The sequence below is a fragment of the Xanthomonas sp. 3075 genome (assembly GCF_014197275.1).
GTDB classification, from domain to species: domain Bacteria; phylum Pseudomonadota; class Gammaproteobacteria; order Xanthomonadales; family Xanthomonadaceae; genus Xanthomonas; species Xanthomonas campestris_B.
Genome location: NZ_JACIFI010000003.1, coordinates 173,014 through 230,684, shown reverse-complemented (window position 1 = coordinate 230,684; position 57,671 = coordinate 173,014). Strand labels below are relative to the sequence as shown.

The following is a 57,671-nucleotide window of genomic DNA, read 5'->3' as shown; positions in this document are numbered from 1 at the left end:
AGGAATGAGCGCGCTTGGCGCTGAAGGTGCCCCGATCGGGGCCGCGAAATTGTAACGTCGTGCGACTACGGGAACAAGTTGACCAAACCTTAACAAGCCGAAAGGTCGTTCAGTCCATTGAACAGCCGCTGCGGCGACAAACGCCCCTCGGCGTCCACCAGGCCTAGGCCTGAGGGGATTCCGTCGGGTCCGAACACCGCCACCTGGCCGGCCGGAAATGCGGCATCACGCAGGCGCTGGCCCATTCGGAACCGCGTCGCATGGGCCTGGTCGAGCACGATCCGCGCAAAATCGACCAGGCCGGCCTGGATCGGCAACAGCAATTCCTGTGCATCGGTACCGGCTTCCAACGCTGCAGATAGCGCCTCCAGCGTCATCATCTGCGGAGTGCGAAACGGCTCGACCCACAGGCGACGCAGCGACGCGATATGCGCACCGCAGCCCAGCACTTCACCAAGATCGCGCGCCAGGCTGCGGATGTAGGTGCCCGAGCCGCAGGTCACGCGCAGTTGCAGACGCGGCGCGTCGTAGCCGATCAGTTCGATCGCATGCACGTCGACCTCGCGCACCGGCGCATCGATCACCTCGCCACGGCGCGCCTTGGCATACAGCGGCTCGCCGCCCTGCTTGAGTGCGGAGTAGATCGGCGCCTGCTGCGCGATCCGACCGACGAACGGCGCCAGCGCCGCGCGCAAGCCATCGTCTCTCAGCCCGGGCACCGTACGTTCGCGCAATGGCTCACCATCGGCATCGTCGGTATCGGTGGTGATGCCCAACACGATCTCGGCGTCATACGCCTTGGCCGAGCCGAGCAGCAGGCCGGCAATCTTGGTGGCCTCGCCCAGGCATAGCGGCAGCAAGCCGGTCGCCAGCGGATCCAGGCTGCCGGTGTGGCCGCCCTTTTCCGCACGCAATAACCGGCGCGCAGCCTGCAATGCATTATTGGAACTGAGCCCAGCCGGTTTATCCAGCAACAGGATGCCGTGCAGCGGGCGATAGACGATGCGGGGTTTCAAAGGATCGGTGCTCGAATCGGGCGACCTGCGCGCCCGTGGGAGTCAGTGCCGCGCCTGAAACGGCGGCGGCCGGACAGCGCTCAGCGCTGCTCGGCGTCTTCGTCGCTGGAGGTGGCCTCCGGGCCGACGTCGTCCAGGTCACGCAGCAAGTTATCGATGCGCTCGCCGCGATCGACCGAATCGTCGTAATGGAAATGCAGCTCCGGCACATGACGCAGCTTCATCGCGCGCGCCAACTGCGTACGCAGCTGACCAGCGATTTCCTTGAGCCCCTTGACCGCTTCAGCCGAACGCTCCTGCTGCAGCGCGGTGACGAACACCTTGGCATGCGCCAGGTCGCGGCTGATTTCGACATCGGACACGCTGACCGACGGCAAGCCGTGGTCGCGCACGGCCGCGTGCACGATCGTGCCGAGGTCGCGACGCACCTGTGCCGACACGCGGTCGGTGCGATGGAATGATTTGGTTGGCATGGTCGTGGACCTGGTTGATTCGGAGGGCCAGTTGGCACCGAAGCCAAAAACGGACGCGGGCGGCCATGCCGCCCTCGCCTTGCAAAACTTGCCTTGAAACCGTGCTTGACGGAATCCGGGGCCCGCAGGCCCCGGCAGCCGTTACAGCGTACGCGCGACTTCGATACGCTCGAAGCACTCGATCTGGTCGCCGGGCTTGACGTCGTTGTAGGCCTTCACGCCGATACCGCACTCGGTACCGTTGCGCACTTCCTCGACGTTTTCCTTGAAGCGACGCAGCGATTCCAGCTCGCCCTCGAACACCACGACGCTGTCGCGGAGCACGCGGATCGGCTTGCTGCGCTTGACCACGCCTTCGATGATCATGCAGCCGGCAACCGCACCGAACTTGGAGCTGCGGAACACGTCGCGCACCTGCGCGATGCCGATGATCTCTTCGCGGATTTCCACGCCGAGCAGACCGGACGCCACCTGCTTCACCTGGTCGATCACGTCATAGATGATCGAGAAGTAACGCAGATCGATGCCGTTGGACTCGACGATCTTGCGTGCCGAGGCATCCGCACGCACGTTGAAGCCGATCACCGTCGCCTTGGAGGCCGCTGCCGAATTCGCATCGGATTCGGTGATGCCACCCACGCCGGAGTGGATCACGTTGATGCGGATGTCGTCGTTGGACAACGCCACCAGCGACTGCTTGAGTGCTTCCACCGAACCCTGCACGTCGGCCTTGATCACCAGGTTCAACACCTGCTGACCTTCGCCCTTGCCCATCTGGGCCAGGATGTCTTCCATGCGGTTGGTTGCCGAGGCGACCAGACGCGACTCGCGGCGCTTGGTTTCGCGCTGCTGTGCCACGTCCTTGGCCAGACGCTCGTCGTCGACGACCACGAAGTCGTCGCCGGCTTCCGGCACGCCGGACAGGCCGAGCACCTGCACCGGAATCGACGGACCCGCCGAGGCCGGCTGGTGGCCGGTTTCGTCGAACAGCGCACGCACGCGGCCGTACTGAATGCCGCACACCAGGTAGTCGCCACGCTTCAGCGCGCCCTGCTGCACCAGCACCGTCGCGACCGGGCCGCGGCCCTTGTCCAGCGACGATTCGATCACGGTCCCGCTGGCGCGGCCATCGGCCACTGCCTTGAGTTCCAGCACTTCGGCCTGCAGCGAAATCGCGTCCAGCAGCGTGTCCACACCGGTACCGACCTTGGCCGACACTTCGATGAACTGGGTATCGCCACCGAAGTCTTCGGCCACCACGTTTTCGGCCAGCAATTCGTTCTTGACCCGCAGCGGATCCGCGCCGGCCTTGTCGATCTTGTTGACCGCCACGATCAACGGAACGCCTGCCGCCTTGGCATGCGCCACCGCTTCCTTGGTCTGCGGCATCACGCCGTCATCGGCGGCAACGACCAGCACCACGATGTCGGTGATCTTGGCCCCGCGCGCACGCATCGAGGTAAACGCGGCATGGCCGGGCGTATCCAGGAAGCTGATGACGCCACGGCCGGTTTCGACGTGGTACGCACCGATGTGCTGGGTGATGCCGCCGGCTTCGCCAGAGGCGATCTTGGTGCGACGGATGTAATCCAGCAGCGAGGTCTTGCCGTGATCGACGTGACCCATGATGGTGACCACCGGCGGACGCGTCGTGGCATCGCCCTGCGCATCTTCGGCATGCGCCAACAGCGCGTCTTCGAAGTCGGCATTGTCGGCACGCACCGCCTTGTGGCCGAGTTCTTCGGTCACCAGGGCAGCGGTATCGTGATCGATGCTCTGGGTGATGGTCGCCATGACGCCCATCTTGAACAGCGCCTTGACCACATCGCCGCCCTTCAGCGCGAGCTTCTGCGCCAGGTCGGCCACGGTGATGGTTTCGCCGATCGCCACTTCACGCACCACCGGTGCGGTCGGACGCTCGAACCCGTGCGGGCCGCTATTGCCCTGATTGCCACCACGCCCGCTGTCGTTGCCACGGCGCGAGGACGACGAACCCGGACGACCGGTCGGCTTGCTGCGCACATTGGAACGGCGCGCGCGATCGGCCGCGGACAGATGCAGCTGCCCGGCAAAGCGCTTGGTCGCATCGTCGTCTTCGACGCCAGCCACCATGACGTGCGAACCGCGCGTCTTGTGCTTGGCGGCATTGTTGCGATCGTCCGGGCGTGCCGGCGTGGCCGGGCGCGACGCCGGCGATGCACCAGCCGGACGGGCCGGACGCGGTGCCGAAGACGGCGAAGACGGGGCACGCGCGGCAGGTGCCGACGGCGCAGCAGCAACCGGGGCCGGCGCACTGGCAGCCGCAGCGGCTTCCTCGGCAGCCTTGCGCTCGGCTTCTGCACGGTCTTTGGCGGCCTGCTCTTCGTCACGCTTGCGCTGAATCGCTTCGTCGCGCACACGATCGCTTTCGGCCAGCGCCTGCTGCTCGTCGAGATTGCGCTGACGCGAGGCGGCGAGCTTGGCCAGGATGTCGGCGCGCTCTTCGTCCGGCGTCATCGGCGCGGCACGGCCGCTGCCTTCATTTTCGGACTTCACGTAGGTGCGCTTCTGCCGCACCTCGACGTTGACCGTGGTCTTGGTGCGGCCGGCGTTGACCGTCACTTCCTGCAGCTTGCGCCGATTCAGCGTGATCTTCTTGGCTGCTTCGCTCGCCGCTTCGGCAGGCGCCTCGGCCTTGCCGTGCGTGCGACGCAGGAAGCCAAGCAGTTTCATCTTCTCGGTGCTGGTCACGACCTGGTCGGGACCGCTGAACTTCATTCCGGCCTCGGCCAGTTGAACCAGCAGTTTATCGACCGGCGTATTGACCAGTTCGGCAAGCTTGCGGATGGTGGTTTGCTGCGACATTCGGATCCTATGATCTGGTTGGCGCCCCCTCGCCCAGAGCAAGGGAAACGCTGATTCTAAGCCCTGATGGGGTCAGGGCGCGGTTCATTGCCGGCTCATTCGCCGCGCTCCAAACGGGCGATCTCCTCGGCGCGGGCCGCCAGGATCAGCGCCGCGGCGCGCTCCTGGGTCAAACCCTCGATGCCGAAGTCGACGATCTCGTCCGCTGCCAGGTCGGACAAGTCCTCGCTGGTGCGCACGCCGTGCTCGGCCAGAGCAAAGGCCGTTTCCTCGTCCATCCCCTCCAGCGCCAGCAGGTCCTCGGTGGGCTGAGTTCCTTCCAGGCCTTCTTCTTCTGCCAGCGCGGCGTTGAGCAACGCATCGCGGGCACGGGCGCGCAACTCTTCGACGATGTCTTCGTCGAAGCCTTCCACCGCCAGCAACTCGCCGACCGGCACGTAGGCGATTTCCTCGACCGTATTGAAGCCCTCGGTCACCAGGATCGCGGCGATTTCTTCGTCCACTTCCAGGCGGTCCATGAACAACTGGCGCGCGGAGGTCTGCTCGGCTTCGGACTTGGCGGCCACCTGGTCGGCGGTCATCACGTTGAGCTGCCAACCGGTCAGGCGGCTGGCCAGACGCACGTTCTGGCCGCCCTTGCCGATCGCCTGGGCCAGGCGATCTTCCGCCACGGCCAGATCCATCGAGTGCTTGTCTTCATCGACGATGATCGACTGCACTTCGGCCGGCGCCATCGCATTGATCACGAAGTTGGCCGGGTTCTCGTTCCACAACACGATGTCCACGCGCTCGCCATTGAGCTCGTTGGACACCGCCTGCACGCGCGAACCGCGCATGCCGATGCAGGCACCGATCGGATCGGTGCGGGTGTCGTGCGCGATCACGGCGATCTTGGCGCGGTCGCCCGGATCGCGTGCGCAGGCCTTGATCTCGACCAGGCCCTGACCCACTTCCGGCACTTCGAGCTTGAACAGCTCGATCATGAATTCCGGCGCGGCGCGGCTGATGAACAGCTGCGGGCCGCGTGGTTCCGAACGCACTTCGGCCAGGTAGCCGCGCACGCGGTCGCCCGGACGCAGTACATCGCGCGGAATGCCCTTGTCCTTCGGAATGAAGGCTTCGGCATTGCCGCCCAGATCGACAAAGATATTGCCGCGCTCGGCACGCTTGACCACACCGGTGATCAGCTCGCCCACGCGGTCCTTCCAGGCATCGACCACCTGCTGGCGCTCGGCTTCGCGCACACGCTGCACGATCACCTGCTTGGCGGCCTGCGCGGCGATACGGCCGAAATCCGGGTTTTCGATCTGTTCTTCGATGTAGTCGCCCACATCCACGCCGTCGGCTTCGTCGATGGCATCCATCAGACGCACCTGGCGATCCGGCGACTCCATCACCACATCGTCGGCCACCACTTCCCAACGACGGAAGGTTTCGTAGTTGCCGTCCTTGTGGTCGATGGTCACGCGCGTCAGCACGTCCTGGTCGGGATAGCGCTTCTTCGCTGCGGAAGCCAACGCGGCCTCGATCGCATCGAAGATCACTTCGCGCGGCACGCCCTTTTCGTTGGCCACCGCATCCACTACCAGCAAAAGTTCCTTGCTCATTTAGTCACTCCGCGCGCGGCTTGCCAGCCGCCGACTCGTTGGATGGTTTCTTCTTCTCGTGCCCGGGTTTTTTCGGGCCGGGCTTATTCGGTTTTTGCGGGGCCAGGCCCAAAGCGACCCAATCCGGCAGGATGCGCGCCTTGTCGATGTTGTCGAAGCCGATCTGTACGTCCTTGCCGTCGATGGCGAACACCACCGCGTCGGCCTCGGACTCGATCCGCACGATCTTGCCCTGGAAGCGGCGCCGACCATCCTGCGCCAGCTTCAACACGATCTTGGCGGACTCGCCGGCATGACGGGCGAACTGCTCCAGCGTGAACAACGGACGATCCACACCCGGCGAGGACACCTCAAGCGTGTAGTTGCCGGTGATGGGGTCTTCGACGTCGAGCTGGGCCGACACTTCACGGCTCACGCGCTCGCAGTCATCGACGTTGATCACACGCTCGGGCTGTTCGGCCAACGGCACATCGATATACAGGCGCAACGTGGCGCCACCTGGAGCGGGAAGATATTCCACACCCAGCAGTTCCAAGCCCAGGGACTCAACCGTTGGACTCAGCAGATTCGCGATTTCGGTCGCTTTTTCGCTCACAGACTGCCCTGATCAGATGATTGCCAGTAGAACCCCGGCAACCGGCAGCAAACTTTCCGGTTCCGGAAAAAACAAGGGGCCCGATGGGCCCCTTGCGTAAAAAAAGCCCGACCTCTCAGGGTCGGCGCAAAGACGGGAACATGCGTCTTTGCGATCCAAGAAGCTGAAGTACTGCCCTAAGGCATTGCATTAACGCAGCACTTCAAAACTTGGTAGCGGGGGCAGGATTTGAACCTGCGACCTTCGGGTTATGAGCCCGACGAGCTGCCAGACTGCTCCACCCCGCAGCAGAAGCGGAATTATGAAGAACTCGGGAGAAAATTGCAAGCCCCAGTTTTCCATCTGTTGAAACCCTGGTGGGTCTCAACGTCGCGGCGAATGATAACCGCATTGCAACAAAAACGAAACATCAATCACAACTTTATTTCAGGGCCAGGCAACACGCGCGCATGTCTGCCTGCAGCCTGGCGCAGACAGGCGTTACGCGAGACCTGCAAATGCGCGCTGGCACCACACCATGATCGGACTCCAGCTCACGCCCAGGGCCAGCAAGGCCAGCGCGTTGACACTGAGCACGATGCCCAGCACGCGGTCGTTGTTGGCCGGCAACGGCTCGCCGACCGGCTCATCGAAGTACATGACCTTGATGACGCGCAGATAGTAGTAAGCGCCGATTACCGCGCAAAGCACACCAACGATCGCAAGCCACAGCATGTCGCCCTTCACTGCAGCGCCCAACACCGCCAGCTTGGTCCAGAACCCGAGGAACGGCGGAATACCGGCCAGCGAGGCCATGATGCACAGCACCAGGCCGGCCATCCATGGATTGCGCGCGTTGAGTCCTTTGAAGTCGTCGATGTTCTCGGCTTCAAAGCCATTGCGCGACAACGCGATGATGGCGCCGAACGCGGCGGTCGACATGATGGTGTAGCTCACTGCGTAGAACATTGCAGCGCTGTAGCCCTCTTCACCGCCACCGGCAACACCCATCAGCAAAAAGCCGATATGTGAGACGGTCGAGTACGCCAGCATGCGCTTGAGATTGCTCTGCGCGATGGCCATCAGGTTGCCGATCACCAGCGACAATGCCGACAGGCCGCCAATCAGCAGATGCCACTGAGGCGACAACGGCCCCAGGCCCACTTCCAGCAGGCGATACGCCATCCCGAAAGCCGCCAGCTTGGGGGCCGAACTGATGAACAACGCGATCGGCGCGGGCGCGCCCTGGTAGACGTCGGGCAACCACATATGGAACGGTGCGGCACCCAGCTTGAAGGCCACGCCAGCGATCATGAAGATGGTGCCGGTCAGTAGCAGCGTGCGCTCCTTGGAGCCGTCGATCGCGTCATGGATGCCGCTCAGGCTGAGCGTACCGGTAGCGCCATAGACCAGCGACATGCCATACAGCAGCAGACCCGACGCCAGCGAGCCCAGCACGAAATACTTCATCGCCGCTTCGGTCGCCAGGCCGTTGTCGCGATTGGAGGCAACCAGCGCGTAGGAGCACAGCGCAAGCAATTCCAGACCCAGGTAGACCATCAACAGGCTGCCCGCCGACGCCAGCAGCATCATGCCGGCGGTGGCGAACAACACCAGCACCGGGATTTCGCCCTGATAGAGATTGCGCTCGCGCAGGTAGCTCCAGCCGTAGACCAGGCTCAGGCCACTGACGAACACGATCACGGTCTTCATCACATCCGCAGCCGTATCGCGTACGAACATGCCATGGAACGCTTCGCCCTGCCCGCCCGTGCCGGTGGCCAATAGCGCCAACACCACGGCGAGCACCGCGACGGAAAACAGGTGGGTCCAGACCTTGTGCCGCTGGCTGACGAACAGGTCGAGCATCAGCAGGGCAAAGGCGCCGCCGATCAGCACCAGCTCCGGAGCGAGCGGAGCCAGGTCAGCGGTGGTCAACGGCGCGAGCGTTGGCGTGGTCATCATCAAATCCTGAAAATCAAAACGTACGGCAAGCTGTTACAGCTTGGTCGCGGCAATCTGGGTAGCCAGCTTGGCGATCGATGGTTCCATCAGATCGGTCAGCGGCTTCGGATACAGGCCCAGGGCCAGCACGCCAGCGGCGAACACCCCCAGCACGAACGCCTCACGGCCATTGATGTCCTTCAGCTCGGCCACGTGTGCGTTGGCCACTTCGCCGAAAAACACGCGCTTGTAGAGCCACAAGGTATAGGCCGCAGTGATCACCAGTGTGGTGGCCGCAGCGAAGGCAATCAGCGGGTGCTTCTGGAAGCTGGCCAGGATCACCATGAACTCGCCAACGAAGCCGCTGGTGCCCGGCAAGCCGGCATTGGCCATGAAGAACAGCATGGCGAAGGTTGCGAACCACGGCATCACGTTGACCACGCCGCCGTAATCGGCGATGCGGCGGGTATGCATGCGGTCGTACAGCACGCCGATGCAGGAGAACATCGCGCCGGACACGAAGCCGTGCGAGATCATCTGCACCATCGCACCCTGCAGGCCGAGACGGGCGGCGTCGGTGCTGCCGTACTCGCGCACCAGGGTGAAGGCGATGAAGGTGCCGAGGGTGACGAAGCCCATGTGCGCGATGGACGAATACGCCACCAGCTTCTTCATGTCGTCCTGCACCAGGGCCACCAGACCGACGTAGATCACTGCGATCAACGACAGCGCGATGACCAACCACGCAAACTCATGGCTTGCATCGGGAACGATCGGCAGGTTGAAGCGCAGGAAGCCGTAACCACCGATCTTCAGTGCGATCGCCGCCAGGATCACCGAACCGGCGGTCGGCGCCTCGACGTGGGCATCCGGCAACCAGGTGTGCACCGGAAACATCGGCACCTTGACCGCAAAGGCGATCAGGAACGCGAAGAAGATCCAGGTCTGCTCCTTGGCGGTCAGCTGCAGCGCATACAGGTCGGCAAGCTGGAAGCTGCCGCCCTTCAGATATAGGTAGACCAGACCCACCAGCATCAGCACCGAGCCGAGGAAGGTGTAGAGGAAGAACTTCATCGCCGCGTAGATACGCCGCGGACCGCCCCAGACACCGATGATCAGGAACATCGGGATCAGCATGGCTTCGAAGAAGACATAGAACAGCATCGCGTCGGTGGCAGCGAAGATACCGACGGTGACGCCTTCCAGAATCAGGAACGCGGCGACGTACTGATTGACGCGCTTGTCGATCGAGCGCCAGGCGCCGATCAGCGCCAGCACCGTCACCAACGTGGTCAGCACGATCAACGCGACCGCGATGCCATCCACGCCCAGGTTGTAGCCGATGTTGTAGGCCGGGATCCAGGCATGCAGTTCGATGAACTGCATGGCGTCATTGGCCGTGTCGTAGCCCAGCAGCGGCAGACTCAGCACAAAGGTCGCCACCGCAACCGCCAGCGATGCCCATCGGGCAGTTTCGGCGTTGCGCAACGCAAGGATCAAGGCGCCACCGATAATCGGCAGCCAGATCAAGATAGACAGTAAAGGCCAGTTCGACACGTTTTCTTATTCCGTACAGGTCAACGCCAGAAATGCATCAGTACCGCCAACAAGGCGATCAAACCGATGATCATTGCGAAGGCGTAGTGATAGAGGAAACCGGATTGCGTGCGACGCAGCAGATTTGCAGCCAGGTCGATCAGTCGGGCAGAACCATTGACGACGACACCGTCGACTACATGGGTATCGATGGCACGTGACGCCTTGCCAAGAGCAACGCCGCCACCGGCGAAGCCATTGATCCAGAGCTTGTCGAAGCCGTACTTGTTTTCCAGCAGCCATACGAGCGGCGCGAACGCCTTGCGCGACTTGGTGGCCAGCTCCGGCTTCCACAGGTAGAACAGCGCGGCCAGCAGCAGGCCAGCGACGGTCAGGAAGAACGGTGCAGCCAGCATGCCGTGCAGCGCGAACGCCACCGGGCCATGGAACTCTTCGGCGAGCGCGCCGACGGTGTCGCGCGCCGGATCGTAGAAGTCGACAATGCCGGTGAAGAACGACACCGCCTGACCCTTCATCGCGTGCGCGGCGTGGTGGCCCTGCCAATCGGTGCCGAACAACATCGGGCCGATGGTGAAGAAGCCGATCGCCACCGACGGGATCGCCAGCAGGATCAACGGCAACGTCACCACCCACTTGGACTCGTGCGGCTCATGCGCTCCGTGGTGCCCATGGCCGTGGTCATCGTGGCCGTGGTCATCGTGGCCGTGCGCGTCATGCGCATGTGCGTCATGCGCATGTGCATCGTGCGCATGCACCTGTGCTTCGGCATCGGTATGCGCGCTGTCGTGATGGGCATGCGCACCGTGCGCGTGGGCATCGCGGAAGCGCTCCTTGCCGTGGAAAGTCAAAAACAGCAGACGGAAGCTGTAGAAACTGGTGACCAGCACACCACCGAGCACGGACCAGTAACCGTAGGTCGCGATCCAGCTATGCGATTCGTGCGCGTGGTGCGCAGCGGCTTCGATGATGGTGTCCTTGGAGTAGAAACCCGAGAAGAACGGCGTGCCGACCAGCGCCAGCGTACCGATCACGCTGGTCCAGTAGGTCACCTTCATGTACTTGCGCAGGCCGCCCATCTTGCGCATGTCCTGCTCGTGGTGCATGCCGATGATGACCGAGCCGGCCGCCAGGAACAGCAGCGCCTTGAAGAAGGCGTGCGTCATCAGGTGGAACACCGCCGCCGAGTAAGCGGACACGCCCAGCGCTACCGTCATGTAGCCGAGCTGCGACAGCGTCGAATACGCAACCACGCGCTTGATGTCGTTCTGCACGATGCCGATCAGGCCGGTGAAGAAGGCCGTGGTCGCACCGATGAACAGGATGAAGTTCAGCGCCGTTTCCGACAATTCGAACAGCGGCGACATGCGCGCCACCATGAAGATGCCGGCGGTGACCATCGTTGCGGCGTGGATCAACGCCGAGATCGGGGTCGGTCCTTCCATCGAGTCCGGCAGCCACACGTGCAACGGCACCTGCGCCGACTTGCCCATCGCACCGATGAACAGGCAGATGCAGATCAGCGTCATCACGCTCCACTCGTGGCCAGCAAACAGCTGCACCTTGGCACCGGCCATGGTGGTCGCGTTGGCAAACACGGTGGAGTAATCCAGCGAGCCGAACCACAGCAACACGCCGGCGATGCCGAGGATGAAGCCGAAGTCGCCGACGCGATTGACCAGGAACGCCTTCATGTTGGCGAACACCGCGGTCGGGCGCTTGAACCAGAAACCGATCAGCAGGTACGAGACCAGGCCTACCGCTTCCCAGCCGAAGAACAGCTGCAGGAAGTTGTTGCTCATCACCAGCGTGAGCATGGAGAAGGTGAACAACGAGATGTAGCTGAAGAAGCGCTGGTAACCCGGGTCCTCTTCCATGTAGCCGATGGTGTAGATGTGCACCAGCAGCGAGACGAAGGTCACCACCACCATCATCATCGCAGTCAGGCGATCGACCATGAAGCCGACATGCGCGGAGTAATTACCGACGTCGAAGAAGGTGTACAGGTTCTGGTTGAACGGGCTGGCGCCCTGCTCCACCAATTGATACAGGGTCAGGCACGACAGTACGCAGCTGACCGCCACACCGAGGATGGTGACGTACTGCGCGCCCTTGCGCCCCACCTGACGACCGAACAGGCCGGCGATGATGCTGCCGACCAGCGGTGCGAGCACCACTGCAATCAACAGACTCTTGGAGAGAGTGATTTCCATCTACAGGTCAGCCCTTCAACGTATCGACTTCGGCCACATTGATCGTGCGGCGCGTGCGGAACAGAGTCACCAGGATCGCAAGGCCGATCGCGGCCTCCGCAGCGGCGACGGTCAGGATGAAGAACACGAACAACTGACCGGCGGTGTCGCCGAGCTCGCGCGAGAACGCGATGAAGTTGACGTTGACCGACAGCAGCATCAACTCGATCGACATCAGCAACACGATGACGTTCTTGCGGTTGAGGAAGATGCCGGCCAGGGAGATGCAGAACAGCACAGCGCCCAGTCCAAGCAGGTGGCCCAAGGTAATCAAGACTTCGCCTCCTGTCCGTCGGCCGCATCGATCTGCGGCGCGACCTGTACCGGCTTTTCAACCGCCATTTTGACGATACGCAAGCGATCGCCCGCCTTGACGCGAGACTGCTCGGAGGCAATCTGGATCTTGATGCCGGTGCGCTTGCGCAGCGTCAGCATCACCGCAGCCACCACGGCCACGGTCAGGATCACCGCAGCAAATTCGAATGGCAGCAGGAACTCGGTGTACAGGCTCTTGGCCAGCCAGGTCAGGTTCGAGCTATCGGCTGCCTGCGCGGCCGCGTTGTCGGCCGGGAACGGCGTGACACTGCGTGCCTTGACACCAATCAGCGTGACCATCTGCGCCAGCATGGCGACCGCGACGATGACACCGATCGGCATGTACTTGACCCAGCCCTCACGCAGACGGCTGGTGTCGATGTCCAGCATCATCACCACGAACAGGAACAGCACCATCACTGCGCCGACGTAGACCAAGACCAGCGTCACGCCGAGGAACTCGGCGCCGACCAGCAGCCAGATGCAGGCCATCGAGAAGAAGGTGAGGATCAGGCACAGCACGGCATACACCGGGTTGCGCACGCTGATCACCGCACCGGCGGACACGACCGCGACGGCGGAGAAGGCGTAAAAAGCAATAGTGACCCAGTCCATCATGACCTCAACGGAAGGCGGCATCGGCAGCGCGACGCTCGGCGATCTCGGCTTCAAACCGGTCTCCGATCGCCAGCAGCTGCGGCTTGTTGACAATGTTCTCGCCACGCTTCTCGAAGTGGTATTCGAGGATATGCGTCTCGACGATCGAGTCCACCGGGCAGCTTTCTTCGCAGAAGCCGCAGAAGATGCACTTGAACAGATCGATGTCGTAGCGCGTGGTACGACGCGAGCCGTCCTCGCGCTTGGCCGAGTCGATGGTGATCGCCAGCGCCGGGCACACCGCTTCGCACAACTTGCAGGCGATGCAACGCTCTTCGCCATTGGGATAGCGGCGCAACGCATGCAGGCCACGGAAACGCGGCGATTGCGGAAACTTCTCCATCGGGTACATCACGGTGTACTTGGGCTTGAACGTGTATTTCAACGTCAGCCACAAGCCTCCGAGCAATTCGAGCAGGAGCAAGCTCTTGAAGTAATGGGTGATCTTGTTCATCAATTACACGCCCTTCTGGATCACGCCGTAAAACACCATCAACGCCGTCACTGCGATCCACACGATCGTGAGCGGAATGAACACCTTCCAGCCCAGACGCATGATCTGGTCATAGCGGTAGCGCGGGAAGCTGGCCCGGAACCAGATGTAGGCGCTGGCGAAGAAGAACACCTTCATCAGCAGCCACGGCCAACCGCCGGTCCACACCCAATTGATCCACGGCGAAATATCCGCTGTGACCCAACCCTGGATCGGGCTCAGCCAACCGCCGAGGAAGAAGATCGAGATCAGGAAGCTGACCAGGATCATGTTGGCGTATTCGGCCAGGAAGAACAGCGCGAACGCACCGCCCGAGTATTCCACCATGTGGCCGGCGACGATTTCCGATTCGCCTTCCACCACGTCGAACGGCGCGCGGTTGGTTTCGGCGACGCCGGACACCCAGTACACGATGAACAACGGGAACAGCGGAATCAGGAACCAGTCGAAGAAGCCCGAATTACCGCCTTGCGCCAACACGATCTGGCTCAGGTTGACGCTACCGGAGGCGATCATCACGCCAACCAGCGCGAAACCCATCGCGATTTCGTAGCTGACCACCTGCGCCGCAGAGCGCATCGCGCCCAGGAACGCGTACTTGGAGTTGGACGCCCAGCCGGCCAGGATGATGCCGTACACGCCCAGCGAGGTCATCGCCAGCAGATACAGCAACCCGACGTTGGCGTTGGACAGCACCAACTTGGCATCGAACGGCACCACCGACCAGGCCGCGAAGGCCGGCGCCAATGTCAGCAGCGGCGCGATGATGAACATCGCCTTGTGCGAGCTGCTCGGCTGCAGGATCTCCTTGAACAGCAGTTTGAACACGTCGGCGAAGGCCTGGAAAATGCCCATGCCCACGTACATCGGCCCGTGACGCACGTGCATCCAGCCGATCAGCTTGCGCTCCCAGACAACGTAGAACGCCACCGCCAGGATCACCGGCACGGCGATCAGCAGGATCTTCAGCACGATCCACAGCAGCACGCCGCCATCGCCCAGTCCGAGGAACCACTGGTGCAGGGGGTCGACCACGTTCAACAGCAATTCGTTCATGCAGCCACCACCGTTACACGACCGGCACCGAGCGGCGCGGTTGCGCCATGGCCGGATTCGATCCACACCGTGCCCGGTGCGACACGCTTGTCCAGTATCACCGGCAACGTCGCCTGACCGGCGTCGGTACCGACCTTGACCATCTGATGCGCGCCGACCTGCAACTGTGCGGCCTGGTCGGGATGCATCACCACGCAGGGCGCGATGTTGAGCGGATGCGACTGCAACGCAGCAGCACGCCGCACCACGGCATCGGTGCGATAGATCGCTGCGGTGGCGGCCACTTCCAGTCCGTCGCGCATCGTTGCCGGCTGCGCCGATGCCGCAGGAATGACGCTGCGATTCTGCATACCGGCACGCAGGCCGACCAGATCGATGAACTCGAAACCCGGAAGACCCAGCTCGCCGCCCAGCGCACGCAGGACGCGCCAACCCTCGCGCGCTTCGACCGGCAGACGGCCGGCGGCACGTGCCGTCTGCACGCGACCGTCGAGATTGGTCAGCGATGCATCGATCTCCGGCAATGCGCCGATCGGCAGGATCACATCGGCCACATCGCGCGTCGAGGCGCAGGCGAACTGGCTGAAAGCGACTACCTTGGCACCAGCCAGCGCGCTGCGTGCAGCAGCTGCATCGGCAAAATCCAGGCCCGGCTCGATGCCGTACAGCACAAACGCCTGACGCGGCTGCGCCAGCATGCCGGCCACATCGCGTGCGGTCGGCAGCACACCTTGCGCAACCAGCCCGACAGCGTTCGCACCCTGCGGAATCCGGCACAGCGACGCACCGGTGGCAGCGGCAAAGTCGCGTGCAGCAGCACGCAGTGCAGCGGCCTGCGGATGATTTTCAGCCAGTGCACCGACCACGATCACGGCACGCGTGGCGCCCTTGACCGCATCGCGCAAGGCCGCATCGTTCAGTGCGCCAGCCAGTTGCGACGGCGCAACGACCGTGCGGCTTGCCTGGGTGAAGGCAAAATCGAAATCGACCGGATTGACCGAATGGATCTGCGTCCGGTTCTGGATGTGCGCTTTGCGCAAACGCGCATGCAGCAGCGGCAGTTCGTGACGCACGTTGGTGCCGAACAGCACGACAACATCGGCCTGCTCGATCTCTGCAAGCGGCGTGGCGAAGGTTTCGGCCACTGCAGCGTCGGAGAAATCGCGGTTGAGCAGGCGGTGATCCAGATTGCCGCTGCCCAGGCCTTCGGCCAGGCGTGCGAGCAGCGCGCCCTCTTCGTTGGATGTGGACGGATGCACCAGCACACCCAGCGCGTCGCCGGCATTGTCGCGCAGGATCTGGGTCGCAGCGGCCAGACCTTCGGTCCAGCTCACTTCGGTCCACTCACCGTTGATCTTCTTCAGCGGCTTGACCGCACGGTCTTCCGCATACAGGCCCTGGTGCGAATAACGGTCACGATCGGACAGCCAGCACTCGTTGACCGCTTCGTTGTCGCGCGGCACGGTGCGCAGCACTTCGCCGCGACGCACGTGCAGGAACAGGTTCGAGCCCATCGCATCGTGATAGCCGAGCGATTCGCGCGCCATCAATTCCCACGGACGCGCACGGAACTGGAACACCTTGTTGGTCAGCGCGCCCACCGGGCAGACGTCGATGACGTTGCCGGAAATTTCGGTGGTCAGCGGCTTGCCGTCGTAGGTGCCGATCTGCAGGTTTTCACCGCGATACATGCCGCCCAGTTCGTAGGTGCCGGCGATGTCTGCAGTGAAGCGCACGCAGCGGGTGCACTGGATGCAGCGGGTCATTTCGGTGGCAACCAGCGGACCGATGTCTTCGTCCGGCACCACGCGCTTGCGCTCGTTGAAGCGGCTCACCGACCGGCCGTAGCCGAGCGAGACGTCCTGCAATTCGCATTCGCCGCCCTGATCGCAGATCGGGCAGTCCAGCGGGTGATTGATCAGCAGGAATTCCATCACGCTGCGCTGGTACTTCAACGCTTTTTCGCTGCGCGTGGTGACCTTCATGCCATCCATCACCGGGGTGGCGCAGGCCGGCGACGGCTTCGGGGATTTCTCGACGTCCACCAGGCACATGCGGCAGTTGGCCGCGATCGGCAGCTTCTCGTGGTAGCAGAAGCGCGGGATCGGAATGCCGGCCTTGTCGGCCGCCTGGATGATCATCGAGCCCTTCGGCACCACCAGGGACTGCCCGTCGATCTCGACGGTGACATGGTCCGGTGGCACGTTCGGGTTCACTGGTTGGGCGCTCATGCGGCCACTCCGACGTGCGTGTCGACGATCGAACGACCGTTGACGATGTAGTACTCGAACTCGTCCCAGAACTGGCGCAGGAAGCCTTGAATCGGCCACGCCGCCGCTTCGCCGAACGCGCAGATGGTGTGCCCTTCGATCTGGCCGGCCACGGTGCGCAGCTGGTGCAGGTCTTCCATCGTGGCCTTGCCGGCGACGATGCGCTCCAGCACGCGATGCATCCAGCCGGTACCTTCGCGGCAAGGGGTGCACTGCCCGCAGGATTCCTTGTGGAAGAACTGCGAGATGCGGCAGGCGAAACGCACGCAGCACACGCTGTCGTCCAGGACGACAATCGCGCCCGACCCCAGACCGGTGCCCAGTGCACGCAAGGTGTCGTAATCCATCTGCAAGCCAGGCATCTGCTCGGCCTTCAGCACCGGCATCGACACGCCACCGGGCACCACTGCCTTGAGCTTGCGGCCCGGGCGCAGACCACCGGCCATTTCCAGCAGTTCGTCGAAGGTGGTGCCGAGCGGCACTTCGAAATTGCCGCCCTTCTGCACGCAGCCGGACACCGAGAAGATCTTCGGGCCGCCGTTCTTGGTCTTGCTCAACCCCAAAAACCACTCAGGGCCGTTGCGAATGATCGCCGGCACCGACGCGTAGGTCTCGGTGTTGTTGATGGTGGTCGGCTTGCCGTACAGGCCGAAGTTGGCCGGGAACGGCGGCTTGTAGCGCGGTTGGCCCTTCTTGCCTTCCAGCGATTCCATCAGCGCGGTTTCTTCGCCGCAGATGTAGGCGCCGGCACCCAGCGCACCGTAGATATCGATATCCACGCCGCTGCCGAGGATGTTCTTTCCCAGCCAGCCGTTGGCATACGCATCGGCCAGCGCCAGTTCGAAATTCTCGAACGGCTCGTGGTGGAACTCGCCACGCAGGTAGTTGTAGCCCACGGTCGAGCCGGTGGCGTAGCAGGCGATCGCCATGCCCTCCACCACCGAATGCGGGTTGTAACGCAGGATGTCGCGGTCCTTGCAGGTGCCCGGCTCGGATTCGTCCGAGTTGCACAGGATGTATTTCTGCATCGTGCCCTTGGGCATGAACGACCACTTCAAGCCGGTCGGGAAGCCCGCGCCGCCGCGGCCGCGCAGGTTGGACGCCTTGACCATTTCGATGACGTCGGCCGGCGCGATCTTCTCTTCGAGGATCTTGCGCAGCGCGGCGTAGCCACCGGATTTCAGATAGCTCTCGTACGACCACGGAGTGTCGTAGTGCAGCGTCGTGTAGACGACCTGATGCGGCAACGGTGCCGGCCCGACCGGGCCCGAGGGTGCGTGATGATGTGCCATGTCTTACTCCAGCCCGTCCAGCAGCGCGTCGACCTTCTCTTTCGTCAGGTGCTCATGGTAATGGCCGTTGATGACCATCATCGGCGCTGCCGAGCAGGCCGCCAGGCACTCTTCTTCGCGCTTGAGGTAGACGCGGCCATCGGCCGTCGATTGCCCCAGCTTGCAACCCAGTTTCTTCTCGGCGTGCGCCAGCAGATCTTCGGCGCCGTTGAGCCAGCAGCTGATGTTGGTGCAGAACGCCACGTTGTGGCGGCCGACCTTCTCGGTCTCGAACATCGAATAGAAGCTGGCGACCTCGTAGGCCCACACCGGTGGCAGTTCCAGGTACTTGGCCACGCCGACGATCAATTCGTCGGTCAGCCAGCCCTGGTTCTGCTCCTGCGCAGCGTGCAGGCCCTGCAGCACCGCCGAACGCTTGCGGTCGGGCGGGAACTTGGCCAGCCAATGATCGATGTGCGCGCGCGTCTTGTCGCTCAGCACCACCTGCGGATCGACGTCGCGCGCCGCTTCGAAATTACCCGTCGCCTTCATCGGTCAACCTCACCGAAAACCAAATCGTAAGTACCGATCATCGCCACGACGTCGGCCAGCAAATAACCACGCACCACCGCGTCCATCGAGGACAGATGCGCAAAGCCCGGCGCGCGCAGATGCAGGCGGAACGGCTTGTTGGCGCCATCCGACATCAGGTAGCAGCCGAACTCGCCCTTGGGTGCTTCGACGGCGCAATACGTCTCGCCAGCCGGCACGCAATAGCCTTCGCTGAACAGCTTGAAGTGATGGATCAGCGCTTCCATGTCGTCCTTCATGCCTTCGCGGCTTGGCGGAGCGACCTTGAAATTGGTGACCATGACCGGGCCTGGATTGGCCCTGAGCCACTTCACGCACTGCTTGATGATGCGATTGGATTCGCGCATCTCGGCCACGCGCACCAGATAGCGGTCGTAGCAATCGCCATTGGTGCCGACCGGGATATCGAAATCCACCGCGTCGTACTTGGCGTACGGCTGCTTCTTGCGCAGGTCCCATTCGATGCCCGAGCCACGCAGCATCGGGCCGGTCATGCCCCAGGCGCGCGCCAGATCCGGGCTGATGATGCCCACATCGACGGTACGCTGCTTCCAGATGCGGTTGTCGGTGAGCAGCGTCTCGTACTCGTCCACACGCGACGGGAAGGTATTGGTGAAGTCTTCGAGGAAGTCCAGCATCGAGCCTTCGCGCGCTGCGTTGAGCTTCTTCAGCGCCCCACCCTTGTGCCAGCGCGATTCCTTGTACTTGGGCATGCGATCGGGCAAATCGCGATACACGCCACCGGGACGGTAGTAGGCAGCGTGCATGCGCGCGCCACTGACCGCCTCGTAAACGTCCATCAATTCTTCGCGCTCGCGGAACGCATACAGCATCACCGCCATCGCGCCCAGATCGAGCGCATTGGAACCGACCCACATCAGATGGTTCTTGATACGGGTGATTTCGTCGAACATGGTGCGGATGTACTGCGCGCGCTCGGGCGCTTCGATTCCCATCAGGGACTCGATCGCGCGCACGTAGGCGTGCTCGTTGCACATCATCGACACGTAATCCAGACGGTCCATATACGGAACCGACTGGTTGAACGGCTTGGACTCGGCCAGCTTTTCGGTGCCACGGTGCAGCAGGCCGATATGCGGATCGGCACGCACCACGGTTTCGCCGTCCATTTCCAGGATCAGACGCAGCACGCCGTGCGCCGCAGGATGCTGCGGGCCGAAGTTCATCGTGTAATTGCGGATTTCCTGCCTGCTTTCGACAGGATTGCTCGCGAAGGCATCGGTTGCCTGGCGGAACTCACTCACTTGGCGGTCTCCGACTTGCCCACTTCACCAGCGGCAGTCTCATAACGGGCATCGTCGCGAATCACGCGCGGCACACCGACGCGCGGCTCGACCGAGGTGACCGGCTCGTACACCACACGCTGGCGCTCTTCGTCGTAACGCACTTCGACGTTGCCGATCAGCGGGAAATCCTTGCGGAACGGATGGCCGACGAATCCGTAGTCGGTCAGGATGCGGCGCAGGTCCGGGTGACCATCGAAGACGATGCCGAACAGGTCGAAGGCTTCGCGCTCGAACCAGTTCACGCCCGGCCAGATATCGGTCAGCGATGCCACCACCGGCACCTGTTCGTCGGGTGCGTAGCAACGCACGCGCAGACGCTGGTTGTGCTGGTAGGAAATCAGCTGCGCGACCACCGCAAAACGCTGCTTGGGCATGTGTTGCGGATGCGCGCCGCCGGAGCTTTCCTGGCTGGGAAATTCGCCCCAGGCGAAACGGCCCACGGCCTTGCCTTCGACGCCGCGGCTGAAACCCTGCGACGACACGTCGGCGGTATCCCACTCGTCGCTGCCGTAACCCAGATGATCGACGCCGCACAGGTCGCTGAGCTGCTCGAAACCGAGCTCGTCGCGCAGGGCCAGACAGGTGGCATGCCAGTCGGCCGCAGCGACTTCCAGCGTCACTTCGCCGCGCGGCAATGCCACGGCGATCTGCGCACCGGCGAAACGTGCCGCTAGTCGGTCAGTGAAGGAGGATGCTTGCTCTGCCATGGGGGCTTGGCTGCTCTCGGTAGAAGAAGACGGGTGTCAGCGCGCGATCGTCTGGGTACGCCAGATCTTCTTCTGCAGCTGCAAGATGCCGTAGACCAGCGCCTCGGCGGTCGGCGGGCAGCCCGGGACATAGATGTCCACCGGCACGATGCGGTCGCAACCGCGCACCACCGAATACGAATAATGGTAGTAGCCGCCGCCATTGGCGCAGCTGCCCATCGAAATGACCCACTTCGGATCCGGCATCTGGTCGTAGACCTTGCGCAGCGCCGGCGCCATCTTGTTGACCAGCGTACCGGCCACGATCATCACGTCGGACTGGCGCGGCGACGGGCGGAACACCACGCCGTAACGGTCCAGATCCAGGCGCGAGGCGCCAGCGTGCATCATCTCGACGGCGCAACAGGCCAAACCGAACGTCATCGGCCACATCGAGCCGGTGCGCGCCCAATTCAACAGCGCATCGACGCTGGTGGTCACGTAGCCCTTCTCGAGCAGCGGGTTTTCGCCTTCCGGGCGCAGGATGTCTTCCACCCGGCCTTCCGGCATCGGGTTGGTCATCAGACGATCCAGGGTCTGAATCACTCCCATTCCAGCGCTCCCTTCTTCCACACGTAGATAAAGCCGAGGAACAACATGCCGACAAACAGGCCCATGGTGACCAGCGAGCGTGCGCCGATCTCCATGAACACCTGCGTCCACGGCACGATGAAGATGATTTCCAGATCGAACACGATGAACTGGATCGCGATCAGGTAGTAGCGCACGTCGAACTTCATGCGCGCGTCTTCGAACGCTTCGAAGCCGCACTCGTAAGGCGAGAGCTTGCGCGCATCCGGGGTACGCGGAGCGAGGAATCGACCGATCAGCATCAACACGATGCCGATACCGGTGGCGACGATCAGAAACAGCAGACTCGGCAAATATTCGGCCAGCACAGCGATTCTCTCTTGCCTCTGCCCGCACGCGCCGCGTGCCGGCATGGGGTATAGGCAGACCCCGCGCGCGGCATGCCGCGATGCGCAGGAACTGCAGCCAAACAATGGTGCCCAAGAGGGGACTCGAACCCCTACGACCTAAGTCGCTACCACCTCAAGGTAGTGCGTCTACCAATTCCGCCACCTGGGCATACGTTGCGCCGCTGGGCATCCCAGTGCGCAGCGTATTGTAACCGGCTTCAGCGTTTTTGTGCTGGTTCCGACGCGTTTTCTTCGCGTGCCGCAGGCGCTTGTTGCGCCGGTGCGGACGGGGCCGGAGCGGCAGGCGCCGGTTGCGACGGAGCGGTCGGAACCGCACCAGCGGCCGGAGCCTGCGGCAACGGCTGCGTCAATTCGCCCGCAGCGGCTGGCGCCGGCGTGGCCGACTGCGACATCACGCCCAGGTTCTGATCGGTGGGACGTGCGCCATGCGTGGCATACCACGCCATGAACAGGCTGATGCTGAAAAACACCACTGCCAGCCACTTGGTCGACTTGGACAGGAAGTTCGACGCGCCCTGCGAACCGAACACGGTGCCCGACGCACCAGCACCGAAGCCGGAACCGGCCGCCGCACCCGCACCACGCTGCATCAGGATCAGCGCAATCATCGCCAGCGCGACCAGCACGTAGACCACATTGAGGATCAACATCAGCATTTCGAAATCCGTCCCCGGACAAAACTTAATGGGTTAACAAGCGGCCGCCGCGCGTGCGATGGCCAGGAAATCTTCGGCGACCAGTGACGCGCCTCCGACCAGCCCGCCATCGACGTCAGGCTGTGCGAACAGCTCATGGGCGTTGTCGGGCTTGACACTGCCCCCGTACAGGATTGGCAGCGAATCGGCAATTCTAGCATCCGCCTTTGCGACTTCGCCACGCAGGAACGCATGCACGGCCTGGGCCTGTTCCGGGCTGGCGGTACGGCCGGTGCCAATGGCCCAGATCGGTTCGTAGGCCAGCACCGCCCGCGCGAAGCCCTCGCTCCCCACCGACGCCAGCACTGGTTCGAGCTGGGCACGCAGCACCGCCTCGGTCTGGTCGGCTTCGCGCTGTTCCAGCGACTCGCCCACGCACAGCACCGGAATCAGCCCGGCGTGGATGGCGGCAGCGAACTTGCGCGCCACCAACTCGCTGGTCTCCTGATGGTACTGACGGCGTTCGGAGTGGCCGACCAGCCCGTATTGCGCACCGACATCGACCAGCATGGTCGCCGAGACCTCGCCGGTGTAGGCGCCCTTCTCGTTGCTGCTGACGTCCTGGGCTCCAAAGGACAGGTGATGCGCTTCGAAGTCCTCGATGAGGTCGCCCAGGTAAGGCAGTGGCGGCAGGATGACGACATCGACACCCTCCAGGGGCATGTGCGCGGCGACTTTGGCCACCAGTTCGGTGGCGAAGGTGCGGCTGCCATGCAGTTTCCAATTTCCGGCAACGATCTTTCGACGCATCAGGTGCAGGTTCCTGAGTGGAAGACAGCCCACAGAATAGCCCATGCGTTGTCGGCAACCGGCACACTTCTGTCCATTGCCTGTCCCCTCCCTCCTGCAGCAGGAACCCGCCATGTCCGTTTCGCCTGTCTTCGCATTGGTCACTGGCGCCTCCAGCGGCATCGGACGGGAAATTGCGCGGGCTTACGCCAGGCGCGGTGTGCCGCTCCTGTTGACCGCGCGCCGGGTGGATCGGTTGCAGGCATTGGCCGACGAATTGCGCGCGCAGGTGCGAGTGGAAGTGCTGCCCGCCGACCTGGCCGACCCCGCGGCGGTGGAAACATTGGTAACGCAGATTCAGCGCAACGGCTGGACGGTGGGCACGCTGGTCAATAACGCCGGCTACGGCGTGCCGGGTCGTTATCAACATAACGACTGGGCCACGCATGCGCGCTTTCTGCAGGTCATGGTCGGTGCGGTGTGCGAGCTGACCTGGCGACTGCTGCCGATGATTCGCGCCAGCGGCCAGGGCCGCATTCTCAACGTGGCCTCGTTTGCCGCGCTGACACCCAGCGCCGATGGACAGACGCTGTACGCAGCCAGCAAGAGCTTCATGCTGCGCTTCAGCGAATCGCTGGCGCTGGAAAACGCCGACTGCGCGGTCAAGGTCTGCGCGCTGTGCCCCGGATTTGCGTGGTCGGAATTCCACGATGTGACCGGCACCCGCGCGGCGATGTCCGCCCTGCCCCGCTGGGCGTGGCTGCAGGCCGACGACGTGGCCGAGTACGGCATCAAGGCACTGGAGCGCGGCCAGGTGCTGGCGGTGCCGGGCTGGCGTTATCGGTTGGTCAACGCCGCACTGCACCTGCTTCCGCATGCGCTGGCATTGCGCCTGATGGCGCGCGGCTCGCATCGGGTGCGTCCATTGGATTAAAGACGTTGTGCGTCGATTGGCCGCGACATCGTGCACGTGCGCTTTCGCCCACACGCGTTTCCACGACGGCGGGCGGCTGACACCGCGGCGCCAGCAGTCGTCAGCCCGGATGGAATCGTGCGCAATCCCCACGGCACAGGCGTGACACATGCTGCACCAAGCATCGGGACTGTTCGCGCCTTTGCGGCGGTGCAAGCAGCCACCCTCAGTGGTTGACGATCTCGCCATGCATGGCGGCCAGCCGCGCGAGCAAGCGATTCTGCGTGCGGCGCGGAATCTGCCGTTGATCCATCGCCCAGTTCAGATCCTCGACCAGGGCGTTGAAGTCGCCTTCGCGTATCGCCAGATGCGCATGCGCCTGTTTCATCGACTTGGCAGTATCCGGGCACGGTCCGTCGCTGACATGGCAGAACTTCTGTACCAGGCGCTCGTTGAGCATCACGATATTGACGCGTGCGAACTTGTCGACGATGCGTTGATCGTCGGCAATACGCGACAACATGGTTTCCACCAGCGCCTCGATCCCGGCCTGTCCGCCGAGTTCGTCGTAGAGCGTGGGGCGCGGCTGCGTGGTGGCGCAGGCACTCATCAGGCCCAGCACGCACAGCAAGGACCAGCGCAGCCGTCGTTTCATCAGAACGCTACCTGCAAGGAAAGATAGGGACCGCGTTGATCGGTCAGCGTGGCGATATCGCCCAGCTCGGCCCAGGCAGCGGTCAACGACACACGCTTGCTGGGAAACCAGGCGACAAATCCATCCGCCCAGGCCTGCTCGCGCGCAAAACCCAGGTTGTTCGGCTTGTCGCGATATTCCAGACCCACCACCCACGACGGCGACAGCACGACTGCGGCACTGGCTTCCGCTACAAGCCGATAACCGTTGCGACGATCGCCGCCGAAGCCGAGCAAGCCGGTCTGATTGGCGCGGGTGGCGCGTAGCGTGCCGTTGAGCAGCAGCTGATAACCGCCCGCCCCTTGCAGCAACAACCGGCTGGCGCTGAGGTAGACATCGGTGCCGTGATCGTCGCGCGCGCCGATCGCCAACGGCAGCGTGCCATCGCGCAGCCGCTTGTATTGCACCCCCACGCTGACCTGCGGCGCCCGCCCGTACACCAGATCACCGTGCAAGCGCAGCTTGGCGCCGAACACATCCTGGCCGAGCGCATTCCACGGTAGACCCAGGCGATCCTGCAGCGTCCCCAGATCCAGCCGCTGCCGGGCCAGCGAGAGTTCCAGGCGGTTGCCGACAGTGAGCGCAGCGCCCTGCACATCGAGCCGGTAATCGCCGCTGTCCACATGCGTGGCGAACAGCACAGTGCCCAGTTCGTCGCGTGTGCCATAGCCGGACAACGTGGCCCACGGCACGATGCCGCCACCGCCGCTGCCTTCGATCGTCGACACCCCGCCGGTGGCGAGCAGACGCCCGTCGCCGGCGATGCCAAGCGCCGGTACCAGCGCAGCGGCGAACACGGCAACGGTCAGTGCGTTGCGCAGGCGCTGCCTCATCGGTGCGCTCCTGCCTGCGCCACCGGCGTCCTGCCGAGTTGACGCATGCACCAGGCCACCAACGGCGCTTCCTCCAACGGCGGCGCGTACAGATAGCCCTGCACCATGTCGCAGCCGTAGCTGCGCAACAGCCCCAACGCGGTGTCGTTCTCGACACCTTCGGCAATCACGCTCAACCCCAGGTTATGGCCCAGATCGATCGTGCTGCGCACGATGAAGGCATCGTCGGTGCCTTCTGCCAACTGCATGACGAAGCTCTTGTCGATCTTCAACTCGTTCACCGGCATGCGCTTGAGTTGAGCCAACGAGGAATAGCCGGTACCGAAGTCGTCGATGGACAGGCGCACGCCGACGCTACGCAACTGGTGCAGCATATGCAGCGCCGATTCCACGTCGCGCATCAAGGCGCTTTCGGTCAATTCCAGCGTGACGGACTGCGCCGGCACCGCATGCCCTTCGAGGCGGGCACGCACGAAATCGGGCAAGCCGGGGTCGGACAGATCCAGCGCGGACAGATTGATCGCCATCCCCAGCTCCAGTCCCTGCTTGCGCCATTTCGCCTGGCAGCGCAAGGCCTCGTCCAGCACGTAGCGGGTCAGCGAATGGATCACGCCGGAGTGCTCGGCCAGTGGAATGAATTCGTCCGGGCCGATCGCACCGAGCACCGGATGGTGCCAGCGCATCAGCACCTCGACCTGTTCGACCTGGTCGCTGCGCAGGCAGATCTTCGGCTGGAAGCGCAAGGTCAACTCGTTGTCGCCGACGGCCTGGCGCAAATCGCCGGTCAGGCGCAAGCGCCGCAGATGCTGCTCGTCCTGACCCAGCCGATACACGCTGGCGCCGACGGTGGTGACGTTGCCGCCTTGACGGCGCGCAATGTCGGCGCGCCGCAACAGGGTGTCCGGGTCGGCACCATGCTCGGGAATCAAGGCAATCCCGATACTGGCTTCCAGCTGGATACGTGCCTGCGGCAAGGCCAACGGGCGACGCAACTGCAGCAGCAGGCGCTGCGCATCCTGCTGCACGGTGGCCGCATCGGCGTGCGCCACCACCACCATGAATTCATCGCTGCCCAGGCGCCCGACCAGATTGGGCTCCTGCACCACTTCGGAAAGCCGACTCCCGGCTTCGACCAGCACCTGATCGGCAAAATCGTGGCCCAGGCTGTCATTGAGTTCCTTGAAGCGTTCCAGGTCCAGGATCAGCACCGCCGCGGTGCCGCCGCAGGCTACAGTCTGATCGACCACCTGTTGCAGCCGCTCCAGCAACCAGATCCGATTGGGCAGGCCGGTCAGCGCGTCGTGGCGTGCCTGATGCAGGATGTGCTGCTCGCGACTGGCGATCTGGTGCTGCATGCGCCCGAAACTGTCGGCCAGCTCGGCCAGCTCGCGGCCCGGCGGCACTTCGAGCGCGGTGTGGTAGTCGCCGCGCTGGATGCGCCGTGCCGCCTGTACCAGTTGCGCAACCGGCTTGCTCACACTGCGCGCCAGAAAGATCGCCACTGCGAGCGCGGAAGCGGTCGCCAGCCCGGCCAGCAGCAGGATGCGCAACTTGAGAATGCGATACGGCGCCACCGCGCGATCCAGCGATGCCTGCAACGCAACCCGCACATGACTATCGCCCTGGACCGATTGCAGTTTGACCAGATAACGCGACTGCCCCAGCGTCAATGGAATCGACGCCGCCTGCACATGCTCCGCGTCGGGCAACTGTCGCGCGAATTCGGCACGCGCCGCCGGCTCCAGGGTGGAGGCCAGCACGCGCACGGGTGGGCCATCGGTAAAGAAGGTGGCATCCAGCCCGGTGGTGCTACGGAAATCCTGCGCCAGGCCATCGCCGGATTCGTTGCCGATCGCGATCCAGCCCACGCGGGCGGGCGCCAGCACCTGCACCACCGCCAGCCGCACGATCTGCCGGTCCAACGCGACCACGCCAACCGCATGCCCATCGCGCTGCGCCTGCTGCAGCAAGACCTGCACTGCACGCAATTGCTCGGCCTGCGGGACGTCGGCCAGCCCGGTCAGGAATTCGCCATCCGGCGACAACAGCACGGCAGTCTGCGCCGACATGCGCGCGGCATGGTTGCGCAGTGCCGATTGCATGGTCGGCACATCGCCACTGGCCACCGCCGCGCGGAAACCGAAGTCGTCGGCAAGCACCGAGGCCGCCTGCGTCAGTTGTTCATCGCGCCGCACATTGATGCGTTGCCAGACGCGCTCGCCGATCAGCAGTTCTTCGCCGAGCTGCGCCTTGACGCTACGCTCGGTCGCCACCTGCACCGCGATGAAGGTCAACGCCTGCGTCGCGAGCACGACCAACACAAGCAAGGCCGCGATGCGGGTATGCAAGCGCATCGCCTTCACGGTTGCGGCTTCTTCGGATCGGCGCGGCGGAATTTATCCTGCAACGCGCGCACGCGCGGATCCGGCGGGGCGACCATCGGGGCGGCACCAGTGGTCTGCAGGACCACACGGCGCTGCACGGCATCGCGTGCGAGCAGCAATGGCTCGGCCGCCGGGGCGCCCTTGATGCGCGGATGCCATACCCGCAATGTGTAGCTGCCTGCAGGCGCATCGAGCTGCACGCGCCCGTCGCTGCCGGTCTTGCCGAAGTAAGGCGTTTCCAGCACCACGATATAGCCCAGCATCCAGTCATGGATATTGCAGCCAACGGTCACCAGGCCGGCTTGATCGAACCGCACCGGTGTCGCCGTGCTGCCCTGAAACAGCGGCAATTCGAAGCGTTTTGCGGCAGAGAACGAATACACCTGATGCTGGATCTGATCGTTGTTCGGAAACCGCACCAGGGTGCCGGTGCGCACCGCCAACACGGCCGGCACGAACTGCGAATTGACCTGATCCATCTCGACGGTCTTGGCTGCCGTCGCGGCAGCCGGACGCGCCGGCTCCAGGCTCACCACCGCATCGACCAACATGCCATTGGCATCGACCACGGTCACGCTGACCGCAGTCGCCATCGCCGAGGTCGCAACAGCGGCGGCCAGCAGCAAGCAACCAAACCCTACCCGTTTCACTCTCTGCTTTCGCATGAACCCGCGCCCCCATTGCACTCTGCAGCGGACGCCGGCCAAGTCCGACATCGCGCTCGCGATCAGACTGGGTTATCGGCCGAGGTGAACGCAAGCTTTAACCGGACGCGAGCGATTATCGGTGAATCAAACTGTGCAATCGGTCATTGCTTGCAAGGCGCGCATCGCTGCGCGCCTTGCCGTAATCGATGCAAACGGCGCGTTACTTCAGTTTGATTTCGCGCAGACGTTCTTCCAGAAAACCATGCGCGGTGATCGGCTCGGGATAACGGCTGGGATTGTCGGCACTGATGCACGAAGGCAGCACGTCGATCAGGAAATCCGGATTGGGGTGCAGGAAGAACGGCACCGAGTAACGCGGCTTGCGCGCTTGCTCGCCCGGCGGATTGACCACGCGATGGATGGTGGACGGATACACATGGTTGGTCAGGCGCTGCAGCATGTCGCCGATGTTGACCACGATGGTGTCGGCGTCGGCGGTGAACGGCACCCACTCGCCATCGTTGGAGCGCACTTCCAGCCCGGCGGCGCTGGCGCCGACCAGCAAGGTGATGAAGTTGATGTCGCCATGCGCGCCGGCGCGCACATTGGGAATGTCGTCGCTGGTGATCGGCGGGTAATGGATCGGTCGCAGGATCGAATTGCCGTGATTGGTCTTGTCGACGAAATAGTCCTGCGGCAGGCCGATATGCAGCGCCAATGCCGACAGCACGCGCGACCCCAGTTGATCCAGCTGCTGGTACAACCGATAGCCACGCGCGCGGAAATCGGGCACTTCGTCTGGCCACAGGTTCGGCTGCATCACCTCGCGGTACGGCGAGTCGTCCGGGATTTCGCGGCCGATGTGCCAGAACTCCTTCAGATCGAAATGCTTGGAATCCTTGGCGGTCTCCACGCCAAACGCGGTATAGCCCCGCGCGCCGCCGCTGCCGGGCACGTGATAGCGACGCTTCACCTCTTCCGGCAGCGCGAAGAACGCCTTGAACACGTCATACGCACCGTCGATGTCGGCCTGCGCGATGCCGTGATTGCGGATGCCGGCAAAGCCCCACTGCCGATAGGCCGCACCGAGCTGGGCGACGAAGGCGTCGCGGTCGCTGTCGAAACGGGTGATGTCCAGGGTCGGGATGCGGGCGCTCATACGGATATCTGCAGTCGAGGTCGAAAAGGGCGAAACAGCAATGGCCAGCCAATCAGATCAGCAGGCGATACAGCAGGTAGAACGTCGCGGCCTTGGCCACGACCACGCACACGCCAATGACGATCGACTCACGCCGCGTCACGCACTGCTCCGGAGAGTCGGTCGAGGGTGTCCTGCATCAGGCCGGCGTCGTCGGCTTCCACGGTCACGCGCACCACCGGCTCGGTGCCGGACGGACGCAGGAACGCACGCCCACGGCCCTGCACGGCGGCTTGCGCCTGCTGCAGCGCCTGCTGCACACCGGTCGCATCCACGATGGCCTTGGCCGCACCGCCCTGCAGCCGCACGTTGACGGTCTTCTGCGGCACCTTGGCCAGCCCACTCAAGGCCTCGCGCAGGCTGTGCCCATCGCGGCCCAGCGCTTCGAGCACCTGCAACGCGCTGACGATGCCGTCGCCGGTGGTGGCACGGTCCAGGCACAGCAAATGGCCGGAGGTCTCTCCGCCCAAGGTGCCGCTGCCTTCGACCAGGGCCTGGTGCACGTAACGGTCGCCGACCTTGGCGCGCTGGAACGGGATGTTCAATGCGGCCAGCGCCTGTTCCAGGCCGTAGTTGGTCATCAAGGTGCCGACCACCGTGCCGGTGAGCCGGCCGCTGGCCTGCCACGAGCGTGCCAGGATGTAGAGCAGGTCGTCGCCATCGACCGGATTGCCCTGGTCGTCGGCCATTAGCACGCGGTCGCCGTCGCCATCGAAGGCGATGCCGAGCTGGGCGCCACTCTCGCGCACCTTGGCGGCGAGGTTGTCGATATGCGTGGAGCCGACACCTGCGTTGATATTGAGCCCGTCCGGCGCCGCGCCGATAACCACCACGTCCGCACCCAACTCGCGGAACAGCATCGGGGCGATGTGGTAGGTCGCGCCATGCGCGCAATCCAGCACCATCTTCACTCCGTGCAGCGTGAACCCGCGCGGCACGCTGGCCTTGCAGAATTCGATGTAGCGGCCAATCGCGTCGCGGGTGCGGATCGCCTTGCCCAGGTACTCGGACTCCACCGTGTGGAACGGCTCGTCCAGCGCGGCTTCGATCGCCGCTTCGGTCGCGTCGTCAAGCTTCTCGCCTTCGGCGGAAAAGAACTTGATGCCGTTGTCGTAATGCGGGTTGTGCGACGCACTGATCACCACGCCGGCGTCGGCGCGCAGCGTGTTGGTCAGGAAGGCGATGGCCGGGGTCGGCATCGGGCCGATCAACTGCACGTCGGCACCTGCGGCGACCAGACCGGCTTCCAACGCGGCTTCGAACATGTAGCCGGAAATGCGGGTGTCCTTGCCGATCAACACCAACGGGCGCTTGCTGCGTCCCCGGGTGAGCACGCGGCCAAGCGCGTTACCCAGCCGCAATACGAAATCGGCCGAGATCACGCCCTGCCCGACCCGACCGCGGATGCCGTCGGTGCCAAAATACTTACGACTGCTCATGCGCTGCGGTGTTCCTGCCTAACGGGTGGACGCACGCGCCACGACGCGTGCGACGGTGTCGCGCGATCGCGCAACGACTCGGCTCATGCGGCCGCGTCTTGCGGATGCGGCTGACGCATCATCATCGTGGTCAACTCGGCAATCCGGTCGCGCAGGTCACGGCGGTCGCAGATCTGGTCGATGGCGCCGTGATCGAGCAGGAATTCCGAGCGCTGGAAGCCTTCCGGCAAGGTCTCGCGCACGGTCTGTTCGATCACGCGCGGGCCGGCGAAGCCGATCAATGCATGCGGCTCGGCGATGTTGATGTCGCCCAGCATCGCGAACGAGGCCGACACGCCACCGGTAGTGGGATGGGTCAGTACCGAGATGTACGGCAGGCCCGCTTCGCGCAGGCGACCGAGCGCGGCGGAGGTCTTGGCCATCTGCATCAGCGAGAACAGGCCTTCCTGCATGCGCGCGCCGCCGCTGGCGGAGAAGCACACGAACGGGCAGCCGACTTCCAGTGCCACTTCGGCCGCACGTGCGAAGCGCTCGCCGACCACCGAGCCCATCGAGCCGCCCATGAAGGCGAAATCGAATGCGGCAGCGACCAGTGGATTGCCCTTGAGCATGCCGCGCACGGCGATCAAGGCGTCGTACTCGCCGCTGCTTTTCTGGCTGGCCTTGATGCGCTCGCCGTAGCGCTTCTGGTCCTTGAACTTGAGCACGTCGACCGGGCCCAGCTGGGCGGCGATTTCGGTGAGCGGGCTATCCACATCGAACAGGGCCGACAGGCGCGCGCGCGCGCGGATCGCCATGTGGTGGTCGCACTTCGGACACACCTCCAGGTTTTCCTCGAGCTCGGGCCCGTACAGCGCGCTGCCGCAGTTGCTGCACTTCTCCCACAGGCCCTCGGGGACGCTGCGCTTCTTGGCCGGGGTGTTCTCGGTGCGGATGCCGGAGGGCATCAATTTGCTGAGCCAGCTCATGCGTGTATGACAATCCATGCAGGGCGGCCGCACGGGCCGCAGAGGGGCGACAGTCTAACGCGCTGCGGGAAGGCCGAGGTAGCGCAGAGGATGAATATGGGGTTGCGGTGGCAATTCGCAGGCTTGGGCCAGCGCGGTAGTGGTTGCGCGGGGGGCTTGGAGGAAAGGCAGGGGGCTGCGTCGCACGCGTCCTGACTTGCAGAGCTTGTGGTCGGGATGCACGTGGCGTTGCCTGCGGCCTTCACGCCCTCACGCCCACGCCCTCACCCCAACCCCTCTCCCGGAAGCGGGAGAGGGGCTCCACTGCGACAATCGATCGTCTGCCGACCCCGCAGCTACACCGCAACGACCAATGCCTGCCTTCTCCTGCCGCTACACCGCAACGACCAACCGCCTGCCTTCTCCCGCCTGCGGGGGAAGGTGCCCGAAGGGCGGATGGGGGCAGAGCGCGCCGGGGGATCCACACAGTTCCTCTTCCCCGCAAAAGGAGCTTCGTTCCTAGTGCTGGTCCAGCGCCTGGCGGAGCGGCGTCAGAAAGGCCTCGGCGCATTCGCGGGCAGCGCGCACGTCGGCGGCGTCGGCCAGCGCGGCGACCAGGGCGCTGCCGACCACCACGCCTTCGGCATCCACGGCCATGGCGGCGGCGCTGGCGGCGTCCTTGATACCGAAACCGGCCACCACCGGGGCGCCGGCACGCCGGCGTAGCTGGCGCAGGCGATCGCCCGCCGCGGTGGTGTCGAGCAGATTCGAGGCGCCGGTGACGCCGGCGAAGCTGACGTAATACAGATAGCCCTGGGCGCTGCTGCACAGCATGTCCAGACGCTGCTCGCTGGTGGTCGGCGAGGCCAGCGCGATCAACGCCAGGCCGACCTCGGTGAAGATTTCGCGGGTCTCGGCCGCTTCCTCGGGAGGCAGGTCGACCAACAGCAGGCCATCCACGCCGGCAGCGACCGCGGCTTCGGCGAAGCGCCGCGTGCCGTGGATTTCGATCGGGTTGAGGTAGCCCATCAGCACCACCGGCGTGGTGGCGTCCTCGCGGCGGAATTCATGCACCGCTTCCAGCACATAGGCCAGGCCGGCACCACGGCCCAGCGCGCGTTCGGAACTGCGTTGGATGGTGGGGCCGTCAGCCATCGGGTCGGAAAACGGCACACCGAGTTCGATGACGTCGGCACCGGCACGCACCAGCGCATGCATCACCGGCACGGTGGCCTCCAGCGATGGGTCGCCGGCGGTGATGAAGGGAATGAGCGCCTTGCGGCCGTCGGCACGCAGACGTTGGAAGGTTTCGTCGATACGACGCATTGAAAGACCTTGCAGAAGTTGGAGAGGCGGTGCGACCGCGTTACTGGATGTCCTGGTACATGGTTGCCGGTAGTTCGGCCAAGGCCTCCGCCTCGACCTCCACATCGAAACTGTCCAGGCAGCAGCCACAGCCGGTGTTTTCCGAAAGAAAGCGCAGCTGCGCCTTCCAGCGGCCCAGCCAGTCGTCCAGGAGTTCCTGTTCGCCGGGATTGTCCGCCAGCGCAGTGACGGTGACCCGCCGCCGCACCATCAGACTTGCACGCCTTCGCGTGCGGCGATGGTGTGCACGTCCTTATCGCCACGGCCGGACAGGTTGCACAGGATCAGCGCGTCCTTGGGCAGCGTGCGCGCGAGCTTGATCGACTGGGCGACCGCATGGCTGGATTCGAGCGCGGCCAGGATGCCCTCGGTATGCGCCAGCAAATGGAACGCCGCCATCGCCTCGTCGTCGGTGATGCCCTGATAGACCACGCGCCCGCTGTCGGACAGGAACGAATGCTCCGGGCCGACGCCCGGGTAATCCAGGCCGGCGGAGATCGAATGGGTTTCGGTGATCTGGCCGTCGTCGTCGCAGATCACATAGGTGCGGTTGCCGTGCAGCACACCGGGGCGCCCGGCCGCGATCGAGGCGGCATGACGGCCGGTGGCGAGACCGTCGCCGGCCGCTTCGGCGCCATAGATCTTGACACCCGGGTCGTTGAGGAAGGCATGGAACAGGCCGATCGCATTGCTGCCGCCGCCGACGCAAGCGCTGAGCGCGTCCGGCAGGCGGCCGAAGTCTTCCAGCATCTGCGCACGCGCTTCGCGCCCGACGATCGCGTTGAAGTCCCGTACCATGCGCGGATACGGATCCGGGCCGGCCACGGTGCCGATGATGTAGAAGGTGTCCTGCACATTGGTCACCCAGTCGCGCATCGCTTCGTTCAGCGCGTCCTTGAGCGTGGCCGAGCCGGAGGTCACCGGCACCACCGTCGCGCCCAGCAACTTCATGCGGTAGACGTTGATCTTCTGCCGCTCGATGTCGGTGGCGCCCATGTAGACCACGCATTCCAGACCCAGCCGCGCGGCCACCGTGGCACTGGCCACACCATGCTGGCCGGCGCCGGTCTCGGCAATGATGCGGGTCTTGCCCATGCGGCTGGCCAGCAGCGCCTGGCCGATGGTGTTGTTGATCTTGTGCGCGCCGGTATGGTTCAGGTCTTCGCGCTTGAGCAGGATCTGCGCCCCGCCCACTTCGCGGCTGAGCCGTTCGGCGTGGTAGATCGGGCTGGGCCGGCCCACGTAATGCTTGAGATCCTTGTCGTACTCGGCGATGAAGGCCGGGTCCTGGCGCGCCTGGTCGTAGGCGGCAGCCAGTTCCTGCAACGGGCCGATCAAGGTGTCGGCAACGAACCGACCTCCGAACTTGCCGAAGTGGCCGGCAGCATCCGGATAGGCGTGAAAGTCACTGATGGGCTGGGCCGACATGGGAATCCTCTGCAGCAATGCGGTCATACGAGAGTGGTCACTCTAGCGCAGCCAAGGCGAGCGATAAATCGATAAGATTGCTGCAACCTGTGATCTGGACTCACATATGAACACGCTACTTCCGCCGCTGGCAGCGCTGCGCGCCTTCGAATCCGCCGCTCGCCTGCAGAGCGTCAGCCGGGCCGCACAGGAGCTGCACGTCACTCACGGCGCCATCAGCCGCCACGTGCGCGCGCTGGAACAGGCCCTGGGCGCGGCGCTGTTCACCCGCCAGGGGCGCGGCCTGGTGCTCACGCCTGCCGGCGCCCGGTTGCGCGATGCGACCGGCGAAGGCTTTGCGCTGATCGGCGCCGCCTGGGCGGCGTTGCACCGCCCCGCCAACGAGGCGCCATTGGTATTGGGCTGCTCGGGCAGCCTGCTTGCGCGCTGGGTGATCCCGCGCCTGGGCCGGCTGCAGCAGGATCTGCCGCAGCTTCGCCTGCACCTGTCGGCCAACGAACAACCACCCGGCCCGGCGCTGGATGGCCTGGATGCGGCACTGCTGGTGGACAGCCCGCCCTGGCCAGGCGAATGGCAGGTGCATGAGCTGGGAGTGGAGTGGATCGGCCCGGTGCTGAGCCCAAACCTAGCGCGGGCCGCCCAGATCGATGAAAAAACGCCCGCTGCCTTGGCGGACCACCCCTTGCTGCACACCCGCTCGCGCCCGCAGGCCTGGCCGGAGTGGGCGCAGGCGCACGGCGTGGCGCCCGAGGCACTGCGCTTCGGTACCGAATTCGAACATCTGGTCTATCTGCTGGAAGCTGCCGCCGCCGGCCTGGGCGTGGCAATCGCACCGCAGCCGCTGGTCGCGGCAGATATCGCCGCCGGGCGACTGCTGGCACCATGGGGATTTACGCCAACGCGCGGACGCTGGGTACTGTGCGCCGCAAGGCGCAATCCGGATCCACGCATCGAGCGGCTTGCCGCCTGGTTACGCGATGCGCTGAGCGACGATCAGGTGCATACGCCAGCACCGAGTGCTCAGCGCAGTTGAACCCAACCATCAAGCAACCGCGTCATCGGCCAGCAGGCAACCGGGCAATCGAAAGCCGCGCTAGACCTTTTCAGCGCAAATCACCGAATCCCGAATCACGCCATCTCGTGGCAGTCGGCGCGGCGCACTTCTTCGACGAATCGGCGCATCTTGTGGCCGTCCTTGATGCCCGGCGCCTGTTCCACGCCGCTGGACACGTCCACGCCCCACGGCAGCGTGGCCACGATCGCGTCGAAGACGTTTTCGGCGTGAATGCCGCCAGCCAGCAGGAATGGCCGATGCAGCCCTGTCGGCAACCGCGACCAATCGAAGGTCTTGCCGGTGCCGCCGCCTGCGCCCGGCGCATGGCTGTCGAACAGGAAACCGGCGGTATTGGGATAGGCCAATTGCAAGGTGCGCGCGTTGGCGTCTTCGCCGCTCACGCCTGCGCCGCCCATCGGCACCGCCTTGAGATACGGCAGGTTGAAGCTGCGACAGAACGCGTCGTCTTCTTCGCCATGGAACTGCAGCAGGGTCGGACGCACGGTACGCACCACTTCGCGCACTTCTTCCTTGGAATTATTGCGGAACAACGCAACCACATCGACCATCGGCGCGGTGGCCTGGCGCATCGCGCGCGCCTCGGCCGGGGCCACGCGACGCGGGCTGCCATGCGCAAAGATGAAACCCACCGCGTCCACACCCAGCTCACCTGCCAGTCGGATATCACCGGCGCGGGTCATGCCACAAAACTTGATACGGGTGCGGTACAGCGATCGATTCATTGGGTAACCTCAGCGGGCAGATGCCACTCTGCGGGATACAACGGCCCGATGAAGACCAGGCCTTGTGGCGGCGCGGTCGGCCCGGCCACAGTGCGGTCGCGTCCGGCGAGCAATGTCGCGATCCAGTCGGCCGGTTGTTCCCCGGTTCCGATCAGTATCAGCGAGCCCACAATATTCCGCACCATGTGATGAAGGAATGCATTGGCCTGGACCTGCACCTCCACCACTTCGCCAAGGCGGCGCACGCTGATGGCCTGCAGATTGCGGCGCGCATGCAAGGCCTGGCATTGCACGCTACGAAATGCGCTGAAATCGTTCTCGCCCAACAACGCCTGCGCGGCCGCATGCATCGCCTCGGCATCCAGCGGACGACGCTCCCAACTCAAGGTCTGGCGGTACAGCGCCGGGCGTATCTGACGATTGAGCAGGCGATAGCGGTAGCGACGTGCGCGCGCGGAAAAACGCGCATGGAAATCGGGTGCCGCCGGCACGCACCAGCGCACTGCGATCGATGGTGGCAGGCGCGCGGTGGTGCCCAACATCCAGCCGCGCGGCTCGCGGCGCGCGGCGCTGTCGAAGTGCACCACCTGACATTCGCCATGCACGCCGGCGTCGGTACGGCCTGCGCAGACCACCTGAATCGGCGCATCGGCAACCGAGGACAATGCGGCCTGCACGCTGGCCTGCACGCTTGGCCCACCATGCTCACCCAACTGCTGCCAGCCCTGAAACTCGCTGCCGTCGTACTCCACGCCCAGCGCGTAACGCATTGGAACCTGCCTGTGATTGAATCGATGGGGCGCGTTGACTAAAGCGCGGCGCGCTCGGACCACACCGCCAGCGTACTGCCACCCGGCTCGCGGAAATGAAACCGGCTACCGCCGGGAAAGCCGAACACCGGCTTGACGATCTCGCCGCCGGCAGCACGCACGCGCTCAAGCATCGGCGCCAGGTCGTCGGCATACAGCACCACCAACGGGCCGCCTTCTGCCGGCGCTGGCGCAGTGGCCCGATAAAAGCCTCCGTCCAGACGGCCATCGTTGAAGGCCAGATAATCCGGGCCGTAGGCTTGAAACTGCCAGCCGAACACCGTCTCGAAGAAGACGCGGCTGGCTTCAGGATCGCTGGACGCAAATTCCACGTAATCGATCCGACGTTCGCGTGCGGCCGCCTGTGCTGCGCTGAGGCTGTCCATCGCCGGGCTCATGCCAGCCGCTCCAGCAACGCGGCGGCTTCGGCGCGGGTCGCCTCGTCACCGGTTGCGGCAACTTCCAGCAACAGACCACGCGCAGTGTCCTTGTCGCCAAGGTCCAGATAGGCTACCGCCAACTCGAGACGATCGCGCCCTGCGGAGGCGAACTCCCTGTACGTCGCCGCACTGGACGCAGCGTCCGGAGCGACAGGTGCCTGATCGGCATCCAGGCTGTCCTGCGGGATGCTGCCCGGTGCCGCCGTGGGCGCCTCGTCGACAGCGGGTTCCGGCGCGATCCCCTTCCCGTTGACAGCGTGCTCCGGCTCCATCGACTCGACGTATGCGGGCACCGCGTCATCCTGCTGCGGACCCACCACCGCCACTGGCGGGGTGGCACGCAGCGAGCGCCAATCATCGACCGCCGGCGCCGCAGCAGGCTCGGACAGCAGCGGCTCGCGCCGCAGCATATCCGAGAGCGGTTGCTGCGCCTGGTGGGTACGCTCCTCTTCGCGCAGATCGACCTGCTCGAATTCGGTTTCATGCAGCACCTCGCGCTCGCTGGCAACGGTCGGCGATGCGTCCTGCGGCGCGGCGGTGTCCGCTGCTGCGATCGCAGGCGGCACGAAGTCGAACTGGCGACGTGGCAGCGGCGGCAACGGCGACGGTTTGCGGCGACGTGCGGCCAACCACGCGACCACTGCCACCACGAGCAACACCAGCGCGCCAATCAACCACAACGGGAAACCGCCGTCCTGCTGGGCCGCTGCCGGGGGCTGCGCCAGGCGCTTCTGCGCGGCCGCCAGGTCGGTGTCCTTCATCGCGATCAGGGCTTGCTGTTGCTGCTTGAGTTTTTCCAGATCGGCCACGCGGGTGCGCAGATCCTGCAATTCCGCATCGCGGGTGGCGATGTCTTCCTTGGCCTGTTGCAACTGTTGATTGGCCGCCATCTCGCCCTCGCCTTCGGCACTGGTGCCGGACGTGGCGCCGGCCTTGTTGGTCTGAATCGGCACCGCCGGGGCGATTTCGAGCCGCGCGCCAGTCGTGGCGGCCGTGCTCGCAGCAGCAGGCGCAGGCGTTGGAGCAGCACCGGCCTGGGCCGGTTGCGGGACTGCCGAACGCGCCTGCCGCCATTGGGCGGCCTGTTCGCGCACCATCACCGCCGCCTCGGCGGCGCCGACCTGAGCCAGCGCCTCTTCCTGCGGCCTGCGCAGCACCGCGCCCTGCTTGAGCCGGTTGATATTGCCGCCGATGAAGGCATCGGGGTTGGTCCGCAGCAGTGCCAGCATGGTCTGATCCAGCGAATGCTCGCTGGAGCGTGCCACTGCTGCGGCGATTTCCGACAAGGTCTGCCCCGCACGCACTGCCGGCAAGGCATCGCCGGCCAAGGATGAGGCGGCACGCGCAACAGGGCGTGCCGGCGCAGCGCCGGCGCCGTCCTGGCTGGAGCGCTCGTCCACTGGCGCAGGTGCGGCCGCCGGTTCGCGCGCAATGGCGTTGCTGGCACCGGCGCGCGGGGCTTCGATGCCCGGCCCGGCGCTTGCGGCGGCGGTGTTGGGCGCATCGACCAGTGCGGAATACTCGCGCACCAGTCGGCCCTGGCCCCACTCCACTTCGATCAGGAAGTTGATTGCCGGCTGGTCCACCGGCTGGCTGCTGGTCACGCGGATCACCGCACGCCCGCGCGCGTCCTGTGCGAACTGGAACTGCAGGTTGCTGACCAAGCCCTGCGGGCGTTCCAGCCCGACCCGCGCAAAGGTGGTGGCCGATGCCAAGGCCACGCGTGCGTTGTCGAGCTCGCCGGGCTCGTTGGAAATGACCGGAATCTCGGCCACCAACGGCTGCCCGGGCCTGGACAGTACCCGGATATCGCCAAGCCCCAACGCCATGGCAGCGCCGCTGCAGGCCATCAGCAGCAGCGCACCTATTGCTTGTATCGGACGCATCGCGCCCCTGCCCCTATGTTTCATGGGCATCAATATAGCCGCTGGATGGACGAAAAAGTCGGCCCCGGCATGCAGAGCATTGGGGCGGTCTCAATGGCGCACGGTGTGACATGCCGATGTGACCGATGCAGAGCAGCGACCACGTCGCGGCTTGCGCGCGCATGCGTCATGCGCCGCGCCGCACGGATGGCGGATGGCGGATGGCGGATGGCGGATGGCGGATGGCGGATGGCGGACATGTTGCGATACGCCGATGGCGTGCAGCTACCGCATTGCCGTCGATCTACACGTGTGGATTGCCGCTTGATACAGGAGCGAGCACGCCCGCTCCTGCAACGTTCACGGTGGTATCCGAGCTGGGCTGAGGCCTGCAGCTGGCCCGGGCATGCAGCCGCGACAAGGACATCGCGCCGGCATGCGGCATGCGGCATGGGCCTGGAAAATCGCACGGGCAACATGGCAAACGCATACGAGCGCACCACAGCAGCGCACTGCTACGCGATAAGGCGTCGCGCGGAACGCCTTACCGCGCGAGCGCGTTTCCAGCGGGACTCAGGCGGCTCAACCTTCCTGCGCAACCAGTTCGGCCAACTGCACGGCGTTGAGCGCGGCGCCCTTGCGGATGTTGTCCGAGACGATCCACAGATTCAGGCCGCGCGGATGCGATAGATCCTCACGGATACGGCCGACGAACACCGCGTCCTTGCCGGAGGCATGCGTGACCGGGGTCGGGTAGCCGCCGGGCTTGCGCTCGTCCACCACTTCGATGCCCGGCGATGCGGCCAGCAGCGCGCGCGCATCTTCCACGGTGATCTTGTCGCGGGTTTCGATCGCCACCGCCTCGGAATGGCCGTAGAACACCGGCACCCGCACCGCGGTGGGATTCACCTGGATGGATTCGTCGCCCAGGATCTTGCGGGTCTCCCAGACCAGCTTCATCTCTTCCTTGGTATAGCCGTTGTCCTGGAAGTCGTCGATGTGCGGGATCAGGTTGAAGGCGATCTGCACCGGGAAGCGCTGCGGATCGATCTGCTGGAAGCTCAGCAACTCGCTGGTCTGCTTGCCCAGCTCTTCCATCGCCGAGCGCCCGCCGCCGGAGACCGATTGGTAAGTCGCCACATTGATGCGTTCGATCCCGTACTTGCGATGGATCGGGCCGAGCGCGACCAGCATCTGCATGGTCGAGCAATTGGGGTTGGCGATGATGCCGCGCGGGCGCTGCTTGAGCGCTTCGGGATTGACTTCCGACACCACCAGCGGCACATCGTCGTCGTAACGGAATGCGGAGGAATTATCGATCACCACCGCGCCGGCGGCGGCGAACTTGGGGCCGTATTCCTTGGACACGCTACCGCCCGCAGAGAACAGCGCGATGTCCACGCCAGTGGGGTCGAAGTCGGCCAGGTCCAGCACATCGACCTTGCCGCCATTGAACTCGACCTGCCCCCCCGCCGAGCGTGACGAGGCCAGCGCGTACAGGGTGGCGACCGGGAAGTTGCGCTCGGCCAGGATGCTCAGCATGGTCTCGCCGACAGCGCCGGTGGCGCCCACGACCGCGACGTTGAAACGACGGTTTTCGTTACTCATAAGGGAAGTCTTTATCGAAAGAGGAATGAACAAAGAACGCACTGCGGGCTGGGTTCGGGGAACCTCCAAAGCTGGCCGCGGAGGTTCCCTAACGTTTGGTCGTGGTGGTTTTGGTCGCGCCGGCTTTGATCGCTTCGCCATCGCTCGCGCCCACGCGCACACCGCCCTGTTTGGCAGCGGCCACCGCATCGGCATTGAGCGCGCTCGGCGGATGGCCGGCATGGGGGCCTGCGCCCAGTGCGGCGATCAGGTTGTCCACCGCCAACTGCACCATCGCCCGGCGCGTGGCCAGGCTGGCGCTGCCGATATGCGGGGTGAGCACGACATTGCGCAAGGCCAGCAACTCAGGGCGTACTGCAGGTTCGCCTTCATAGACATCCAGGCCGGCACCGGCCAGCCGCCCGTTGGCGAGCGCATCGGCCAGCGCGATTTCATCGACCAGGCCGCCGCGCGCGATGTTCACCAGCGTGGCGGTGGCGCGCATCTTGCCCAGCGCTGCGGCGTCGATGATGTGATGCGACTGCTTGGTGTACGGCAGCACCAGGACCAGGTGATCGGATTGCGCCAGCAACGTATCAAAGTCTACGTACTGCGCACCGAGCGCCTGTTCGGTGGCGGCTGGCAACTGGCTACGGTTGTGATACAGCACGCGCATACCGAAACCGTGCGCACCGCGGCGCGCGATGCCCTGCCCGATCCGGCCCATGCCCAGGATGCCCAGCGTGCTGCCGTGGATATCGGCGCCGAGCATGGTCTTGAACGACCACTGCCCCCATTGCCCGTCGCGCAGCCAGCGCTCGGATTCGGTGATGCGGCGTGCGGCGGCCATCAGCAATGCGAAGCCGAGATCGGCGGTGGTTTCGGTCAGCACGTCCGGCGTGTTGCTGGCCAGGATGCCGGCCGCGCTCAGCGCATCCAGATCGAGATTGTTGTAGCCCACGCCGACATTGGCGATCGCGCGCAGCTGCGGTGCGGAGGCGATTTCTGCCGCGCCGATGCGCTCGTTGAGCGTGATCAAGGCACCGTCCAGCGATGCCAATTGCGCGGCCAGGTCGGCCGACGCGTAGGTGCTTACGCGCTCGGTGGTGAGCAGCTCGAAATGCTCGCCCAACTGCGCGACGACGTCGTCGAACAGCGGCTGGCTGACCCACACCTTGGCGCGCCGCGACTCAGACATCGCGCTGACCGGGAATGCGTGGCGACACCTCGCCAACATCGCCGCATTGGGCGCGATGACGCAAGGCCTGATCCATCAACACCAGCGCCATCATCGCCTCGGCGATCGGGGTGGCGCGGATGCCGACGCAGGGATCGTGGCGACCGGTGGTGATGACATCGACCACGGCCCCATCCGCATCCACCGTGGCGCCAGGCAGGCGCAGGCTGGACGTGGGCTTGAGCACCATCGAGGCAGTGATCGCCTGGCCGGTGGAAATGCCGCCCAGGATGCCGCCGGCATGATTGCTGAGAAAGCCTTCCGGGGTAATCAGGTCGCGGTGTTCTGTGCCCTTCTGCGCGGCGCTGGCAAACCCGTCGCCGATCTCCACGCCCTTGACCGCATTGATGCTCATCAAGGCGGCGGCCAGTTCGGCATCGAGCTTGCCGTAGATCGGCTCGCCCCAGCCCGCCGGCACGCCACCGGCCACCACGTCCACGCGCGCGCCGACCGAATCGCCGGATTTGCGCAACGCATCCATATAGGTTTCCAGCTCCGGCACCTGCTCGGCGTGCGGCCAGAAGAACGGGTTGTCTTCGACCGCATTCCAGTCGAAACCGGTCGGGCGGATCTCGCCCAGCTGCGACAGGAAGCCGCGCACCAGCACGCCGTAGCGCTGCTTGAGCCACTTCTTGGCGATCACCCCGGCCGCCACGCGCATGGTGGTCTCGCGCGCGGACGAACGCCCGCCACCACGCGGATCGCGGATGCCGTACTTCTGCCAATAGCTGTAGTCCGCATGCCCGGGGCGGAACTGCTGGGCGATGTTGCTGTAGTCCTTGCTGCGCTGATCGGTGTTGCGGATCAGCAGCCCGATCGGCGTGCCGGTGGTGCGGCCTTCGTACACGCCGGACAGGATTTCGATCTCGTCGGCTTCGCGCCGCGCCGAGGTGTGCCGGCTCTTGCCGCTGGCACGCCGTTGCAGATCGTGGGTGAATTCTTCCGGCGCGATCTCCAGCCCCGGAGGGCAACCGTCGACAACGCAGCCGATTGCCGGCCCATGCGATTCGCCGAAGGTGGTGACCGTCAACAGGCGGCCGAAACTGTTACTGCCCATGACGGCATCCTCTCAACATCGCAGCAGGTGGTGTGGCGCGAACGATGCGCGGCAGATGACGTGCCGCCACCAGCATCGGTGCCATCGCGAACAGGCCGCCGAACACCATCAGAAATACGTCCAGCTCGCCATCCCCGCTCAGCAACCAATCGGCGAGCAAATACACTGCGACGCCGACGCCGACCAGCAAGCCGAGTGTCACCACCAGCGTACGCCGCTGATGCGTGCGTAACGCTGCATCCGAACTGGCGGCCACGATCCACGCCGACACCAGGCCGAAAAACGCCATCAACCCGAAGCCGATCTCCGCCGCCGCGCTCAACAAGCGCTGTGGCAAGGGACCGCCGTACATCGGGTCGAACAAGCGGAACACCACGTCGATCAGGCCGAGCGGAATGCCGACGCCGAAGATGGACACCGGCACCAGCAACAGCAGATCGCTCAGCTGCGGCCGGGCGACGGACGACTCAGCGCGCACTGGCCAACTCGGTGATGCGTGCGCTGTGGGCGACCAACTCGCTGCACTCGACGGCGAAGATGCCCATCTGCCCGACCTTGAATTCGACCCAGGCAAAATCCACTTCCGGCAGCAGCTTGATCAGGTGCTGCTCGGACTCGCCCACTTCGCAGATCAACAGACCATCATCCTTGAGCCGTTGCGGCGCATCGCGCAGGATCTTCAGCACCAGGTCCAGGCCATCATCACCCGCACGCAAGCCCAGTTCCGGCTCGTAGGAATACTCCTGCGGCAGCGCGTCGGTTTCGTCGTTGGTGACGTACGGCGGATTGGTGACGATCAGGTCGTACTGGCGGCCGCCCAGCCCGGCGAACAGGTCCGACTTCAGCAAGGTCACGTTGTCGGCATGCAGGCGCGCCTTGTTCTCGGCGGCCAGCGCCAGCGCGTCGTCGCTGATGTCCACGCCGTCCACATCCCACTGCGGGTTGTAGTGGCCCATGGCGATCGCGATGCAGCCCGAACCGGTGCACAGGTCCAGCGCACGCGTGACTTCGCGGCCGCCCAGCCAGGGCTCGAAGCCGGCTTCGATCAGCTCGGCGATCGGCGAACGCGGCACCAGCGCACGCGCATCGCTCTTGAAGCTCAGGCCGGCGAACCAGGCCTCGCCGGTCAGGTACGCCGCCGGCACGCGCTCGTTGATGCGGCGCTCGAACAAGCCCAGCACCTGTTCCTTTTCCGAGCGCAGCAGGCGCGCCTGGCCGTAGGCCGGGCCCAGGTCGTGCGGCAGGTGCAGGCTATGCAGCACCAGCTGGGTGGCCTCGTCCAGCGCATTGTCGTAGCTGTGCCCGAAGGTCAGACCGGCTGCATTGAAACGGCTGGTGCCGTAGCGGATCAGGTCGATGATGGTGTGCAGTTCGTCGGCCGCGGCGGCAGTCATGGCAACAACTAAAGAGGAATCGGGCCACGATTATAGAGGTCGGATCGGTATCATGAGCGTCCGTTGCAGTGGAAACCGCCATGTTCAATCGCAATACCGGCATCGTGCTGCTGGTGGCGCTGGCCGCCGGGCTGGGGCTGTTGCTGGGCCAGAAATTCCTTGGCGGCACACCCAGCTCGCCCTGGCCGCCCACCCAGACCATCACCTTCTATCCGCAGCCACGCGCTTTGCCGCAATTCAGTTTGCGCCAGTCCGACGGCACCCAGCTGGTGCCCGGCGAGCTGAAGGGGCATTGGACGCTGGTGTTCCTGGGCTTCACCTTCTGCCCGGACGTCTGCCCGACCACGCTGACCGATCTGGCGGTGGCGCAGCAGCAGTGGGAAAGCATCCCCGACGGCTTGCGCCCGCGCGTGCTGTTCGTGTCGGTGGACCCGCAGCGCGACCCGCCGGCCCGCCTGGGCGAATACGCGCATGCCTTCCACAAGGACACCCTGGCCGCCACCGCCGACGTCCCGGCGCTGGAACGCTTCGCCACCGCGCTGGGCTTCGTGTTCCGGAAGGTGCCGGGCAAGGGCTTTGCGGACAATCCCAACGACTACAGCATGGATCACTCGGCCAGCATTGCCGTGCTCGATCCGCAGGGCCGCCTGGCCGGGCTGATCCGCCCCCCGCTCGACCCGAAAGCGATCGCCACCGACCTCCAACAGCTGACCAAGGCAACCGCTCCGTGAGTCTCGTCACTTCCCTGACCTACGTGCTGCCGCACCGGCTGCTGTCCTCGCTGGCGCGTGCGCTGGCGTATTCCGATACGCCGTCCACCAAGCAATGGTTGATCGACACGGTGACGCGCAAGTTCGGCGTGGACCTGAGCGAAGCGCTGGAACCGGATCCGCGCGCCTATCCCACCTTCAATGCGTTCTTCACCCGCGCACTGAAGCCTGGCGCCCGCGTGCCGGACGCCGACCCTGACGCATTGCTGATGCCGGCCGACGGCCGCATCAGTCAGCTGGGCCCGATCGAGAACGGCCGTATCTTCCAGGCCAAGGGGCAGTCGTTCACTGCCGCCGAACTGCTGGGCGACGCCGAGGCCGCGCAGCCGTTCAACGACGGCCTGTTCGCCACCGTCTACCTGTCGCCCAAGGACTACCACCGCGTGCATATGCCGTGGACCGGCACCCTGCGCGAGACCGTGCATGTGCCTGGCCGCTTGTTCAGCGTGGGCCCGGATGCGGTGCGCAACGTGCCGCGCCTGTTCGCGCGCAACGAACGTTTGGTGTGCCACTTCGACACCGACTTCGGCCCGATGGCCTCGGTGATGGTGGGCGCGCTGCTGGTGTCGGGCGTGGAAACGGTGTGGAGCGGCGTGGAGATTCCGCGCTACGGCGATCGCATGACGCGGAAGGATTATCGCGGCAAGGGCATTGTGCTGGAGCGGTTTGCGGAGATGGCCCGATTCAACTATGGCTCGACGGTCATTGTCTTGCTACCGCCTGGCGTGGCCAACCTCGATGACGCACTGGCTGCAGAGACATCGGTGCGCCTGGGACAAGCGCTCGCACGCCGGCAAGTGGGCTGACGCGCGGCGGCGCGTTCGGCAGTCGGGCGCTTGGTTCGACTGAGGCGCGACGCGACGCCTTCTCGGGAAGCTGCGCGTTTGCGACCGAATGCCGTGCCGGACACACTCAAGGATCGCCCGCAGGAACGCTCCCCATGAAAAAACCCTCTGCATTGGCCGCGATGTGCGCACTACTGGCAAGCACACCGGCGTATTCGATGACCTGCACAAGCAACCCGGCACAGTTCGACTTCATGCAGACCTCGGCCCAGGTCTTCTACTTTGGGACGGAAGACAAGGTCAGGGGAATCTACGAAAAACTCAGGCAGCAGGTCGGCGACCCGCGCAATCATGCGCGCACGACGCTGTTCTTCGCAGACGACGGGTTGCAGCGGCTATCCCGGTCCTATTGTGAAAGCCACACATGCACAGGCATGGATGTCATCAAAGGGCTTCAACACTGCTCAGCTGCCGGCAAGGAAAAACCGGGCACGCTCTGCCGCCCGCTTGCCGCCATCTACGAAGGGAACGTCTATTGCCTGCTGGCGCCTGGCCTGGACACCTATTCGAACGAAAAACCGTTCGTGAATTTCAATCCCTATGGGGACGGCGGGGAATGGTGATTCCATGGCGGCCATGCCTGTGTGACAAAAACCGATAGCTGGGCTTGAGAAGCACCCCGAGCGCGCCGTGTTCCCTACGAAGCGATATGCAGGATCAGCAGGAACACCCATCGGGAAAATGCAGCATTGCGGAAATCAGCCTGACTCTGCGCGCGACATGCACGAGGCAGGCATGCTACCCGCTGGCAATGGCCCATCAACGCAAACGTGACTGCCTGCCGGCACCAGCCGAGAAAGCGCAAACGGTTCATCGGCGCCTTACCCGCCGTTGCAGCACCGAAGTGCGCGCGAGCGCGCCGCAGCAGCGGCATAGATGCAGCGAGACAGCTGATTCAACAATGATCGATACCAACACCGGGCGGGATATCTTCATCGCCAGCACGCTGAGCGCGGCGCATCTCGGCGGGTTATTCGGCACTGCGTTTGACGTCCCGCCCGACGGCATTGTCCTGCCTGAGGCATCCCACGACCAGTTGCATACGGCCTGGGCACAACCCGCTCGCATGGTCATCCACGCGCTCGAACCCGATGGCGATTTCGCCTTCAAGCTTGCCATCGATCTTGCTACGCCGATCGCAACCGATCGCCTCGTCACCCTCGCCAGGACTCATCGGATGACGATCGCCTGGGCCGTGGACGAAACATCGCCGCTTGACGACTATTACGTCGTTTTTCCCGATGGGATGACCCGCATGCATCGGCTCGTTTTCCGCGAAACCGATGCCTCGTATGCGTGCCTGCTGGCGCCAGCGCACGCTTGCTCAGGCGACCCCGATGAGCGGCTTTCAGACCCATGACGGCGTCGGTGCATCCGCGATTGCGGCGGGTCTTGTCGTCCTACCGGGTGGATGAGGACAGACGCCACCACGGCGATGGGCCCAGCCACTGTGGCGCCGTCACCGTTATCACGACGCGCCTCAGCGATCGCAACCGGCCAGCTTGATGCTCTGCCCCGGCTTGAGCGCATAGGCCGGTGCCTTCAGGCGATTGGCCTTGGCCAACTCCTTGATCTCGCACTGGAACTTTTGTGCGACCCGGCCGAGCGTGTCGCCCTTGGCGACGGTGTAGCTGCGCGCCTGCTTGGCCTTGGGCTTGGCGATCGCCGGCTGCCCGGTGGCCACGGTGGTCGGCACGCCGGCCATCGGGCTGACATCGCCCACCGCCACGCTGGGCACGTACTCGGGGGCGCTGCTGCGCACGATCGCACTGTTGAGGTCGGCGGTGATCAGCGTGCGTGCCAGGTCCGCGCGCGGGCCTTTCACGCAGTAACGCGCATACAGGCTGACGATGCGGTTGGTGGCATTGATGACCGTGCCGGCCGGAATCCAGCCATCGGATTCATAGCGCGGATTGAGATTGCGCAGCGCGCGCATGTAGCCATCGCGCGTGCCCATGCTGCCCAGGCAGATGGTGAGTTCGTAGATGGTGGTCGACTTGGCGAGCTTGAGCGTGGCCGGCTGCGCATCGAGCTTGGGAAACTCCACGCCGTACTGGCGCGGGTGCAGGAAGATCCACGCCGCCGCGATCACCATCGGCACGTAATCCTTGGTTTCTGCCGGAAACTGGTTGTAGACGTCCTGCTCCCAGAACCCGCGGCCGCCGGACTGCGCAAACACACGCGCAGCGCGGCCTTCGCCACCGTTGTAGGCGGCCAGCGCCAGCTCGATGTTGCGGTTGAGCCCGGCCATGCGCTCGTTGAGGTACGCAGCGCTGGCCTCGGCGGCGCTACGGGCATCGAAACGCGTATCGAAGCCGGTGCCATCCGGGCCCAGCCCGAAACGACGCCCCGTCGCCGGCATGAACTGCATCAGCCCGGCCGCACCGGCACGCGAGCTGGCGTGCACCTTGCCATTGGACTCCTTGGCCATGATGCCGAACAGCAGCGCTTCGGGCAGGCCGCGCTTCTGCCATTCCGGCCACATCACCCCGCGCAGATTCTCGTAGTTTTCGTAGCTGGTCAGCAGCGCCGGGCGCATGTCGGTCAACCAGCGCCGGATGCCGGCCTGCACCGCCGGGTTGTACTGCACCATCTTGTCGAAATCGTGGCGCTGGTCGTTGAGCAGCGTGGCCGCCCGCGCGGCTTCGGGCACACCGTTGGCGGCCGGGCCCAGGTGGTCCGGGTCGGCCTGCAGCAGGCTGTCGTCGTCTTCCGGATCCTCGGCGGCCGGGGCCTCGGCATCGGCGCGCGCCTTCAGCAGGCGCTTGTAGGTGGCCAGCTGATTGGCAACCAGGCAGCCGCGCTGCTTGATACAGGCGTCGATGACATCTTCCATGTCCTCCAGCGCGGCATCGCCTTCGGCGGTGCCCTTGGGGTCGGAGTTGTTCACCAACACCAATGCATCGCGATAGCGCTTTTCGGCAGCGGCCATGCGTGCATCGAGCACGGCGGCCTTCTCCGTGTCGCGTTTGGAAATGGCGTGGGCGGTGGGGACGATAGACATCAGCGCCACCACGACCAGAACCGGCCATGGGCGCAAACCAAAATGAGCGAGCGGCATCGTAGGCAGTACAGCGGAAAGGCTGGCAGGGTAGCTGCCGGGGCGACACCGGGGCAAGGCGAACGGGACGCCAGGGTCAGTGGGCCGTTAGATTGAACGCTGCGTCCGGCGCCTGGAACGTCCGCGCAATCAGCTGGTGGCAGGCGCATCCGAGTGATATGTGCGCGCTGTGTGCCGGCACTTTTTCGACCTGTATTGACCCGTCCCGAAGCACGCTCCGGCGGCGGCCCTTGTCTTCCAGCAATGCCGGATAGACTCCGTTCTTTCCTCCCTGGATCCGTGCAATGGCCTCGTTCCTGTTGGGCAAAGGCGTCACCGACGATCGTCCGGTTTTGCTGGAAGCACGCTTCGGCAACCGCCACGGGCTGGTGGCCGGCGCCACCGGCACCGGCAAGACGGTCACTTTGATGACGCTGGCCGAAGGCTTCTCGCGCCTGGGCGTGCCGGTGTTTCTGGCCGACGTGAAGGGCGACGTGGCCGGCCTGGCGGTTGCCGGCGATGGCGCAGCCGGCGTGCTGCAGCGCGCCACGGATGTGGGCCTTGCCGATTACGCGCCGGCCGCCAGCCCGGTGGTGTTCTGGGATCTGTACGGCCAGCTCGGGCATCCGGTGCGCACCACCGTGAGCGAGATGGGCCCCACCCTGCTCGGGCGGATTCTGGAACTCAACGACACCCAGTCCGGGGTGCTCGACATCGTGTTCAAGCTGGCCGACGACCGTGGCCTGCTGTTGCTGGACCTGGACGACCTGCGCGCACTGCTGGCACTGGTGGTCGAGGAGCGCAAGGAACTGTCTACCAGCTATGGCCTGGTCTCCAGCCAATCGGTGGCCGCGATCCAGCGCGCCTTGCTGCGGCTGGCGCAGGATGGCGGCGAGCACTTCTTCGGCGAGCCGGCGCTGGAGTTGGCCGACCTGATGCGCGTGGCACCGGATGGCCGTGGAGTGATAAGCATCCTGGCGGCCAATCAGTTGGTGCTCAAGCCGAAGCTGTATTCCACTTTTTTGCTGTGGCTGCTGTCGGAACTGTTCGAGCGTTTGCCGGAAGTGGGCGACCTGGAACAGCCCAAGCTGGTGTTCGTGTTCGACGAAGCGCATCTGTTGTTCGACGACGCGCCTGCCGCGTTGGTGCAGCGGATCGAGCAGGTCGTTCGGCTGATCCGCTCCAAGGGTGTGGGCGTGTATTTTTGCTCGCAGTTTCCCGACGACATCCCGGACAACATCCTCGGCCAGTTGGGCAATCGCGTGCAGCATGCCTTGCGTGCGTTCACCCCGCGCGACCAGAAGGCAGTCAAGACCGCCGCGCAGACCTTCGTGGCCAACCCCAGACTCGATGTCGCCACCGCAATTTCCAGCCTGGGTACCGGCGAGGCGCTGGTGTCGCCGCTGCAAGGCAAGGGCGTGCCGGCGCCGGTGCAGCAGACCCTGATCGCCCCGCCGCGTTGCCGCATGGGCGCCATCAGCGCCACCGAACGCGCGCAGGTGCGTGCGGCCAGCCCGATGGGCACGCGCTACGACACCGCGATCAACCGCGAGTCGGCCGCCGAGATGCTCGCCCGACGCGTCGAAAAAGTCGCCGAGCACGGCGCCGCACCGCCGGCGCGCACCCGCGAAGACGACGAGGCCCAGGACAGCGGGTTCGGCCAGGCCGTCAAGGACGCGGTATTCGGCACCAGCCGCCGCCAGGGCATGCTCGAAGCGATGGCCAAGCAGACCTCGCGCACGGTCGGCAACAAGATCGGCCAGCAGATCGTGCGCGGCATCTTCGGTAGTATTTTTGGTGGGAAGCGCTGATTACGCGAAAAACGGCAAGGACGAACCCGATGCGCACGACATGGATCCATGTCGGCGCGATTGCACTGCTTGTTCTGGCTGCGGCACCGTGCCTCACGCAGGAACCGCAACACGATCCTGACCACGACAACACACCAGGTTCCTGCTAGGGCCTGATCCAGTGGGCATAACGCCGCCAGCATCTTCCCGCCGGACATTCCGTGGGCAGAACGCAACTCGCCGCTTACCCCAGCACGCCATGCAACTTGGCGTACTGCAGCAACATGATCGTCTTGGCATCGGCAATTTCGCCGGTAGCAATCATCGCCAGCGCAGCGTCGAGCGACAGCTCCAGCACCTCGATCTCTTCGCCATCTTCTTCGAGTCCACCGCCGTCGCCGACCTTGTCGCCGTCGAAGTATTCGCCGACGAAAAAGTACAGGCGCTCGGTCACCGAGCCGGGGCTCATGTACGCCTCGAACACCTTGCGCACGTTGTCGATCCGGTAGCCGGTCTCCTCTTCGGTTTCCTTGCGGATGCAGGTCAGCGCATCGTCCTGGTCGAGCAAGCCGGCGCAGGCTTCGATCAGCATGCCGTCGGGATTGCCGTTGAGCAGCGTCGGCAAGCGGAATTGGCGAGTGAGCATCACCGTGTGCTTGGCACGGCTATAGAGCAGGATGGTCGCACCGTTGCCGCGATCGTAGGCCTCGCGCGACAAGGTCTGCCAGCGGCCGTCCTTGCGTTGGAAATCGAACGTCACCTTGCGCAGCACATACCAGTTGTCAGACAGCACATCTATGCTGCGAATACGAACCTGCGGGTTGCCAGTGGCAGATGAATTCAAGCGACACTCCTTGTGTGCGATGCAAGCAATGCAGCGTTGCCAAGGGTCACGCCGCATCGCTCAAAAACCGCAACGATTGCGGTGGCCGACATTCTACCGATCACGCATTGCAGCGCCAGACGATCGTTGACACCGCTGGACCTGTCAGACGCTATCTGCAGCGCATTCACCCTGTCTTGCAAACACGACGTATCCGACGGCGCGGCGCTGAATCTGGCCAGAGCAAAGCGGTATGCCGCCAGCTCGCAACCAATCCCGAGGCGACCGGCATCGACATACAACGGCGTTGCGCTCTGCCCTTACCGTCGCGGTCCCATCGTCCCAGGCAGCCCGTACATGCGGCAACCAACGCAGGCCGACCCCACGGCCGCTGCGGTTGCCGATCGCGGGCCGACCAATCCATATGCCGCAGCAACCCGAGCCAACGGCTGCCCACACTGTCGCCGCCTTCCCTCTGAGCGGGCCAGAACGCCCCAATTGCGCAGCGACGCACACCACCGCACAATCCCGTCACGTCAACGCCTGGAGAGCGTCATGGAAGACCGTTTTCGCGCACGCAAGGTTGCCGCGCAATCCGCGCTGGCGCCGTTCTGGACCCGTATTCCTGCCATCGCCACCTATCCGTTGCGTGGCTCGGCCCTGTACGCGTTGATCGCGCTGACGCTGTGCTGCGCGCTGCTGGTGCTACCCGGCATTCTGAAGCTGCTTGTCCTGGGCGTGCTGGGCATGGCCATGTACACCTACGCCTTCGACATCCTCCGCCACAGTGCCAACGGCGAGTACGACGCGCCACGGCTGGGCTACAACAGCTTCGATAGCGCGGTGCTGCGGCTGATCCTGCTGGCGTTGGCGCTGGGCATCGTCATTGCGGCGGCAGGCGCGCTGGCCGGCAAGCCAGGCCTGACAATCGCGTCACTGGTGGTCCAGTTGCTGCTGCCGGGCATGTTGATCTCGCTTGCCATCGACGGCAGTCTGCGTCGCGCACTCAATCCGGCGGTGTCGCTCGACATGGCGCTGCGGATCGGCTGGCCGTATCTGGCTGCATACGGGCTGCTGTACGTCATCCAGGGCAGCAGCACGGCGGCAATCCTGCTGGCGATGCATTACCTGCCTCCGGTCGTGCGCGAAGCGACGGTGGTGATTGCCTCTATCTGGGGCCTGTTCGCCAGCTTCCACCTGATGGGCTATCTGGTTTACCAGTACCACGAGGAACTGGGCTATGCGCCAAGCGGTGGCATCGCCCTCGAACGCGAAGACCCCGACCAGCGTTTGCTCGACGATGCAGAGCAGCACGTGCGCGAGGGACATTCCGGCGACGCGCTCCAGGTCCTGGGCGGTGCGGTACGCTCGCGTGCGGTGAGCCTGGCGGTGCACGAACTGTATCAGCGCCTGCTCCGTCAACAGCAACGCAGCGACACGCTGCACGAACACACCCGGCAGTACATCAGTCGCTTGCTGCAGGAAAAACAGCAGCGCCGCGCCCTGGCGCTGCAGCGCGAAGCACTGGATGGCAATCCCGCATTCACACCGTTGCTGCCCGAACAGGCGACCTTGCTGGCCGAACGCGCCAAGATGGCCGGACAGTTCCAACTGGCAATCGACGGCCTGCTGGCCGCCATCGGTGCGTGGCCGCGCGATCCGATGCTGCCGGCATGGTCGCTGGACGCCGGCCTGCTGCTGGCCGAACGCTTCGGCCGCGATGACCAGGCCCGTGCAGTCTTGCACAACGCCCTGGATCGCTGCGACGACGCGGCGCAACGCACCAAGCTGGAAGCCGCACTGAAAGCGGTCGCGATTCAACCGGCGTAACAGGCACTCAACGGACCGCCGATCGTCGATCTGCAATCGCGGACATCAGCACGCCAACGCAGTTACCCGTTGTCGAGCAAAAAGCGCGCCTTGCTGGCCTGGGGTTGTTCGGGAAACTGGTTTAGCACCAGCTGCAACACCCGCATACGTTGCTCGCCAGCCTGGCGTTCGCCATGCCGCAAGGCGAGCGCAAACCAGCAGTGGGCGAGCGCGGCGCGTGGCACGCCGAGCGCGTATTCCGTCAACAGCCGCTCGGCGTCGGCCAGCAGCCCGTTGCGCAGGCATGCCTCGACCAAGGCGATGCGTGCGGACACGGCGCAGTCGATCCCGGCCTTGCTCAATTCTGCAGCCACCGCCAACTGGACACGCGTCTGCTCTGCAGTGTGGGTGTGGGTGCGCAACGACGTTTCCGCATGCTGCACGCTGTCCTGGCTGCGGCCGGCATTGCGCGCGGCGCGATATCGCGCAACTGCTATCTCCAGATTGTGCGGCTGCTCGATGGCCAGCTCGGCCAGCAGGCGTTCGGCTTCGCTATTTTCCATGCGTCCCAGATGCCGTTGCGCGCGCTCCCAGCGGTCGTCCACCAACACGGCATCGCCCTCTTCCATGAAGTCTGCGCGGGTCTGCCGCAGCAAGACCAGCAACGCCCCGAGCAGCGCACCGCTGACCAGCCCGCCGGCATGCGCCTCGAAGGCGACATTGCCCTTATCGCTCCACAGCAGGCTATACAACTCCCAGCCCAACCACAGCGGCAACAACACGATCGCCGGCCCACGCACGTAGTTGAACACCACCAGGAACCAGTAGAAAAAGCGCACCTTGCGCCGGCCCCAGACCACGCAGAACGCGCCCATCAATGCGGCAATCGCACCGGAGGCGCCCAACCCGCCACCGGGCTGGCCCCAACGCCACCACAGGCTGACCGCGCTCGCACCGAAGCCGCCGAGCAGATACAGCAGCAGGAACCAACCGCTGCCGATCGCGCCTTCCAGCAAGGTGCCCAGCGCCAGCAGAAACAGCATGTTGCCCAGCAAGTGGTCGATATCGCCATGCAGGAACGTCGCCGACAGCATGCGTGCCGGCGACCATTCCGAACTGCGCTGCAGATGGCGTAGCGTGAACACCTTGGACAGACGCGCGTCGTAGGGCGCGCGTAATGCGCGCCATTGGCGCAAACCGTCCTCGTCCTTGAACAGCGCGCCGCTGCGCAGTGCCTGTGCGAACGCCACATCGTGCATCGTCAGATGCGCCAGATACGCGATGCGCTGGCGCCCCGGCACCGTATCCAGCTTGGCCTGGCGCGCGGCGCGCAGCCTGGCGTCGTCGGTCTGCGCCAGATAGCGCGCATGCGCTTGCGCCTCCAATGCCCCCAGACCGGATTCGACGTAGTAGCGCACGGCGTTTTCGACCAGCGCGTCGTCCTTGCGCTGATAGCCCAGGTAGACCACCGCATTGATCAGCACCAGCAGCAACGTCACCCAGGGAATGTTCTGGCGCGACCAGGGCTTATGCAGCGGCATCAGCAGCATGACGACGTCCGTGTCCGAGAAAGCGCAAAGCTTCGCTGTGCGGCGGCAGATGCGCAAGCCGGCCATGCGCGCTAGCATCGCGCCCCCGCCGTCCGAAGCACCGCCCATGAGCCGCTGGCGCCCGCCTGCCGAAAAAAGCACCGCGCTGATCACGCCCGACGGCCATGCCCGGCTCAAGGCCGAGCTGGAAGAGCTCTGGCGCGTGCGTCGGCCGGAGGTGGTGCGTGCGCTGGCTGCGGCCGCCGCCGAAGGCGACCGTTCGGAAAATGCCGAGTACACCTATCGCAAGAAGCAGCTTGGCGAAATCGACCGGCGCGTGCGGTATCTGAGTAAGCGGCTGGAAGCGCTGCGCGTGGTGGACACCGCGCCGACCGACCCGCGCGCGGTGTTCTTCGGCGCACAGGTCGAACTGGAAGACGCCGATAGCGGCGAACTGCTGCGCTACCGCATCGTCGGCCCCGACGAAACCGACGCCGGACGCGGCTGGATCAGCATCGATTCGCCGCTGGCGCGCGCACTGCTGAAAAAACGCGTGGATGACGAATTCGACGCGCAGTTGCCGTCCGGCAAGCACACCTTCGTGGTGGTGTCGGTGGATTACGCTGCGCAGTAGGCAGCCAAGAACGCGCCACGGCGATCGATCAACGCAGCGTGTGCCGCAGCTGACAAGCGCCGGGCGGTAGCCAACCCGCGCTCAGGCGGCGCTCTCCACCGCTGCGCCGCGCATTGGTGCGGTGGCAAGCCGACAGCTAGCCATCGCACATGACGCAGGCCGCCTCACACCATCTGCAGATTCAACGCGCGCCCCTGCTGGATCGGCGCATTGGCAGGCAGTGCATCGCCGAACAGATCGTGCTCATCGCTGTCGGTGATTTCCACATCAATCAGGTCGCCGACCTTCAGTCCAAGCTCGCCGCCGTTCTGGATGTGCACCAGGCCATCGATTTCCGGTGCATCTGCACGCGAGCGCGCCACCGCGATATCGTCTTCGATCAGATCGACCAGGCATTGCTGCACGCTACCGATCTTGGATTCCAAGCGCGCGGCGGAAATCTCCGCCTGCCTGGCCATGAAGCGCGCCAGGCGCTCCTGCTTGAGCGCTTCCGGCACCGGATCGGGCAATGCGTTGGCGCTGGCGCCGTCCACCGGCGAATACGCGAACGCGCCGACGCGATCGAGCTGGGCCTGATCCAGGAAGTCGAGCAAGGATTCGAACTCGGCATCGGTCTCGCCGGGGAAGCCGACGATGAAGGTGGAGCGCACGGTGATCTCCGGGCACATCGCCTTCCAGCGCTGCACGCGCTCCAGCGTCTTCTCGACTGCGCCGGGCCGCTTCATCAGCTTGAGGATGCGCGGGCTGGCGTGCTGGAACGGAATATCCAGATACGGCAGCAGCTTGCCTTCGGCCATCAGCGGAATCACATCGTCCACGTGCGGGTACGGATACACGTAATGCAGGCGCGTCCACACGCCCAGCTCCGACAGCCCTTCGCACAGCGCCTTCATGCGGGTCTGGTACATGCGGTCGCGCCACGGGCGCTCGGCATACTTCAGGTCCACGCCGTAGGCCGAGGTGTCCTGCGAGACCACCAGCAATTCCTTGACCCCGCCGCGCACCAGCCGCTCGGCCTCGCGCAGCACTTCGTCCACAGGGCGCGACACCAGGTCGCCGCGC

53 protein-coding genes and 2 tRNA genes (1 of these 55 running past the window's edge) are annotated in these 57,671 nt (G+C 64.7%); 9 read left to right on the top strand and 46 right to left on the bottom strand.

Annotated features, from left to right (window positions below; genetic code table 11):
• Window positions 1-89: 89 nt before the first annotated feature.
• The 23 genes from truB to tpiA form a co-directional block, all read right to left on the bottom strand.
• Window positions 90-1,016, bottom strand: coding sequence for a tRNA pseudouridine(55) synthase TruB (gene truB / locus GGR62_RS04670; RefSeq protein ID WP_184406800.1), 927 nt, complete (start codon window positions 1,014-1,016; stop codon window positions 90-92).
• 80 nt (window positions 1,017-1,096) lie between these two features.
• A complete protein-coding gene (gene rbfA / locus GGR62_RS04665) occupies window positions 1,097-1,489 on the bottom strand; it encodes a 30S ribosome-binding factor RbfA (protein ID WP_005914265.1) in 393 nt (130 codons plus the stop codon).
• Between the two features lie 141 nt (window positions 1,490-1,630).
• Window positions 1,631-4,333 carry a translation initiation factor IF-2 gene (infB, locus tag GGR62_RS04660; RefSeq protein ID WP_184406799.1) on the bottom strand — a complete coding sequence of 901 codons (2,703 nt, stop codon included), beginning with the start codon at window positions 4,331-4,333 and terminating at the stop codon, window positions 1,631-1,633.
• A 95-nt stretch (window positions 4,334-4,428) separates the two neighbouring features.
• Entirely contained in the window at window positions 4,429-5,940 is a 1,512-nt protein-coding gene (gene nusA / locus GGR62_RS04655; RefSeq protein ID WP_184406798.1) for a transcription termination factor NusA, read from the bottom strand.
• A 4-nt stretch (window positions 5,941-5,944) separates the two neighbouring features.
• Window positions 5,945-6,535 (bottom strand): ribosome maturation factor RimP, encoded by a 591-nt coding sequence (gene rimP / locus GGR62_RS04650; protein ID WP_184406797.1) that lies wholly within the window; start codon window positions 6,533-6,535, stop codon window positions 5,945-5,947.
• A gap of 210 nt (window positions 6,536-6,745) precedes the next feature.
• Window positions 6,746-6,822: transfer RNA gene (locus GGR62_RS04645), tRNA-Met, on the bottom strand.
• A 193-nt stretch (window positions 6,823-7,015) separates the two neighbouring features.
• Window positions 7,016-8,476: an NADH-quinone oxidoreductase subunit NuoN gene (gene nuoN, locus GGR62_RS04640; protein ID WP_184406796.1), complete on the bottom strand. Its 1,461-nt coding sequence runs from the start codon at window positions 8,474-8,476 to the stop codon at window positions 7,016-7,018.
• 36 nt (window positions 8,477-8,512) lie between these two features.
• Window positions 8,513-10,015 carry an NADH-quinone oxidoreductase subunit M gene (locus GGR62_RS04635; RefSeq protein WP_184406795.1) on the bottom strand — a complete coding sequence of 501 codons (1,503 nt, stop codon included), beginning with the start codon at window positions 10,013-10,015 and terminating at the stop codon, window positions 8,513-8,515.
• A gap of 20 nt (window positions 10,016-10,035) precedes the next feature.
• Complete coding sequence (gene nuoL, locus GGR62_RS04630) at window positions 10,036-12,225, bottom strand: NADH-quinone oxidoreductase subunit L (protein ID WP_184406794.1); 2,190 nt, start codon at window positions 12,223-12,225, stop codon at window positions 10,036-10,038.
• Window positions 12,226-12,232: 7 nt separating this feature from the next.
• The gene (gene nuoK, locus GGR62_RS04625; protein WP_005914274.1) at window positions 12,233-12,538 is read right to left on the bottom strand and encodes an NADH-quinone oxidoreductase subunit NuoK; all 306 of its coding nucleotides are present in this window, start codon (window positions 12,536-12,538) and stop codon (window positions 12,233-12,235) included.
• Window positions 12,535-13,197 carry an NADH-quinone oxidoreductase subunit J gene (locus tag GGR62_RS04620; RefSeq protein WP_184406849.1) on the bottom strand — a complete coding sequence of 221 codons (663 nt, stop codon included), beginning with the start codon at window positions 13,195-13,197 and terminating at the stop codon, window positions 12,535-12,537. The genes nuoK and GGR62_RS04620 overlap by 4 nt, the downstream gene beginning before the upstream one ends.
• A gap of 4 nt (window positions 13,198-13,201) precedes the next feature.
• Window positions 13,202-13,690 (bottom strand): NADH-quinone oxidoreductase subunit NuoI, encoded by a 489-nt coding sequence (nuoI, locus tag GGR62_RS04615; RefSeq protein WP_184406793.1) that lies wholly within the window; start codon window positions 13,688-13,690, stop codon window positions 13,202-13,204.
• Window positions 13,691-13,693: 3 nt separating this feature from the next.
• Complete coding sequence (gene nuoH / locus GGR62_RS04610) at window positions 13,694-14,785, bottom strand: NADH-quinone oxidoreductase subunit NuoH (RefSeq protein WP_184406792.1); 1,092 nt, start codon at window positions 14,783-14,785, stop codon at window positions 13,694-13,696.
• Window positions 14,782-17,016, bottom strand: coding sequence for an NADH-quinone oxidoreductase subunit NuoG (nuoG, locus tag GGR62_RS04605; protein WP_184406791.1), 2,235 nt, complete (start codon window positions 17,014-17,016; stop codon window positions 14,782-14,784). Before nuoG ends, nuoH begins: the two co-directional genes overlap by 4 nt.
• Complete coding sequence (nuoF, locus tag GGR62_RS04600; RefSeq protein ID WP_184406790.1) at window positions 17,013-18,347, bottom strand: NADH-quinone oxidoreductase subunit NuoF; 1,335 nt, start codon at window positions 18,345-18,347, stop codon at window positions 17,013-17,015. The genes nuoG and nuoF overlap by 4 nt, the downstream gene beginning before the upstream one ends.
• Before the next feature lie 3 nt (window positions 18,348-18,350).
• Window positions 18,351-18,878: an NADH-quinone oxidoreductase subunit NuoE gene (gene nuoE, locus GGR62_RS04595; protein ID WP_005991372.1), complete on the bottom strand. Its 528-nt coding sequence runs from the start codon at window positions 18,876-18,878 to the stop codon at window positions 18,351-18,353.
• On the bottom strand, window positions 18,875-20,182 hold the full coding sequence (locus GGR62_RS04590; RefSeq protein WP_184406789.1) for an NADH-quinone oxidoreductase subunit D: 1,308 nt from the start codon (window positions 20,180-20,182) through the stop codon (window positions 18,875-18,877). Before GGR62_RS04590 ends, nuoE begins: the two co-directional genes overlap by 4 nt.
• On the bottom strand, window positions 20,179-20,931 hold the full coding sequence (locus tag GGR62_RS04585) for an NADH-quinone oxidoreductase subunit C (RefSeq protein WP_184406788.1): 753 nt from the start codon (window positions 20,929-20,931) through the stop codon (window positions 20,179-20,181). The genes GGR62_RS04590 and GGR62_RS04585 overlap by 4 nt, the downstream gene beginning before the upstream one ends.
• A gap of 36 nt (window positions 20,932-20,967) precedes the next feature.
• On the bottom strand, window positions 20,968-21,522 hold the full coding sequence (locus tag GGR62_RS04580) for an NADH-quinone oxidoreductase subunit B (RefSeq protein WP_010371165.1): 555 nt from the start codon (window positions 21,520-21,522) through the stop codon (window positions 20,968-20,970).
• The gene (locus GGR62_RS04575) at window positions 21,513-21,869 is read right to left on the bottom strand and encodes an NADH-quinone oxidoreductase subunit A (protein WP_010371162.1); all 357 of its coding nucleotides are present in this window, start codon (window positions 21,867-21,869) and stop codon (window positions 21,513-21,515) included. Before GGR62_RS04575 ends, GGR62_RS04580 begins: the two co-directional genes overlap by 10 nt.
• A gap of 105 nt (window positions 21,870-21,974) precedes the next feature.
• A tRNA-Leu gene (locus GGR62_RS04570) sits at window positions 21,975-22,059 on the bottom strand.
• Between the two features lie 49 nt (window positions 22,060-22,108).
• On the bottom strand, window positions 22,109-22,567 hold the full coding sequence (gene secG / locus GGR62_RS04565) for a preprotein translocase subunit SecG (RefSeq protein WP_184406787.1): 459 nt from the start codon (window positions 22,565-22,567) through the stop codon (window positions 22,109-22,111).
• A gap of 33 nt (window positions 22,568-22,600) precedes the next feature.
• Window positions 22,601-23,356, bottom strand: a complete 756-nt coding sequence (gene tpiA / locus GGR62_RS04560; RefSeq protein ID WP_184406786.1) for a triose-phosphate isomerase — start codon at window positions 23,354-23,356, stop codon at window positions 22,601-22,603.
• A gap of 112 nt (window positions 23,357-23,468) precedes the next feature.
• On the opposite strand from tpiA, the gene GGR62_RS04555 reads away from it, so the two are divergent.
• Window positions 23,469-24,269, top strand: coding sequence for an SDR family oxidoreductase (locus tag GGR62_RS04555; protein ID WP_184406785.1), 801 nt, complete (start codon window positions 23,469-23,471; stop codon window positions 24,267-24,269).
• Between the two features lie 205 nt (window positions 24,270-24,474).
• Here GGR62_RS04555 and GGR62_RS04550 read toward each other — a convergent pair whose 3' ends face one another.
• The 10 genes from GGR62_RS04550 to trpB form a co-directional block, all read right to left on the bottom strand.
• Complete coding sequence (locus GGR62_RS04550; protein ID WP_184406784.1) at window positions 24,475-24,903, bottom strand: group 1 truncated hemoglobin; 429 nt, start codon at window positions 24,901-24,903, stop codon at window positions 24,475-24,477.
• Window positions 24,903-25,775: a DUF3034 family protein gene (locus tag GGR62_RS04545; protein WP_184406783.1), complete on the bottom strand. Its 873-nt coding sequence runs from the start codon at window positions 25,773-25,775 to the stop codon at window positions 24,903-24,905. The genes GGR62_RS04550 and GGR62_RS04545 overlap by 1 nt, the downstream gene beginning before the upstream one ends.
• The gene (locus GGR62_RS04540) at window positions 25,772-28,138 is read right to left on the bottom strand and encodes an EAL domain-containing protein (protein ID WP_184406782.1); all 2,367 of its coding nucleotides are present in this window, start codon (window positions 28,136-28,138) and stop codon (window positions 25,772-25,774) included. The genes GGR62_RS04545 and GGR62_RS04540 overlap by 4 nt, the downstream gene beginning before the upstream one ends.
• The gene (locus tag GGR62_RS04535; protein ID WP_184406781.1) at window positions 28,135-28,824 is read right to left on the bottom strand and encodes a methylamine utilization protein; all 690 of its coding nucleotides are present in this window, start codon (window positions 28,822-28,824) and stop codon (window positions 28,135-28,137) included. The genes GGR62_RS04540 and GGR62_RS04535 overlap by 4 nt, the downstream gene beginning before the upstream one ends.
• A gap of 202 nt (window positions 28,825-29,026) precedes the next feature.
• A complete protein-coding gene (locus GGR62_RS04530; protein WP_184406780.1) occupies window positions 29,027-29,965 on the bottom strand; it encodes an isopenicillin N synthase family oxygenase in 939 nt (312 codons plus the stop codon).
• Between the two features lie 128 nt (window positions 29,966-30,093).
• A complete protein-coding gene (gene glmM, locus GGR62_RS04525; protein WP_184406779.1) occupies window positions 30,094-31,443 on the bottom strand; it encodes a phosphoglucosamine mutase in 1,350 nt (449 codons plus the stop codon).
• An 83-nt stretch (window positions 31,444-31,526) separates the two neighbouring features.
• Window positions 31,527-32,411 carry an acetyl-CoA carboxylase, carboxyltransferase subunit beta gene (accD, locus tag GGR62_RS04520; protein ID WP_184406778.1) on the bottom strand — a complete coding sequence of 295 codons (885 nt, stop codon included), beginning with the start codon at window positions 32,409-32,411 and terminating at the stop codon, window positions 31,527-31,529.
• A gap of 498 nt (window positions 32,412-32,909) precedes the next feature.
• The gene (trpA, locus tag GGR62_RS04515; protein ID WP_184406777.1) at window positions 32,910-33,716 is read right to left on the bottom strand and encodes a tryptophan synthase subunit alpha; all 807 of its coding nucleotides are present in this window, start codon (window positions 33,714-33,716) and stop codon (window positions 32,910-32,912) included.
• Window positions 33,717-33,756: 40 nt separating this feature from the next.
• Window positions 33,757-33,966: a hypothetical protein gene (locus GGR62_RS04510; protein WP_184406776.1), complete on the bottom strand. Its 210-nt coding sequence runs from the start codon at window positions 33,964-33,966 to the stop codon at window positions 33,757-33,759.
• On the bottom strand, window positions 33,966-35,183 hold the full coding sequence (gene trpB, locus GGR62_RS04505; RefSeq protein ID WP_184406775.1) for a tryptophan synthase subunit beta: 1,218 nt from the start codon (window positions 35,181-35,183) through the stop codon (window positions 33,966-33,968). Before trpB ends, GGR62_RS04510 begins: the two co-directional genes overlap by 1 nt.
• A gap of 106 nt (window positions 35,184-35,289) precedes the next feature.
• Here trpB and GGR62_RS04500 point away from each other — a divergent pair, with 106 nt between their 5' ends.
• Window positions 35,290-36,216, top strand: a complete 927-nt coding sequence (locus GGR62_RS04500) for a LysR family transcriptional regulator (RefSeq protein WP_184406774.1) — start codon at window positions 35,290-35,292, stop codon at window positions 36,214-36,216.
• A gap of 95 nt (window positions 36,217-36,311) precedes the next feature.
• Here the strand turns inward: GGR62_RS04500 and GGR62_RS04495 are convergent, their stop codons facing one another.
• From GGR62_RS04495 to prmB, 9 genes are all read right to left on the bottom strand, one after another.
• On the bottom strand, window positions 36,312-36,980 hold the full coding sequence (locus tag GGR62_RS04495; protein WP_184406773.1) for a phosphoribosylanthranilate isomerase: 669 nt from the start codon (window positions 36,978-36,980) through the stop codon (window positions 36,312-36,314).
• On the bottom strand, window positions 36,977-37,750 hold the full coding sequence (gene truA, locus GGR62_RS04490) for a tRNA pseudouridine(38-40) synthase TruA (RefSeq protein WP_184406772.1): 774 nt from the start codon (window positions 37,748-37,750) through the stop codon (window positions 36,977-36,979). Before truA ends, GGR62_RS04495 begins: the two co-directional genes overlap by 4 nt.
• Window positions 37,751-37,788: 38 nt before the next feature.
• The gene (locus GGR62_RS04485; protein ID WP_184406771.1) at window positions 37,789-38,187 is read right to left on the bottom strand and encodes a VOC family protein; all 399 of its coding nucleotides are present in this window, start codon (window positions 38,185-38,187) and stop codon (window positions 37,789-37,791) included.
• Entirely contained in the window at window positions 38,184-40,088 is a 1,905-nt protein-coding gene (locus GGR62_RS04480; RefSeq protein ID WP_184406848.1) for a FimV/HubP family polar landmark protein, read from the bottom strand. Before GGR62_RS04480 ends, GGR62_RS04485 begins: the two co-directional genes overlap by 4 nt.
• Before the next feature lie 588 nt (window positions 40,089-40,676).
• The gene (locus GGR62_RS04475) at window positions 40,677-41,702 is read right to left on the bottom strand and encodes an aspartate-semialdehyde dehydrogenase (RefSeq protein WP_184406770.1); all 1,026 of its coding nucleotides are present in this window, start codon (window positions 41,700-41,702) and stop codon (window positions 40,677-40,679) included.
• Window positions 41,703-41,790: 88 nt separating this feature from the next.
• Complete coding sequence (locus tag GGR62_RS04470; protein ID WP_184406769.1) at window positions 41,791-42,879, bottom strand: D-glycerate dehydrogenase; 1,089 nt, start codon at window positions 42,877-42,879, stop codon at window positions 41,791-41,793.
• Window positions 42,872-43,975 (bottom strand): chorismate synthase, encoded by a 1,104-nt coding sequence (aroC, locus tag GGR62_RS04465; RefSeq protein ID WP_184406768.1) that lies wholly within the window; start codon window positions 43,973-43,975, stop codon window positions 42,872-42,874. Before aroC ends, GGR62_RS04470 begins: the two co-directional genes overlap by 8 nt.
• Window positions 43,965-44,453 (bottom strand): hypothetical protein, encoded by a 489-nt coding sequence (locus tag GGR62_RS04460; RefSeq protein WP_184406767.1) that lies wholly within the window; start codon window positions 44,451-44,453, stop codon window positions 43,965-43,967. The genes aroC and GGR62_RS04460 overlap by 11 nt, the downstream gene beginning before the upstream one ends.
• Entirely contained in the window at window positions 44,443-45,369 is a 927-nt protein-coding gene (gene prmB, locus GGR62_RS04455) for a 50S ribosomal protein L3 N(5)-glutamine methyltransferase (protein WP_184406766.1), read from the bottom strand. The genes GGR62_RS04460 and prmB overlap by 11 nt, the downstream gene beginning before the upstream one ends.
• A gap of 80 nt (window positions 45,370-45,449) precedes the next feature.
• Between prmB and GGR62_RS04450 the strand changes: the two genes are divergently transcribed.
• The 4 genes from GGR62_RS04450 to GGR62_RS04435 all read left to right on the top strand — a co-directional run bounded on the left by GGR62_RS04450 (window position 45,450) and on the right by GGR62_RS04435 (window position 48,344).
• Window positions 45,450-46,100 carry an SCO family protein gene (locus tag GGR62_RS04450; protein ID WP_184406765.1) on the top strand — a complete coding sequence of 217 codons (651 nt, stop codon included), beginning with the start codon at window positions 45,450-45,452 and terminating at the stop codon, window positions 46,098-46,100.
• On the top strand, window positions 46,097-46,945 hold the full coding sequence (asd, locus tag GGR62_RS04445) for an archaetidylserine decarboxylase (protein WP_184406764.1): 849 nt from the start codon (window positions 46,097-46,099) through the stop codon (window positions 46,943-46,945). Before GGR62_RS04450 ends, asd begins: the two co-directional genes overlap by 4 nt.
• A gap of 134 nt (window positions 46,946-47,079) precedes the next feature.
• Entirely contained in the window at window positions 47,080-47,547 is a 468-nt protein-coding gene (locus GGR62_RS04440) for a hypothetical protein (RefSeq protein ID WP_184406763.1), read from the top strand.
• 338 nt (window positions 47,548-47,885) lie between these two features.
• Complete coding sequence (locus GGR62_RS04435; RefSeq protein WP_184406762.1) at window positions 47,886-48,344, top strand: hypothetical protein; 459 nt, start codon at window positions 47,886-47,888, stop codon at window positions 48,342-48,344.
• Between the two features lie 120 nt (window positions 48,345-48,464).
• Here the strand turns inward: GGR62_RS04435 and GGR62_RS04430 are convergent, their stop codons facing one another.
• Complete coding sequence (locus GGR62_RS04430) at window positions 48,465-50,045, bottom strand: transglycosylase SLT domain-containing protein (protein ID WP_184406761.1); 1,581 nt, start codon at window positions 50,043-50,045, stop codon at window positions 48,465-48,467.
• Between the two features lie 284 nt (window positions 50,046-50,329).
• On the opposite strand from GGR62_RS04430, the gene GGR62_RS04425 reads away from it, so the two are divergent.
• Window positions 50,330-51,835, top strand: a complete 1,506-nt coding sequence (locus GGR62_RS04425; RefSeq protein ID WP_184406760.1) for a helicase HerA-like domain-containing protein — start codon at window positions 50,330-50,332, stop codon at window positions 51,833-51,835.
• 223 nt (window positions 51,836-52,058) lie between these two features.
• Here the strand turns inward: GGR62_RS04425 and nudK are convergent, their stop codons facing one another.
• The gene (nudK, locus tag GGR62_RS04420; RefSeq protein WP_184406759.1) at window positions 52,059-52,658 is read right to left on the bottom strand and encodes a GDP-mannose pyrophosphatase NudK; all 600 of its coding nucleotides are present in this window, start codon (window positions 52,656-52,658) and stop codon (window positions 52,059-52,061) included.
• Window positions 52,659-53,192: 534 nt separating this feature from the next.
• Here nudK and GGR62_RS04415 point away from each other — a divergent pair.
• Window positions 53,193-54,467: a hypothetical protein gene (locus tag GGR62_RS04415; RefSeq protein WP_184406758.1), complete on the top strand. Its 1,275-nt coding sequence runs from the start codon at window positions 53,193-53,195 to the stop codon at window positions 54,465-54,467.
• 62 nt (window positions 54,468-54,529) lie between these two features.
• On the opposite strand, the gene GGR62_RS04410 is transcribed toward GGR62_RS04415, so the two are convergent.
• The gene (locus GGR62_RS04410) at window positions 54,530-55,996 is read right to left on the bottom strand and encodes a rhomboid family intramembrane serine protease (RefSeq protein WP_184406757.1); all 1,467 of its coding nucleotides are present in this window, start codon (window positions 55,994-55,996) and stop codon (window positions 54,530-54,532) included.
• A gap of 106 nt (window positions 55,997-56,102) precedes the next feature.
• On the opposite strand from GGR62_RS04410, the gene greB reads away from it, so the two are divergent.
• Entirely contained in the window at window positions 56,103-56,609 is a 507-nt protein-coding gene (greB, locus tag GGR62_RS04405; protein ID WP_184406756.1) for a transcription elongation factor GreB, read from the top strand.
• Window positions 56,610-56,773: 164 nt separating this feature from the next.
• On the opposite strand, the gene rimO is transcribed toward greB, so the two are convergent.
• Window positions 56,774-57,671, bottom strand: the 3' portion of a protein-coding gene (gene rimO / locus GGR62_RS04400) for a 30S ribosomal protein S12 methylthiotransferase RimO (protein WP_184406755.1). The gene runs 476 nt beyond the window's last position; the window shows 898 of its 1,374 coding nt (coding positions 477-1,374); its start codon lies off the right edge, out of view — the gene reads right to left on this strand; its stop codon occupies window positions 56,774-56,776.

Bases quoted from the DNA above. Each gene is read 5' to 3' on its own strand.
- rbfA (WP_005914265.1), bottom strand. From the start codon at position 1,489: ATGCCAACCAAATCATTCCATCGCACCGACCGCGTGTCGGCACAGGTG.
- infB (WP_184406799.1), bottom strand. From the start codon at position 4,333: ATGTCGCAGCAAACCACCATCCGCAAGCTTGCCGAACTGGTCAATACG.
- nusA (WP_184406798.1), bottom strand. From the start codon at position 5,940: ATGAGCAAGGAACTTTTGCTGGTAGTGGATGCGGTGGCCAACGAAAAG.
- nuoN (WP_184406796.1), bottom strand. From the start codon at position 8,476: ATGACCACGCCAACGCTCGCGCCGTTGACCACCGCTGACCTGGCTCCG.
- nuoL (WP_184406794.1), bottom strand. From the start codon at position 12,225: ATGGAAATCACTCTCTCCAAGAGTCTGTTGATTGCAGTGGTGCTCGCA.
- GGR62_RS04620 (WP_184406849.1), bottom strand. From the start codon at position 13,197: ATGATGGACTGGGTCACTATTGCTTTTTACGCCTTCTCCGCCGTCGCG.
- nuoI (WP_184406793.1), bottom strand. From the start codon at position 13,690: ATGAACAAGATCACCCATTACTTCAAGAGCTTGCTCCTGCTCGAATTG.
- nuoH (WP_184406792.1), bottom strand. From the start codon at position 14,785: ATGAACGAATTGCTGTTGAACGTGGTCGACCCCCTGCACCAGTGGTTC.
- nuoG (WP_184406791.1), bottom strand. From the start codon at position 17,016: ATGAGCGCCCAACCAGTGAACCCGAACGTGCCACCGGACCATGTCACC.
- nuoF (WP_184406790.1), bottom strand. From the start codon at position 18,347: ATGGCACATCATCACGCACCCTCGGGCCCGGTCGGGCCGGCACCGTTG.
- nuoE (WP_005991372.1), bottom strand. From the start codon at position 18,878: ATGAAGGCGACGGGTAATTTCGAAGCGGCGCGCGACGTCGATCCGCAG.
- GGR62_RS04585 (WP_184406788.1), bottom strand. From the start codon at position 20,931: ATGGCAGAGCAAGCATCCTCCTTCACTGACCGACTAGCGGCACGTTTC.
- GGR62_RS04580 (WP_010371165.1), bottom strand. From the start codon at position 21,522: ATGGGAGTGATTCAGACCCTGGATCGTCTGATGACCAACCCGATGCCG.
- secG (WP_184406787.1), bottom strand. From the start codon at position 22,567: ATGCTGATGTTGATCCTCAATGTGGTCTACGTGCTGGTCGCGCTGGCG.
- tpiA (WP_184406786.1), bottom strand. From the start codon at position 23,356: ATGCGTCGAAAGATCGTTGCCGGAAATTGGAAACTGCATGGCAGCCGC.
- GGR62_RS04555 (WP_184406785.1), top strand. From the start codon at position 23,469: ATGTCCGTTTCGCCTGTCTTCGCATTGGTCACTGGCGCCTCCAGCGGC.
- GGR62_RS04550 (WP_184406784.1), bottom strand. From the start codon at position 24,903: ATGAAACGACGGCTGCGCTGGTCCTTGCTGTGCGTGCTGGGCCTGATG.
- GGR62_RS04545 (WP_184406783.1), bottom strand. From the start codon at position 25,775: ATGAGGCAGCGCCTGCGCAACGCACTGACCGTTGCCGTGTTCGCCGCT.
- GGR62_RS04535 (WP_184406781.1), bottom strand. From the start codon at position 28,824: ATGCGAAAGCAGAGAGTGAAACGGGTAGGGTTTGGTTGCTTGCTGCTG.
- GGR62_RS04530 (WP_184406780.1), bottom strand. From the start codon at position 29,965: ATGAGCGCCCGCATCCCGACCCTGGACATCACCCGTTTCGACAGCGAC.
- glmM (WP_184406779.1), bottom strand. From the start codon at position 31,443: ATGAGCAGTCGTAAGTATTTTGGCACCGACGGCATCCGCGGTCGGGTC.
- accD (WP_184406778.1), bottom strand. From the start codon at position 32,411: ATGAGCTGGCTCAGCAAATTGATGCCCTCCGGCATCCGCACCGAGAAC.
- trpA (WP_184406777.1), bottom strand. From the start codon at position 33,716: ATGCGTCGTATCGACGAAACCTTCCAACGTCTGCGTGCCGACGGCCGC.
- GGR62_RS04510 (WP_184406776.1), bottom strand. From the start codon at position 33,966: ATGGTGCGGCGGCGGGTCACCGTCACTGCGCTGGCGGACAATCCCGGC.
- trpB (WP_184406775.1), bottom strand. From the start codon at position 35,183: ATGTCGGCCCAGCCCATCAGTGACTTTCACGCCTATCCGGATGCTGCC.
- GGR62_RS04500 (WP_184406774.1), top strand. From the start codon at position 35,290: ATGAACACGCTACTTCCGCCGCTGGCAGCGCTGCGCGCCTTCGAATCC.
- GGR62_RS04495 (WP_184406773.1), bottom strand. From the start codon at position 36,980: ATGAATCGATCGCTGTACCGCACCCGTATCAAGTTTTGTGGCATGACC.
- truA (WP_184406772.1), bottom strand. From the start codon at position 37,750: ATGCGTTACGCGCTGGGCGTGGAGTACGACGGCAGCGAGTTTCAGGGC.
- GGR62_RS04485 (WP_184406771.1), bottom strand. From the start codon at position 38,187: ATGAGCCCGGCGATGGACAGCCTCAGCGCAGCACAGGCGGCCGCACGC.
- GGR62_RS04475 (WP_184406770.1), bottom strand. From the start codon at position 41,702: ATGAGTAACGAAAACCGTCGTTTCAACGTCGCGGTCGTGGGCGCCACC.
- GGR62_RS04470 (WP_184406769.1), bottom strand. From the start codon at position 42,879: ATGTCTGAGTCGCGGCGCGCCAAGGTGTGGGTCAGCCAGCCGCTGTTC.
- aroC (WP_184406768.1), bottom strand. From the start codon at position 43,975: ATGGGCAGTAACAGTTTCGGCCGCCTGTTGACGGTCACCACCTTCGGC.
- prmB (WP_184406766.1), bottom strand. From the start codon at position 45,369: ATGACTGCCGCCGCGGCCGACGAACTGCACACCATCATCGACCTGATC.
- GGR62_RS04450 (WP_184406765.1), top strand. From the start codon at position 45,450: ATGTTCAATCGCAATACCGGCATCGTGCTGCTGGTGGCGCTGGCCGCC.
- GGR62_RS04440 (WP_184406763.1), top strand. From the start codon at position 47,080: ATGAAAAAACCCTCTGCATTGGCCGCGATGTGCGCACTACTGGCAAGC.
- GGR62_RS04435 (WP_184406762.1), top strand. From the start codon at position 47,886: ATGATCGATACCAACACCGGGCGGGATATCTTCATCGCCAGCACGCTG.
- GGR62_RS04430 (WP_184406761.1), bottom strand. From the start codon at position 50,045: ATGCCGCTCGCTCATTTTGGTTTGCGCCCATGGCCGGTTCTGGTCGTG.
- GGR62_RS04425 (WP_184406760.1), top strand. From the start codon at position 50,330: ATGGCCTCGTTCCTGTTGGGCAAAGGCGTCACCGACGATCGTCCGGTT.
- GGR62_RS04415 (WP_184406758.1), top strand. From the start codon at position 53,193: ATGGAAGACCGTTTTCGCGCACGCAAGGTTGCCGCGCAATCCGCGCTG.
- GGR62_RS04410 (WP_184406757.1), bottom strand. From the start codon at position 55,996: ATGCTGCTGATGCCGCTGCATAAGCCCTGGTCGCGCCAGAACATTCCC.
- greB (WP_184406756.1), top strand. From the start codon at position 56,103: ATGAGCCGCTGGCGCCCGCCTGCCGAAAAAAGCACCGCGCTGATCACG.